The 43069-nt window shown below is 61.6% G+C and carries 36 protein-coding genes; 19 read left to right on the top strand and 17 right to left on the bottom strand.

Translation table 11 applies throughout. The features are described from left to right. Both V7M64_RS15690 and V7M64_RS15685 read left to right on the top strand, forming a co-directional pair. The coding region (locus tag V7M64_RS15690; RefSeq protein WP_333680334.1) for a HAMP domain-containing protein at positions 1-4271 on the top strand (4271 nt) is incomplete at its 5' end. Continuing rightward, positions 4268-6295, top strand: coding sequence for a response regulator (locus V7M64_RS15685; protein WP_333680333.1), 2028 nt, complete (start codon positions 4268-4270; stop codon positions 6293-6295). The genes V7M64_RS15690 and V7M64_RS15685, both read left to right, overlap by 4 nt. 69 nt (positions 6296-6364) lie before the next feature. Here the strand turns inward: V7M64_RS15685 and V7M64_RS15680 are convergent, their stop codons facing one another. Continuing rightward, complete coding sequence (locus V7M64_RS15680; protein WP_333680332.1) at positions 6365-7444, bottom strand: MBL fold metallo-hydrolase; 1080 nt, start codon at positions 7442-7444, stop codon at positions 6365-6367. A gap of 187 nt (positions 7445-7631) precedes the next feature. Here V7M64_RS15680 and V7M64_RS15675 point away from each other — a divergent pair, with 187 nt between their 5' ends. Next, positions 7632-7979, top strand: coding sequence for a hypothetical protein (locus V7M64_RS15675; RefSeq protein WP_333680330.1), 348 nt, complete (start codon positions 7632-7634; stop codon positions 7977-7979). Between the two features lie 7 nt (positions 7980-7986). Here the strand turns inward: V7M64_RS15675 and V7M64_RS15670 are convergent, their stop codons facing one another. The 4 genes from V7M64_RS15670 to V7M64_RS15655 form a co-directional block, all read right to left on the bottom strand. Next, positions 7987-8571 carry a phosphatase PAP2 family protein gene (locus V7M64_RS15670; protein WP_333680328.1) on the bottom strand — a complete coding sequence of 195 codons (585 nt, stop codon included), beginning with the start codon at positions 8569-8571 and terminating at the stop codon, positions 7987-7989. Between the two features lie 429 nt (positions 8572-9000). Continuing rightward, positions 9001-10131, bottom strand: coding sequence for a hypothetical protein (locus tag V7M64_RS15665; protein WP_333680327.1), 1131 nt, complete (start codon positions 10129-10131; stop codon positions 9001-9003). Positions 10132-10222: 91 nt separating this feature from the next. Then, positions 10223-11434 (bottom strand): FtsX-like permease family protein, encoded by a 1212-nt coding sequence (locus V7M64_RS15660; RefSeq protein WP_333680326.1) that lies wholly within the window; start codon positions 11432-11434, stop codon positions 10223-10225. Positions 11435-11444: 10 nt separating this feature from the next. Continuing rightward, complete coding sequence (locus V7M64_RS15655) at positions 11445-12767, bottom strand: ABC transporter permease (RefSeq protein ID WP_333680324.1); 1323 nt, start codon at positions 12765-12767, stop codon at positions 11445-11447. A 480-nt stretch (positions 12768-13247) separates the two neighbouring features. Between V7M64_RS15655 and V7M64_RS15650 the strand changes: the two genes are divergently transcribed. From V7M64_RS15650 to V7M64_RS15635, 4 genes are all read left to right on the top strand, one after another. Next, positions 13248-15080 carry a M61 family peptidase gene (locus V7M64_RS15650; protein WP_333680322.1) on the top strand — a complete coding sequence of 611 codons (1833 nt, stop codon included), beginning with the start codon at positions 13248-13250 and terminating at the stop codon, positions 15078-15080. A gap of 152 nt (positions 15081-15232) precedes the next feature. Further along, the gene (locus tag V7M64_RS15645) at positions 15233-15607 is read left to right on the top strand and encodes a BlaI/MecI/CopY family transcriptional regulator (protein WP_333680321.1); all 375 of its coding nucleotides are present in this window, start codon (positions 15233-15235) and stop codon (positions 15605-15607) included. Beyond that, a complete protein-coding gene (locus V7M64_RS15640; RefSeq protein WP_333680320.1) occupies positions 15607-17154 on the top strand; it encodes a M56 family metallopeptidase in 1548 nt (515 codons plus the stop codon). Before V7M64_RS15645 ends, V7M64_RS15640 begins: the two co-directional genes overlap by 1 nt. Positions 17155-17243: 89 nt before the next feature. After that, positions 17244-17921 carry a methyltransferase gene (locus tag V7M64_RS15635; protein WP_333680319.1) on the top strand — a complete coding sequence of 226 codons (678 nt, stop codon included), beginning with the start codon at positions 17244-17246 and terminating at the stop codon, positions 17919-17921. A 45-nt stretch (positions 17922-17966) separates the two neighbouring features. Here the strand turns inward: V7M64_RS15635 and V7M64_RS15630 are convergent, their stop codons facing one another. The 7 genes from V7M64_RS15630 to V7M64_RS15600 form a co-directional block, all read right to left on the bottom strand. Then, positions 17967-18383, bottom strand: coding sequence for a hypothetical protein (locus tag V7M64_RS15630; protein ID WP_333680317.1), 417 nt, complete (start codon positions 18381-18383; stop codon positions 17967-17969). Between the two features lie 40 nt (positions 18384-18423). Continuing rightward, a complete protein-coding gene (locus V7M64_RS15625) occupies positions 18424-18987 on the bottom strand; it encodes a GNAT family N-acetyltransferase (protein ID WP_333680316.1) in 564 nt (187 codons plus the stop codon). Positions 18988-19044: 57 nt separating this feature from the next. Continuing rightward, complete coding sequence (locus V7M64_RS15620; RefSeq protein WP_333680315.1) at positions 19045-21075, bottom strand: beta-L-arabinofuranosidase domain-containing protein; 2031 nt, start codon at positions 21073-21075, stop codon at positions 19045-19047. A 122-nt stretch (positions 21076-21197) separates the two neighbouring features. Continuing rightward, positions 21198-21761: a hypothetical protein gene (locus V7M64_RS15615; protein WP_333680314.1), complete on the bottom strand. Its 564-nt coding sequence runs from the start codon at positions 21759-21761 to the stop codon at positions 21198-21200. Positions 21762-21902: 141 nt separating this feature from the next. After that, positions 21903-22382 carry an HAD-IB family phosphatase gene (locus V7M64_RS15610; RefSeq protein WP_333680312.1) on the bottom strand — a complete coding sequence of 160 codons (480 nt, stop codon included), beginning with the start codon at positions 22380-22382 and terminating at the stop codon, positions 21903-21905. Positions 22383-22965: 583 nt separating this feature from the next. Continuing rightward, positions 22966-23370 carry a GFA family protein gene (locus V7M64_RS15605; RefSeq protein ID WP_333680311.1) on the bottom strand — a complete coding sequence of 135 codons (405 nt, stop codon included), beginning with the start codon at positions 23368-23370 and terminating at the stop codon, positions 22966-22968. Between the two features lie 95 nt (positions 23371-23465). Next, positions 23466-24353, bottom strand: a complete 888-nt coding sequence (locus tag V7M64_RS15600) for an aldo/keto reductase family oxidoreductase (protein ID WP_333680309.1) — start codon at positions 24351-24353, stop codon at positions 23466-23468. Between the two features lie 96 nt (positions 24354-24449). On the opposite strand from V7M64_RS15600, the gene V7M64_RS15595 reads away from it, so the two are divergent. The 7 genes from V7M64_RS15595 to V7M64_RS15565 all read left to right on the top strand — a co-directional run bounded on the left by V7M64_RS15595 (position 24450) and on the right by V7M64_RS15565 (position 31323). Further along, positions 24450-25361 (top strand): LysR family transcriptional regulator, encoded by a 912-nt coding sequence (locus V7M64_RS15595; protein WP_333680307.1) that lies wholly within the window; start codon positions 24450-24452, stop codon positions 25359-25361. A gap of 123 nt (positions 25362-25484) precedes the next feature. After that, positions 25485-26567, top strand: coding sequence for a nitronate monooxygenase (locus tag V7M64_RS15590; protein ID WP_333680306.1), 1083 nt, complete (start codon positions 25485-25487; stop codon positions 26565-26567). Positions 26568-26697: 130 nt separating this feature from the next. After that, the gene (locus V7M64_RS15585; RefSeq protein ID WP_333680304.1) at positions 26698-27669 is read left to right on the top strand and encodes a LysR family transcriptional regulator; all 972 of its coding nucleotides are present in this window, start codon (positions 26698-26700) and stop codon (positions 27667-27669) included. A gap of 105 nt (positions 27670-27774) precedes the next feature. Next, entirely contained in the window at positions 27775-28485 is a 711-nt protein-coding gene (locus V7M64_RS15580) for an SDR family oxidoreductase (protein ID WP_333680303.1), read from the top strand. Positions 28486-28536: 51 nt separating this feature from the next. After that, a complete protein-coding gene (locus tag V7M64_RS15575) occupies positions 28537-28773 on the top strand; it encodes a 4-oxalocrotonate tautomerase family protein (RefSeq protein ID WP_333680301.1) in 237 nt (78 codons plus the stop codon). A gap of 141 nt (positions 28774-28914) precedes the next feature. After that, on the top strand, positions 28915-29913 hold the full coding sequence (locus tag V7M64_RS15570) for a YncE family protein (RefSeq protein ID WP_333680299.1): 999 nt from the start codon (positions 28915-28917) through the stop codon (positions 29911-29913). Between the two features lie 306 nt (positions 29914-30219). Continuing rightward, complete coding sequence (locus V7M64_RS15565; RefSeq protein WP_333680298.1) at positions 30220-31323, top strand: hypothetical protein; 1104 nt, start codon at positions 30220-30222, stop codon at positions 31321-31323. A gap of 130 nt (positions 31324-31453) precedes the next feature. On the opposite strand, the gene V7M64_RS15560 is transcribed toward V7M64_RS15565, so the two are convergent. From V7M64_RS15560 to V7M64_RS15545, 4 genes are all read right to left on the bottom strand, one after another. Further along, entirely contained in the window at positions 31454-32437 is a 984-nt protein-coding gene (locus tag V7M64_RS15560; RefSeq protein ID WP_333680297.1) for a hypothetical protein, read from the bottom strand. Positions 32438-32723: 286 nt separating this feature from the next. Continuing rightward, on the bottom strand, positions 32724-33179 hold the full coding sequence (locus V7M64_RS15555; RefSeq protein WP_333680295.1) for a hypothetical protein: 456 nt from the start codon (positions 33177-33179) through the stop codon (positions 32724-32726). A 59-nt stretch (positions 33180-33238) separates the two neighbouring features. After that, a complete protein-coding gene (locus V7M64_RS15550; RefSeq protein ID WP_333680293.1) occupies positions 33239-34420 on the bottom strand; it encodes a zinc-dependent alcohol dehydrogenase in 1182 nt (393 codons plus the stop codon). 120 nt (positions 34421-34540) lie between these two features. Further along, on the bottom strand, positions 34541-35803 hold the full coding sequence (locus tag V7M64_RS15545) for an NAD(P)/FAD-dependent oxidoreductase (RefSeq protein WP_333680292.1): 1263 nt from the start codon (positions 35801-35803) through the stop codon (positions 34541-34543). A gap of 290 nt (positions 35804-36093) precedes the next feature. Here V7M64_RS15545 and V7M64_RS15540 point away from each other — a divergent pair, with 290 nt between their 5' ends. The 3 genes from V7M64_RS15540 to V7M64_RS15530 all read left to right on the top strand — a co-directional run bounded on the left by V7M64_RS15540 (position 36094) and on the right by V7M64_RS15530 (position 40571). Then, positions 36094-37038, top strand: coding sequence for a peptidylprolyl isomerase (locus V7M64_RS15540; protein WP_333680291.1), 945 nt, complete (start codon positions 36094-36096; stop codon positions 37036-37038). A gap of 144 nt (positions 37039-37182) precedes the next feature. Further along, positions 37183-39294, top strand: coding sequence for an AsmA family protein (locus V7M64_RS15535; RefSeq protein WP_333680290.1), 2112 nt, complete (start codon positions 37183-37185; stop codon positions 39292-39294). A 350-nt stretch (positions 39295-39644) separates the two neighbouring features. Next, the gene (locus tag V7M64_RS15530; RefSeq protein ID WP_333680289.1) at positions 39645-40571 is read left to right on the top strand and encodes a DMT family transporter; all 927 of its coding nucleotides are present in this window, start codon (positions 39645-39647) and stop codon (positions 40569-40571) included. Here the strand turns inward: V7M64_RS15530 and V7M64_RS15525 are convergent. Further along, positions 40568-41464, bottom strand: a complete 897-nt coding sequence (locus V7M64_RS15525) for a LysR family transcriptional regulator (protein WP_333680287.1) — start codon at positions 41462-41464, stop codon at positions 40568-40570. The two genes, V7M64_RS15530 and V7M64_RS15525, sit on opposite strands and share 4 nt — an antisense overlap. Before the next feature lie 113 nt (positions 41465-41577). Here V7M64_RS15525 and V7M64_RS15520 point away from each other — a divergent pair, with 113 nt between their 5' ends. Together V7M64_RS15520 and rlmJ are read left to right on the top strand one after the other, a co-directional pair. Next, on the top strand, positions 41578-42219 hold the full coding sequence (locus V7M64_RS15520; RefSeq protein ID WP_333680286.1) for an NAD(P)H-binding protein: 642 nt from the start codon (positions 41578-41580) through the stop codon (positions 42217-42219). Positions 42220-42552: 333 nt separating this feature from the next. Continuing rightward, positions 42553-43069: 23S rRNA (adenine(2030)-N(6))-methyltransferase RlmJ (gene rlmJ / locus V7M64_RS15515; RefSeq protein WP_333680285.1), on the top strand; the 517-nt coding region annotated here is incomplete at its 3' end.

Below are 43069 nucleotides of genomic sequence, written 5' to 3'. Positions count from 1 at the left end.
ACCTGATGGCCGACAACCTCACCGGCCAGGTGCGCAACATCGCCGAAGTGACCACCGCGGTGGCATCGGGCGATCTGTCCAAGAAGATCACCGTGGACGTCAAGGGCGAAATCCTGGAGCTGAAGAACACCATCAACGTGATGGTGGACCAGCTCAACGGCTTCGCCTCGGAAGTGACACGCGTGGCGCGCGAAGTGGGTACCGAAGGCAAGCTCGGCGGCCAGGCGCAGGTGCCCGGCGTGGCCGGTACCTGGAAGGACCTGACCGACAACGTCAACCTGATGGCCGACAACCTCACCGGCCAGGTGCGCAACATCGCCGAAGTCACCACGGCGGTAGCGCGCGGCGATCTGTCCAAGAAGATCACCGTGGACGTCAAAGGCGAAATCCTGGAACTGAAGGACACCATCAACGTGATGGTGGACCAGCTCAACTCCTTCGCTTCCGAAGTGACGCGTGTAGCGCGCGAAGTGGGTTCGGAAGGCAAGCTCGGCGGCCAGGCACGCGTGGAAGGCGTTGGCGGTACCTGGAAAGACCTGACCGACAACGTCAACCTGATGGCCGGCAACCTCACCGGTCAGGTGCGCAACATCGCCGAAGTGACGACGGCAGTGGCGCGCGGCGATCTGTCCAAGAAGATCACCGTGGACGTCAAAGGCGAAATCCTGGAACTGAAGGACACCATCAACGTGATGGTGGACCAGCTCAACTCCTTCGCGTCCGAAGTGAGCCGCGTGGCGCGCGAAGTGGGTTCGGAAGGCAAGCTCGGCGGCCAGGCGCAAGTGATCGGCGTGGGCGGCACGTGGAAAGACCTGACCGACAACGTCAATGCCATGGCCGCCAACCTCACCGGCCAGGTGCGCAACATCGCCGAAGTCACCACGGCGGTGGCGCTGGGCGATCTTTCCAAGAAGATCACCGTGGACGTCAAGGGCGAAATCCTGGAATTGAAGAACACCATCAACACCATGGTGGACCAGCTCAACTCCTTCGCGTCCGAAGTGACGCGCGTGGCGCGCGAAGTGGGTACCGAAGGCAAGCTCGGCGGCCAGGCGCAAGTGCGCGGTATTGCCGGCACCTGGAAAGATCTGACCGACAACGTCAACTTGATGGCCGACAACCTCACCGGCCAGGTGCGCAACATCGCCGAAGTCACCACGGCGGTGGCGCGCGGCGATCTGTCCAAGAAAATCACCGTGGACGTCAAGGGCGAAATCCTGGAACTGAAGGACACCATCAACACCATGGTGGTCCAGCTCAACGCGTTCGCCTCGGAAGTGACGCGCGTGGCGCGCGAGGTCGGCACCGAAGGCAAGCTCGGCGGCCAGGCGCAGGTACCGGGCGTGGGTGGCACCTGGAAGGACCTGACCGACAACGTGAACCTGATGGCGACCAACCTCACCAACCAGGTGCGCGGCATCGCCGAGGTGGTCACGGCGGTGGCGCAAGGCAACCTCAAGCGCAAGCTGTCGGTAGATGCCAAGGGCGAAATCGCCGCGCTGGCCGACACCATCAACGGCATGATCGAAACGCTGGCCACCTTCGCCGACCAGGTCACCAACATGGCGCGCGAAGTGGGTATCGAAGGCAAGCTCGGCGGCCAGGCGCGCGTGCCCGGCGCCGCGGGCTTGTGGCGCGACCTGACCGACAACGTGAACCAGCTCGCCGCCAACCTCACCAACCAGGTGCGCTCGATCGCGGACGTGGCCACCGCCGTGACCAAGGGCGACCTGTCGCGCTCGATCGCGGTGGAAGCTTCCGGCGAAATGGCCTCGTTGAAAGACAACATCAACGAGATGATCCGCAACCTCAAGGACCAGACCTTGAAGAACGCGGAACAGGATTGGCTGAAGACCAACCTCGCGCGCTTCTCGCGCATGCTGCAGGGCGAGCGCGACCTGGCCACCGTGTCCAACCTGATCATGTCGGAGCTGGCGCCGCTGGTGAATGCGCAATACGGCGTGTTCTACGTGACGCGCCGCGAGGAAAACGAAACCGTGCTGGACCTGGTCGCCAGCTACGGCGCGGAAAGCCGCGACATGCTCAAGCCCGCCTTCAAATTGCGCGAAGGACTGATTGGCCAATGTGCGGCCGACAAGCGCGCGATCCTGCTCTCCGACGTGCCTGCCGAATTCATTCGCATCAGTTCCGGGCTTGGCCAGGCGGCGCCGGTCAATACCGCGGTGCTGCCAGCGCTGTTCGAGGATGAGGTGAAGGCCGTGATCGAGTTGGCGTCCTTCAGCCGTTTCAACGAAACGCACCAGAGCTTCCTCGACCAGCTGATGGAATCGGTCGGCATCGTGCTGAACACGATCGCCGCCACCATGCGCACGGAAGGCCTGCTCAAGCAGTCGCAGTTGCTCACGCAGGAATTGCAGGCACGCCAGACCGAACTGACCACCAAGCAAAAAGAACTGCACACCACCAACGAGGAATTGCAGGAAAAAGCACAGCTGCTGGAGAACGAAAAGAAGCAGGTGGAAGCGAAGAACTTCGAGATCGACCTGGCCCGCCGCGCAGTGGAAGAAAAAGCCGAACAGCTGGCGCTCACTTCCAAATACAAGTCGGAGTTCCTGGCCAACATGAGCCACGAACTGCGTACGCCGCTGAACTCCCTGCTGATCCTGTCGCGGCTGCTCTCCGACAATCCGCAGGGCAACCTCAACGACAAGCAGATCGAATTCGCGCGCACCATCCACTCCGCGGGCTCCGATCTGCTCAACCTGATCAACGACATTCTCGATCTGTCCAAGATCGAATCGGGCACCGTGTCGATCGAGCTCGGCGACATGTCGATGAACAGCCTCAAGCAACACATGGAGCGCACGTTCCGTCAGCTGGCTGCCGACAAGAACCTGGATTTCCAGGTCGAGTTCAGCGCCAACCTGCCGGCTTCCATCCGCACCGATGAAAAACGCCTGCAGCAGATCGTGCTCAACCTGCTTTCCAATGCCTTCAAGTTCACCTCCCAGGGCCGCGTCACGCTGGCGGTGAACCGCGCCACCGGCGGCTGGAGCACGCATCACCGCGTGCTGCGCGATGCAGATTGCGCCATCGAAATCGCCGTGACCGACACCGGCATCGGCATCCCCAAGGACAAGCAGAAGCTGATCTTCGAAGCCTTCCAGCAGGCCGACGGCACCACCAGCCGCAAATACGGCGGCACCGGACTTGGGCTGTCCATCAGCCGCGAAATCGCCCGTCTGCTCGGCGGCGAACTGCAGGTTCGTTCCACCCCCGGCGAGGGTTCCATCTTCACACTGTTCGTGCCGATGGAGCTGCCTTCGCTGGCGGCTGCCGCACCGGCCATCCACACCGCGCGCTATGACAACAGCGGCGCCACCCTGCCCAATGTCCTGCCCGCGCAACTGGAAGTGACTGACGATCGCGATGCGCTGGATGATTCTCCGTTCGTGCTGATCGTCGAAGACGACCCCACTTTCGCCTCGATCCTGCTGGACATTGCGCGCGATGTCGGCCTGAAGGGCGTGGTGTCGACCGCCGGCGCCGGTACGCTGGCACTGGTGCGCAAGCTTCGCCCGCACGCCATCACGCTGGATCTTGGGCTGTCGGATATCGACGGCTTCGTGCTGCTGGATCTGCTCAAGCACGATCCGCACACCATGCATGTGCCGATCCACATTATTTCCGGCATCGAAAACCTGGCGGCCGATCAGTCACTCAACGATTACGGCGTCACCGAAAAACCGGCGACAGTCGAACGCCTGACAGACGTATTCACCGACCTGGCGCGGCGTATCCGCCAGAGGCCGGTACCGGCCGTTGTCCCGGCTGCGGACAGCGCCGCCATCACTGCCCTGCGGGCGGCGCCCGAATTGGCCGGCGCCAAAATCCTGATCGTCGATGACGACATCCGCAACATTTATTCCCTGACCAGCGTGCTGGAAAACTACGCGGTGGAAGTGCTGCATGCCGAACGCGGGCGCGATGGCATTCTCATCCTCGAACAGACGCCGGGCATCGACGTGGCGCTGATCGACATCATGATGCCCGAGATGGACGGCTACGAAACCATGAAGCAGATTCGCGCACAGCCCAAACTGGCCAACGTGCCGCTGATCTCGGTAACGGCCAAGGCCATGAAAGGCGACCGGCAGAAATGCCTGGACGCCGGCGCATCCGACTACATCGCCAAGCCGGTCGACATCGAATTGCTGCTCGCCCTGCTGCGCGTGTGGATCACGCGCTCGCGCGAGCGTGCAACGCCGAACGTGCAAACGCTGGAACTGGCGCTGGAGAACCAGCCATGACACCTTCCACACTCGCGGCCGTCCACGTGGCGCCCGATGGTCCTTCGCAAACCGCCGCCCGCGCCCGCGTATTGCTGGTGGACGACGATGAGGGCAACTTGCACGCGATCACCAACGTGCTGGAAGACATCGCGGAAGTAGTGCCGGCCAATTCGGGCGAAGAAGCGTTGCGGCAGCTGCTCAAGGGCGAGTTCGCGGTGATTCTGCTGGACGTCTACATGCCAGGCATGGATGGCTACGAAACCGCGCAGCTGATTCGGGCGCGCGAGCAGACCAAGCGCATCCCGATCATTTTCCTTTCCGCCGTGAACAAGGAGATGGAGCACCTCATCCGCGGCTATGCCATGGGCGCGGTCGACTACGTGTTCAAGCCGGTCGAGCCGATGGTGCTGCATTCGAAGGTGGCCGTGTTCGTCGACCTGTACATGATGCGGCGCGAAGTGCAATTGAAAGCCCTGCAGGAGCAGGCCTTGCGCGACGCCGCACTGCAAGCCGAGCAAGCCTTGCGGCGCGCCGAGCAGCGGCAGACCGCCATCCTGGAATCGCTGCCGATCGTGCTTTACCTGGAACAATGCGACGGCTCCCCGCACGCGCCCAGGTTCGTCAGCGGCAACTTCAAGGCGCTGACCGGTTTCACCCTGGATGAACTCACCACCCAGCCGATGCCATGGATGGACCGCGTACATCCCGACGACCGCGCGCACGTGGCCAGCGAGCTGGCCGCTCGGCAGGATGGACGCGACTACGCCGTGGAATACCGCTGGCTCATGGCCGATGGACAGTACCGCTATCTGCTGGACCAGGGCGTTATGCTGCGCGACGCGCAAGCCGATGCGCTGGAATACGCAGGCACCCTGCTGGACGTGACCGATCGCAAGGAACTGGAATCGCAGTTGCTGCACGCACGCAAGATGGATGCCCTGGGACAGATCACCGGCGGCATCGCGCACGATTTCAACAATCTGCTTGCGGCAGTGCTGGGTGGCCTGGAGACGCTGCAACTGCGCGTGCCGATGGCGCCCGAATACAATCGCCTGTTCAACATCACCCGCCGCGCCGCCGAACAAGGCGCGGCGTTGGTCGCACGCCTGCTGGCGTTTGCGCGCAAGCAGAAGCTCGAACCGGCCAGCATCGACATCGCGAAGTTCTCCACCGCCGTCACGCAACTGCTGGAGCACACGCTGGGCGGCATGGTGGCGCTCGATTGGCAGATGGAAGAGCACACCTGGCATCCCTATGCGGACGCAGGCCAGCTGGAACTTGCGTTGGTGAACCTGGCGATCAACGCGCGCGACGCGATGCCGCACGGCGGCACGATTCGCGTCAGGGGCCGCAACGCGCACGGCGGCCATGCCGGCCTTCCCGCCGGCGATTACGTGGTGCTGGCCGTGTCGGACGACGGCATCGGCATCTCGCCGGATGATCTTGAGCGCGTCACCGAACCGTTTTTCACCACCAAGGCGCAGGGCAAGGGCACCGGCCTCGGACTCAGCATGGTGTATGGTTTTGCCCGTCAATCCGACGGCACGGTGCGCATCGAAAGCCGGCTCGGCCAGGGCACCACGGTGGAAATCTGGTTGCCGCGCGCCGCACAGTTGCCGCAGATGATCGCCAACGCACCATCGTTGTCTTCAACGTTGCAAAGCAGCCCGCCGGAAGGCTTGCACCATATCCTGCTGATCGACGATCACGACGGCGTACGCCTGACCACCGTGACCTTGCTCGAAGAACTCGGCTACCGCGTCACCGCGCTGGCCGACGGTGCGCAAGCCGTCGACTTGCCGGACGAAACGCTGGAAGACGTCGACATGCTGATCAGCGATTACGCCATGCCGTTGATGTCCGGCTCAGAAGTCATTCGCCAATTGCGCGCGAAGAAACAGTCGCTGCCGGCGATCATCATTACCGGCCACGCGGATGCGATTGCGAATATTCCGGAGAGCGTGCGGGTGCTCAACAAGCCGTTTACACTGACGCAATTGCAGGAAGCGATCGTGGCGGTGGAGGCGGTGCAAGCGGCGTGAGTCTGATGATTGCGAATGACCATCCCCTCCCCTGCTTGCATGTGCCAGGCACATTCCCATCAACGGATTTTATTTCGAAAACTTCGACGCTACCTGCAACGCCGAGCCCTTCCACCGTTTCTGCTCCACCTTGCGCCACCACGGCTGCACGTCTTCCATAAACGCCGGCTCGACCGGCTCGCCCAGCAGCGGCATCATCAGTCCTGCCGGCGCCTTGGCGAGCAGCACTTCCGCCGGCTCGTCCCAGGCATGCATGGCCAGGTTGAACGTAGCCCAGTGAATCGGCAAAAAGCTTCCGCTGCCCAGTTGCCGCCACGCTTTCAAGGCATTGTCGGGGCCAAGATGGACGCTGCCCCACGATGGATGAAACGCACCGACTTCGATCATCACCAGGTCGAACGGCCCGAGACGCTGGCCGATCTCGGCAAAGTGCGGTGCAAGGCCGGTATCGCCGCTGAAGAACACCGCATGCCGTTCGCCGCGGATGGCGAACGACGACCACAACGTGCTGTTGCGGTCGCGCAGTGTGCGGCCTGAAAAGTGATGCGATGGCGCTGCGGTAATGGTGAGGCCGTTGACCATGGCGCTTTCCCACCAATCCAGTTCAGTGATGCGTTCGGCAGAAATGCCCCATGCTTCCAGGCGTGCGCCAACGCCAAGCGAGGTGACGAACGGTACGTTCAACGCAGCCAGCGTGCGCACGCTGAAGTAATCCAGATGATCGTAGTGATCGTGCGAGATCACGATCGCGTCGAGTTCGGGCAGTGCATCGATCGCCACCGGCACCGGCTGAAAACGCTTCGGCCCGAGCAACGGAAACGGCGAGGCCCGCTCGCCCCACACCGGATCGGTCAGCACGCGCTTGCCGTCGATTTCCAGCAAGACGGTGGAATGCCCGAGCCAGGTCGCGCGCAGGCCGGACTGCGCGCGCCGCGTCCACGCCGCGCGCGGATCGAGCGACGGCAGCGGTTGCGAGGGCACGCGCACGTCATTGCCGTGAAACATGAGGTCCATCAGCGCCGGCCGGCTTCCCACTTCGCGCACGGCACTGGGCGCATAGGTATTGATGAAGCCACCTTCCGCGTATTGCCTGGACGCATGCATGCGATCGAGCCGCAATCCGGCAAGTTTTTGGCGAAACGGAGACATGCCTACCTCTTTGGGGATACCAGTGATACGGCAGGCCGCGTACGGCCTGTCTGGGAACTATGTGTGCGTGGCGGGCACTATCAAGCCCTACTCAAGCGGCATTCGAGTACAGTTTTTGAATAGCAGGCCACGTAATCGCTATATGATGGCCGCGCACGCGCTCCATGCCGGATGACGGGGTATCGCCATGGGTTTGACATACATCTTCCACGACGGGCTGGTTCCGTTTCTCGCCGTGCTCGTAGCTACCACCTTCGTGGCACTCGCCTGCCATTACTTCACCAGCGGCTGGCCATCGCTGCTCGAATCCCTGTTCTGGGACTTCGTCGTCACGGTGGCGGCCTGTCTTGCCTTCATCGCGATTCCGTTGTGGCACCTGTCCGGCGCCGCGCTGCTGCCGTGGTCGGGCGAATGGGAACCCGTCGAGATTTATCGTGCGCTGGTGGAACTGTCCTGCCTGGCGGCGTTGATCGGCTACATCCTCGGTGCGGTGTTGATTCCGGTTGCCTGCAAACGCGCCGGTTGCTGGCAGTGATGCTCGATCACGCGTTGTGCCAGAAAAATTCGCCCAGCCTGCGCAACTCGTCGAACTGGCTTGCCAGTTCAAAGCTCAGTAAAAAAACCGCGGCATAGAACACGCCCTGGTACTTCACCGACCAATCCAGTGCCGGCACGGCAAGCCGCGCACGAATCATGGGATGGTTGAGCAGCAGGCAGATGATGATGCCAAGTGCAGCACCGGCCAGGATGTCGGTCGGGTAATGCATGCCTAAGTAGACGCGCGGAACGCAGATGAAGAAAAAGGCATAGATGTAGGCGAGGATCCCGAGCCGTCGCGAGGCGAGGAAGATGCCGGTGGCCACCGCGCACCACATCATGGCGTGATCGCTGGGGAACGAACTCCAGGTGCGCAGCACGGGCACTTTGCACGCCACCGGATCGCTCGGAAAGTTCATCATCAACGCCGGGTCGGCCATGGGCCGGAGCCGGAACGGCAGGTAGTGGGCGAGCAGCCTTCCCGTGGCCAGGGCAAGCATCGTCGCCACGGTCGTGGCCACGACAATTTCACGATCGCGCCGCGCCGTCGGCCCGTTCCGAAACCACAGCCACCACAGCAGGCAGATCATGCCCAGGCCACGCGTGAAATAAAATTTCTCGATGCCGAAAGCCACGTAATCGAGCATGGACGATCGAGGCACGACGTGGTTGATAAAGCGAAGAATGGCGAGATCGAACGGGTTCACTGGCGACAGGATTGCTACAGTGCGGTGACAGCTCAGTGATCTACTGTGTCAACCGTGCGTCAGACGTGAAAAATATGCCAAGGCGATGGTCGCACGCGCGTGACGGCTACCAAACGTTCATGGTCGCGTGCGATGAAGCGACCATTTCCATCCCTTGTCGCCATCAACGGGCGGATTCCTCCTTCGATTTGGCCTTGATCAACAGGCGGACTCGTTCCGCGTCTTCCGGCGTGGCGGGGTTGTAGACCACCATGCCCAAATCGGGCTGGCCATCAGGCGCTGGGGTTGGCGTTCCGCTCGCCCCAACCTGCGCTAATCAGGCGTCGTAACGAATTGCACTTGCTTGCCATCGAACAACGTCGCGACCAGCGTTCGGCCATCCGGCAGAAAGCTCAGCTCGCGCGGAAAGCCCGGCGCAGCCACTGACAACAGCTTCGTCGGCGCACTTCCATCCAAAGGCGTAAGCCCGGCCAACTGACCGCTGCCGTTTTTGCCGAAGCGATCGGATACGGCCACCCAGGCCTGTTTGCCATCAGGACGCACGGCGATACCAACGGGACTGTTACCGATGGGAAAATCACCGATAGCGGCGCGTCCGGCTTCATCAAACTGCACCTTCAACAGCGCATTGTCGCCGCGTGCCGTGACCCACAGCTGCTTTCCGGAAGGCGCCATGGCGATACGCACGGGATTGCATCCAGCGGGCCACGCCGTCACCACGGCGCGCGCGGGGTCGGTCGCCGCCTTGGCCACGTCGATCTTGAAGAGCAAGCCTTGCGGATGGGTCTGCCCCTCTCTCTGCTCCGGCTTGCATACTGCTTTCATGCTGGCCGGGCCGCGCTGGCTCGTCGCATATAGCCATTGGCCGTCCGGCGAAAACGCCATCCCCACCGGAGCCGCCGCCACGGGAACATGCCCGACCAGCACATCTTTGCTGAAGCCATCGGCGCGCGCCTTGGCAAGATCGAACACGCTGATGCGCGAGGCGTATTCATCGGCAACGAACACCAGCTTGTCGTTCGGACTGATGGCCGCGTAGACCGCACCGTCTTCCGAACCGGCCGGCAGGACGCCGAGCAATGGTTGGCCGCCGCCTGCCTCAAGCCTTTTGACATCCAGCACGGCGGTGCCGTTGCCCCCCGCCACCACAAGCACTTGCCCATCATGCGAGAGCGCTTCGCCGTACGCCTCGGTGCTCAAGGCGACCGTATGCTCAACGCCATAAACCCCGTCGTTGTCGTGCAATACGACGACCGCGCCCTTTCCTTTGCCACTGCTCGCAGAGACAAAGAGCCAACAACCCTCCGCATCCGGCAAGGCCGAAAACGGATGACCGGGCACATCGACACCAAGCGTTCGATTCGGCGGCGTGCAGCTTGCGGCATGCGATGGTGAAGCTGCCCATAGCACAAGCAGGCCGATGCAGAAGCAAGCGAACTTCATACGTTCCCCTGGCGAGACGTTTCCGTAATGGTCGTTCGGCCGAGCCGAATGCAGATCATGCCAGGCTGCAGTCAATCGCGCACAGCGCACCTTATTCGGTACGCGTTGCCGCAATCGGCGGCACGGACGCTGCGCGCAACGCCGGCGCAAGCACGGCGAGTTGGCCGAGCAACCAGAGCGCCAGCACGCCAACCGGCAGGTAGTACACCGGCAAGCGCGGTAACTCATACGAGAGCATCAGCCAGATGTTCAAGCCGTAAGCCAGCACCATTCCCAGCGTCACGCCCATGCTGACGATCAGGAAATTCTCGGTCTGGAAATAACGCAGGATGTCGCGCCGCGTGGCGCCCAGTGCACGCCGCACGCCGATTTGCTTTCGCCGTTGCGCGACCCAGAAACTGGCAAGACCGACGATGCCGAGCGCGGTCACCAGCAACAAGGCGGCGATCACTCCCAGCAGGATGCCGGTCATCGCAACATCCTGTTGAAAATAACTGCTGCGCAATTCGCCGATCGTGCGGCTTTGCTGCTGATCGAGCACGGCTTCCGGAGCGGCTTTTATGGCGGCGGCTCGTGCATCGCGCAGTACGCGCTGCAATTGCGCGGGTTCGGCGCGGATCAGATAGTTGCCGGCCAGATGCTTGCCCGGGATGCCGGGTACAAACACCGACCACTCCCGCGTGGCCGGACCGCCCTCGCCACCGCCAGGCCGCGCCAGATGTGCCACTACGCCGGCAACGCGATAGTGAGATCTGTCCATCCAGAATTCGCGGCCAAGCGGGTCTACACCTGGCCATAGATGCGCAGCCAACGCCCGCGTTATCCACACTGGCGCATCTGCCGGGGCAAAGTCGTTCAAGGCGCGGTAGTCGCCGGCCTTGGGCACATCGCCCGCTAGCAGTTCGAGTCCCAAGGCCTTGAAGCTGCCAGGCCCGCCGACATAGAAATCCACCACCCCGCCCGGCTGTCGATTGGCTGCATCCAGATGAATGCCTGCGGTGCCCGCATGTTCACCGAACGGCACTGCGTTGATTACGCTGACCGCTTGCATGCCCGGCACCTGGCCGAGCGCAGACAGCACGCGTGCATTGAGATCGACGTCGTTGCAGTCATCGCAATCGAGCTTGATCTGCGCAAGCGAGGTTTCATCCACCCCGGCTTGGATGTGCATCTGCTCGACACGGTTGGCAATGAGAAAGCACGCATTGCATAGCACGGCGCACGCCAACGCGATTTCCAGCGCGATAAGCATGGTGGCCAGGCGGTGGCGGCGAAGGGCGGAAAGTATCGGTGCAATATGCATGATCGGCCCCTTATAGCGTCTTCAACTGCAACGCCGGGGCCACGCGGCTTGCCCGGAAGGCCGGCAGCAATCCGGCAAGAAGCGTCGCCGCAATCGCCGCAGCAAACGTCAGCATGAAGATGGAGAAATCCAGGTGCACCAGATCCGCATAAACCGCAGGTTGCCGGCGTACGATCCACAACCCAAACAGGGTCAATAGCCATCCGCCAAAACCACCGAGCAAACCGACGACGGAGGCTTCCACCAGGCACTGCATGAAAACGGCTGCACGTGTCGCACCAAGCGCCCGCCGTACGCCAATCTCGCCGCCGCGATGCAGGAACTTGGCCAACAAGAGCCCCACCGTGTTGAACAGGCAGATGACCAGGAAAGCGACGGCCAGCCATGTCTGCAACCGCACGTCACCCGGCACCACGTGATTGAAGTCCAGCCACGCCATCAGGTTTCTCATGCGGGTATTGCCGGCATGATTGAAACGTCCAAGCGCCATTTGCTGGGCGGCGTAATCCGCTACGAAGCGCCGATACGCAGCCACTTTGGATGCGTCATTCAACTGCACCCACAGGCTCACCCATAGACATGGCCAATCCTGCTGGCTGCCGGCCAGGTCAGGACTATGCCAACAAGTGAATTGCTCGAAATGGTTGCGATTGATGTCCTGCCCGGTGGAGAACGGGATCATGAGATCCTCGGGCTTCACGTAGAAGTCCGCCGTGTCGCCATCGGAAAAGCGCCCACCGGCCACGTCATAAAACAGCGGCGAGGGACGCCACGGCTTGAGCACACCCACGATGCGCACATCGCTGTCGCGTATCCGCAACGTGCGGCCCACGCTGTTGGCGCCGCCGAAAAGTTTGCGGTTCAAATCATCGGAGATCACCACCACTCTCGTCCGGCGTTCGTCGTCCGCGGCATCCCACACCTGCCCGTATTGGAACGGAACGTCGAACATCGCAAAGAAATCCGCGGTAGTCGCCAGCAGCCGCACCTCCAGTGCCGGCATGTCCGCATCAGGGGCTTTGACCCGAATGTCGCCTTTGGCAATGAGTGCCTGGCGGTCCGCGCGCTTGGCCGACCAGAGATCGACGGCGGAATGAAAATCCATCACGTCGCGCGGTTCATGATCATCGCTATCGTTGGGGTCGGGGTCCACCTGCGGATAGAAGATGTGCGCGCTGCGCCCTGGCAGCGGATCGCCGGAAAGAATGTGCATCACCGTAAGCGTGGTCATGCTTGCGCCGATACCTATCGCGATCGCCAGCACCATCAAAGCCGTAAGGACTCGGTTGCGTTTCAGGCTTTGAAACGCCAATAACAGGAAATAGCCGAACATCCCTCTCGTTCCTCCGTTTTATCGGCGCATGCGCCGAGCACCGACGCCATAGGCTGGCGACAGGAATTAGCAAACCGTATGCCATAAAAGCAGGATCCAAAAAGCCTTACGCATCAAAGCTATCCTTGCGATGCATGGCATGCACGAGTGTCCGCGGACATTCGTGCGGACAGGCGGACATGAGGAGCACGGCTCTCCGTGAAAATGAAGCGCTTTCAAGATTTCGCTAAAACGGTGGGCGTGATGCCCGTTGCAGCTTGATCCTGAAGAGCGTGGCGCGCCGAACCGGCTATATTGTCCAGCCTTCGTACCTGCTCCAAATACAGAGACGCGAAAAAAATGAGCACGATTTCAAAATCGCTTCATCAAATCCGTGCCATTTTCAAGTTTAAAAAAAACCTATTCCCATGCCTTGGATCAATGGCCTTGCTGGCGACCGCCGTGACAGGAACCGCTGCAGCGCAGGTGGGATCGGGCCCCATGGCAATGCCGCCGCCTCCGGCATTGCCCGCGCCGCAGGACAAGCCCTTCAAGGACGCCATCGCATTGGTGGTCAACGCCACTGATACCGACCATCAGATTTTCTCGGTTCACGAGACTATTCCCGTTCAAACACCCGGTGACGTGGTATTGCTCTATCCGGAATGGGAAACGGCAAGCCACGCGCCGACCGCCGGCGCTGCCGAGTTGGCCGGCCTGCTGGTGGAGGTAGACGGAGTACGTTCGGAGTGGGTGCGAGACCCGGTGGACATGCATGCCTTCCACGTCGACATACCGGAAGGGGCCAGGGCGATCACACTGGATTTCCAGTTTCTCGCGCCTGCCAGGAGCCACCTGCTACGGCCGAATATGATCAACGTGCCCTGGCAGCGTGTGTTGCTCTACCCCGCCGGCTGGTACGTGCGGGATATCCCGGTGACCGCCACGCTCATGCTGCCGCCCGGACTTACCGCTTTCACTGCACTTGCCTTCCACGATGCCGGCAACGATACGCTCAGGTTCGACACGGTAACGCTCGAGCAATTGGTCGACGCGCCTGTTTATGCCGGCAGATATACGCGTCAGGTCGTGCTCGACGAAAACGCCGCCAAGCCGGTGCGGTTGGATGTATTGGCCGATGCACCGGAATATCTCGCCATGACCCAGGACGAAGTCGCACGCATGAAAGCGCTCGTTGCGCAGGGTTTGAAGACATTCGGCACGCCGCCGTACCGCCATTACGACGCCATCGTTACGTTGAGCGATGTGCTATCGCCCGATGGCGGCGGCGGCATCGAACACCTGGAGGAAGGCGAAAATAACCTTCCCGCCGCGTACTTCGGCAACACGGCGCAACAGCTCAACAATCTTGACCTGATCGCGCACGAGTTTGTGCACGCATGGAACGGTCGATGGCGCCAACCTGCGGATTTATGGTCGCCCACCTTCAATCAGCCCGTCATGGGCTCGCTGTTATGGGTGTATGAAGGCCAGACCGAATTTTGGGGCCGGGTGCTGGCCGCCCGTGCAGGCTTGCGCGATCGCCAGCAAACCTTGGACAAGTTGGCGTTAGACGCCAGCATCGTCGCCAACCGTGACGGCCGAAGCTGGAAAAACCTGCAGGACAGCACCAACGACGCGATCTATATGGCCGGGCATCACGTCGCATGGCGCGATTGGCAACGCCGCGAAGATTACTACCCTGAGGGAGTATTGCTCTGGTTGGACGTTGATGCGCGGCTGCGTGAGTTGAGCCATGGCAAACGCGGCTTGGACGATTTCGCGCAGCTCTTTTTCAATGCCAAAAAAAATCAAACGCGTACCTATACCTTCCAGGATGTCTGCGAGGCATTGAACACGGTCGCTCCCGATGATTGGGCAGGCTTTCTCAATCGCCACCTTCGCAGCCACCAAGCCAGTGACGCGATCGCAGGGTTGGCGCGCGCCGGATGGAAACTCACGTACAGCGACGTTCCCACGGCAACCTTTCTTCAGGATGAAAAGGAAGCCGGCGTCAGCAATCTCGACGGTTCGATCGGCTTGCAAGTCGACGCGGATGGCGAAGTGCAATCCGTTCAGTGGAATGGGCCGGCGTTCCGCGCAGGCTTGTCACCCGGCTCGCGTGTGATTGGCGTGAATGGGCAACCCTTCTCCGCGACGTTGCTCAAAGCCGCCGTCCAATCGTCCGCGGTAAAACCCCTGCATCTTCGGGTTGGCATCCAAGGGGACAAACGCGACATCGTGATCGGCTATCGAGGCAGCTTGCGCTATCCGCATCTTGAACGTATCGCAGGGACGCCTGACCGGCTCTCCGCCCTGCTCGATCCCCGATAAAAGCAGTGCGCGCTGCTCTGGGTTGCGAACATCGCCTCGCCCTGCCGTGCTTATTCACAAAACCCTGGACTGGAAAACTACTAGATGCCTAGTTGACAGTGCGCAAGATCGGCCTAGAATCTACTAAGCTCTTAGTAGACCAGTGCTCTCCCATGAAAATTTCGCTTACCGACCGCGAGGCCGACGTCATGCAGGTGCTGTGGGATCATGGCCCCTCCGTGGTCTCCGAAGTGCGCGAGCGCTTGAGCGATCCGCTCGCCTATACCACCGTACTGACCGTACTGCGCACGCTGGAAGCAAAAGGCTATGTCGGGCACGACGAAGAGGGACGCGGGCATCGTTATTTCGCCAGCGTGAAGCAGCAGGCCGCACGCAAAAGCGCGCTGCAGCACCTCACCGACAAGCTGTTCAAGGGCTCTGCCGAACTGCTCTTTTCGCACCTTGTTTCCGACCAGAAATTGACGCCGGAGCAGATCAAGCGCATGCGGCAATTGCTGGCGAATCAATCCGGCAAGGACAAACCCTGATGTTGGCCATGGTCAGCTATGTGGTGATGGTCGGCGTCTTGCTGAGCATCGCAGCGCTGGTGGCCGAATACGCCGCAAAACAGCGTGCCGCATCGAGGCGATGGATCTGGATAACAACCATCGCCGCCTCGCTGCTGCTCCCGCTGATCATTCCCAACGTCACGGTGCACATGCCGGATCTGATCAAACCGGCGGCCGAGGATAAGGCGATTGCACTGCGTGACATGACATCGGTACACGTACCTTTGGCGGTGCTCGACCTTGGCTTGCCGGATACCGCCGTAAAAGCGTATTGGCTTGACGCCTTTTTTCACCGCATGTGGCTGGCCATCTCCCTGGCCGTGCTGGCGGCACTCACGCTCAGCGGCGGCCTGCTCTATTGGCGCAAGCGTCACTGGCTGCAAGGCCGCCTTGGCAACACCCCCGTGTTGATTGCACCTGATATCGGGCCTGCCGTGGTGGGCTTGCTGCGCCCGCGCATCGTCATACCGGCCTGGCTGCTGCACGAGTCAGCCGAACGTCAACAGTTCGTGCTTGCCCATGAGCAATCCCACCTGGATGCACGCGATCCGCAGATGCTCACCATCGCGCTGTGCCTGCTGGTCGTCATGCCCTGGAACCTGCCGCTTTGGTGGCAATTCCATCGGCTGCGCCGCGCCATCGAGGTGGATTGCGATGCGCGCGTGCTGCGTGGCGGCCGGGACATGGCGGAATACTGCGAAACCCTGATTCAAGTGGGCCAGAACCAGTCCCGCTACATCGGCGCCGTGGCTGCCATGTCGGAGTCCGGATCGTTTCTCGAACAGAGGATCAAGATCATGTTGCTGAAACCACGGAAATGGGCGCGCCTGTCGGCGCTTGCGATGATGAGTGTGTCGGTGGGCATGGCGGCATTCGCTGCGCAGGTGACGCCGCCGGATGCAAGCGATGTATCGGCCAAGCATGCGATAAGCGTGAACCCAGCCGTGCTTGCCAAGTATGTGGGCATTTACCAGTTCGGCCCGTACTCGGTGCTGACGGTGAAGCTGGACGGAACGCAGCTTGAAGCACAACTCACAGGACAACCGTTTTTTCCGGTTTATCCGAGCGGCGATACGACTTTCTTCTACAAAGTGGTCGATGCACATATGAACTTCGTGACGACTGCGCAAGGACAGGTCACCAGCGTGGAGTTCTATCAGAACGGGCAACACATTGGCGCTCCACGCATCGATGCTGATACGGCGCAACGCCTGCAGAGCGCACTGGAAAAACGGGTAAGTGCTCAACAGCCCTATGCCGATAGTGAGCAGGTTTTGCAGATCCTGCTCTCTGGAAATACTGATTCGCCACGCCTGAGTCCTGCATTGGTTCAAGCCATACGCGAGCGGCATTCAGCGTTGGAAGCCATGGTGGGCAAGCTTGGCCCGATAACGTCGCACGAGTTTATTGGAGTCAATCCCCAAGGATGGGACAAATACCTTGTTCGCCATATAAATGGCACGGAAAACGTGAGCTTTGTGCTGGATTCGCACGGCGTCATCGTCGGTGCCCTCCGTCATCCGTAGATCGGTATTGGACGTGTGGGCAGGCATGGATATTCGGCAACCGACAGGCGCAGTAGTATCCGTGACTTGTCCCGCTTACCGGTGTCCCCTTGTCCTCATTCAATGATCCGAGCGCCGTCGCTCGCTACGCAGAAGGCCCGGCCCGGCAGGTGCCGGGCTTGCATGCCCTGCAGCAAATGGCCCTGCTGCTTCTTGCCGAACATGTTCCCTCAGATGGTCACGTACTGGTGCTTGGCGCAGGCGGCGGCTTGGAGTTGAAAGCCTTTGCCGAACGGCAGCCAGGATGGCGCTTCCTGGGCATCGATCCATCTGCCGAGATGCTCAAGCTTGCAGAACAAACGCTAGGTCCGCTCGCATCCCGCGTAGAGCTTTTGGAAGGCTATATCGACGACGCACCGAACACTCGCTTCGATGGCGCAACCTGCCTGCTGACTTTGCACTTCCTCTCCACCGAGCAACGCCTGGACGCGCTCAAGAAACTGAGGCAACGGCTGAAACCAGGCGCTCCGCTGGTCGTTGCGCATCACAGTTTTCCACAGAGCGAACCCGAAAAAACCCGGTGGCTATCGCGTTACGCCGCCTTTGCAGTGCTATCCGGCATTCCGGAAGCAAATGCGAAAACGGCCATCGGGGCCATCGGCTCCAGGCTCCCATTGCTCTCACCGGAGCAGGAAGCCGCCCTGCTGCACGAGGCGGGCTTTCCATCGGTTGAACTGTTCTACGCGGCCTTCACGTTCAGGGGATGGGTGGCTTACGCGCCGTCCTGACGACATCCAGTAGCAGCACAACGCGGCCACAAAACATCCTCAAGCTCAACGCGCCGTCGTAGCCCTTCCCATTTCAGCTCTCAATTGCGCGACATCCTTTACGTTCACCATGAGATTCCCATCCATGGCGGTGGCAAAAGGCCCCATATAGCTTCGATACGTGCCATGCGCCGATTTGTCGGTCAGCGCGACCAACTCATGCCCATCCTTTCGAACGGGCTGCAAGGTAATCTCGCGCATCGAACCGTCCGACATGGTGACTTTACGGGTGAATTGACCCGAGAATGCCTGGGCAGGAACGAGATGGCTGCGGATCTCGTCGATAAAGACGGTGTAAGCGTGATCGGAAGGTACGACGGAGGGACTGCCGGGCGATGCGAAGACGAATCCGGCAGCGGAAGCCGCGGCGCCTGCCACAAAACCTGCCGTAACAAGAAGGAATGAACGATTGGAGATTGCCATCGTAGCCTCCTGATTGGGTGCGCCTAGGTTGTGACACGGATCAGGTGGCCTGGTTCCTATCCGATTGCCAGTCACTACGAAGCAGGCCGTACAAGGCAGTGTCCATCACCTCTTCACCGACTATCCACCGCTCACGCAGATACCCCTCTCGCTTGAATCCCAGGCGTTCGAGCAATTGAATCGATGAAAGATTGCTCGGATCAACGTCCGCTTCGATGCGACGCAAGCCGATGCTTTTGAAACCATATTCGATCAGGGCGGTGGCGGCTTCGACCATATAACCGTTACCCCAGAACTTTCGCCTGAGGCAGAAGCCGATTTCGGCACGCTGGGAGTGGACGATGCCGTTGAATAGCGCGCAATCGCCAAGCACCTCGCCGCTTTCGGCCAGTTCGATCACGCAGGTCACGCTGCTGCCATCGTTCAAGGACTGCAATTTGTCTGCAACGCGAGCTTGCGCTTGCTCTCTATCCTGCATCGGCAGGAACGAGAAATAGCGCATCGCTTCGGGGTCAGACCACACTTCAAAAAAAGCCGACGCATCTTCTTGCCGAAGAGGACGAAGACGAAGGCGCTTAGTGTCAATGCTTACGGGTTTGAACATGGATTGAAGCCTTTGCAAGTTGCCAGGCCCGAAGCTCATCGGCGCAAGCTATTGAACTCAACCAAGCGAGGGAAATGCAACAATGCGCAATTTGGCGCCGGCGTAAGGTACCAGCGTGATGGTTTGGGCGGCTTCATCAGCAGACGGTTCTGCTTTTGCGGGCACCGGCTCCGCATTCCCCTCCTCCGCCTTCCACGCCGGCACGTAACGGGCTTGCAGCGACAATTGCACAGCCGGTGTGGTGCCGGCGAAAGGTTTCTCGCCGATGGGATGCTCGCTCACGGCAACAGGTACATCAGGCTCGATGCCCAGGTTCCAGCGCGAGCCGGGATAAACCTGCCAATCGTTGGTCGGGCCGCGCTTGCGCCAGATAACCCAGTTCTCCTTGATCGGCAGCGCATAGACCAAGGCGCCACGGCTGAAGCTGACGGCGCCGTTGTAACCGCGCTCGGCTTTCACCTCGGCGCGGAAGGCTACTTCAATGACATCGCCTGACGTCCAGGTGCGCTCGATGGTCGTAAAACCCGAACTCGCCTTGATCGTTTTGCCATTGACCATGATGCGCGTATCTTGCGACCACGCCGGCATGCGCAGGCGCAACGGAAATGCCAATGCGCGTTGCGGCTTGACGGTGATGCTGACGGTTTGCCGGAAGGGATAGTCGCTGACCTGTTCAACCACCACCGGCACGTCGCGCACCACCGTATGGACCGTGCAAGGCGCGTAACTCATCGCGGCCAAGCCGCCATCCGCCGTAGCCATCCATAAGCTGTTGGTGAACTTGGGCCAGCCTTGGTGGAAATTCGCCGTGCAACAGCGGAAATTGGGCTCAAGTCCAAACAGGTTCGACTCCGGGCCATCGCTGGTCCACGGCTGGCGATGCAGGCTGCATTCCACTTGATTGGGCTGCTGGTTATATTGATGCGCCCACATGTCATCGGTCAGTGCCGCGGGCAGCGCGTTGAAGGCGATACGTTCCAACCGATCGCCCAGCACGGCATCGCCGGTAATGGCCAACGCCAGCTCCAGCGAATACATGGTCTCGACCACGGTGCATAGTTCGGTGCCTTGCGACGGGCTGCGGCCGGCAAGATGTTCATCGGCGGAAAACATGCCGTTGGGCAAGCCATGATAGGTATCGAGCATCTGCAGTTGATGATGGACCCCGTCGCGATCGACCGCACTGCCAGATACGATCGACCACACCGGTGACGCCTTCAACGCCTGCGCATTATTGACGCCGTGTACTTGCAGGCCGAGGTCTTCCATGAAGACGTCCGAGCTGCCCGCCTGCTTGCGCAGCGCATCCGCATCCACCTTCTGCGTGAATCGAAAATGCGCGAAGGCGCCTTGCCAGTCATACCCTTGCTGCTTGAGCAGCTGCGCCAGCTCGAGCAGCTTGGGATCGTACGTGCGCTGGTAGAGCCACAGTACCGAGACCAGCTCGTCCTGCCAGCGCATACGTCCCCAATCGCGCAACGGACGCGCCGGCATGGCCTGCAACTGATAGTGGAAATAGCGCGTCATCACGGGCATCACGCGCGGGTCGCCGGTCAGCTCTTGATACTGGGTCAGCACCTTGAGCATGACCATGCGCGGCCACCAGTCATCGTTGCTCCTGGGGCCAAACATGCCGTTGTCCCACGGATGATCCAGCGTCCAGTCGATAAAACGCATCGCCTTGGCTTTGAGCTTGGGCGAATCCAACTGCCACGCCAGGGGCACCAGACCATCGAGAAAATACGGGCCGTCTTCCCACGATTCGCCATTGCCACCTGACCAACCGCTATCCGGCCCCACGATGGGCCAGAATTCGTCCAAGTGGCCACCCAAACCGCCTGCCTGGATTTGCAGTTGCCGCAACAACCAGCCACCGGGCTTGATCGAGCCGGCCGGCAGCAATGCAAACGGTTGTGGCATCAAGGGCGCTTGCGGAAACAGCGGCGCTTGCCCGGCACCGCCTCCCACGGATGCAGCGGTCGAACCGGCAGTTGCCGCAAGCGAACGGAACGTCAGCGCACTCATGGCACCTGCCAAAGCCGCCCCTTGCAGGAAGGTGCGCCGGCTCATCGGGGAAAGCTGGAACATGCGCTGGCCCTCGGATCGTGAGGCGACCGAGTGTTGTCCAATCATCCGACAAATTCAAATATCGAAGGTAAAAATCCACACCCCCGGTCGCCACTCGCCTTAATGCGCCCTCAAATCGCAGGCTAGCTGGCGTTCGCAGCAATGAGTTGGGATAGATCGCGAGGAAGACCGTGCTCGATGAGGTGCCCCCCGGTGAAGCGAGCGTCACTGGTGACCTCTAGCACGGCAAAATCCGGAGCAGAAAACGATGCCATCAATTCCGGCGATTTGAACTCTGCTTCTACCAGGAAAAGCCCGGCCAGTTCGTCCTGAAACGCATCAATGGCCATGCAAACACCAGGCATCTCCGGCAACCGGTGCCTGAGCTTGCGAATCCATTTGCCGGGAAGTGCGCAGGAAAGCATCTGAAACTCTTCTTCCAACAAGTAGATGGATGTAATCAAGCGCGTCTGCGAATCAACATCGGCTTTTCGAGTCAGACGAAAAATCGCAGGCCCACCCGACAAGGGCCTTGCCTCTCTGAGCCGAAGGCGGGCACCCGTAACGTAGAGATCCGCGATCCGGATGGATTGGAGATCAAGTCCCTCGGGAACCGCTCGACATAACCAGCGACGCTCCCGTTCAACCCCCATGTATGCGGGGTTGTGAAAACCCAGCGAGGTCGCCAATTGACGATCAATGCTCATAGTCCTCTCTTAGATGCTTGCCACCCGCTTCGACAATGGCCGCCACTGGTAGTAAGGCTCATGCGCCAAGGCCAACAATGCATGGTCCTCGGGCGTGTCGCCATAGGCAAACACGCGTGAGAACTTGGAAAGCGGATAGCGCTACTGCACCAGGCGCGCTTTTTCATCACGCACGCATTGGGGGCCAAGGTAGCGGCCGGTGAAGCGCCCGTCACGCTGTTCCAGTGCGGAGCACAACAGCTCGATGCCGTGCTGCTGGCACCAATGGCGAAGATACAAATCCAGGCCACCGGAAACGACGACGACGGTATCGCCTCGCTGCTTGTGCCATGCGATGCGTTCCATCGCTTCCGGACGCAGCGTGGTGGGCAGGACATGCTGTGCGAAATGCTTGCCGCGCGCTTCCAACTCCTGCTTGGGAATGCGCCAGAAGCCAAGACTACAGATCAGCGCTCGCACCACGCTGCCGGAAACGATGCGCGCCTTGTAGCCGAGCAGGAAAGGCATGAGGAGAAGGCTTCCCAGCCATTTGCGATGCGGGCGGACGGCGAGGCGCATGAAATGCGGCATGGTTTCCCGGTAGGTAATCGTTCCGTCGAAATCGAACAGGGCAAGATCCATTGCTGGCTCCGGGGTTTGAACTGCGAATCTTGCATGGCACGGAATATCTCGCAAGGAGACTTTTGTTCGTCATTCCAGCGAAAGCTCACTGCTGCCCGGCATGTGTTTTGCGAATCCATGGCGACATGATGGATCACAAGCACTTAGCGTCGTCTGTCGATGCCGCAACTCGAAAAGTGCCAGAAGCTCTATGGCCGTCATTCCCGCGAAAGCGGGAATCCATTTTAAGGATGCATCAGAGCAAAATGGATTCCCGCTTTCGCGGGAATGACGGCCGTGTGGACTGCCTGCGACGCAGCGCAAAATACGTGCCGGATAGCAGTGAGCTTTCGCGGGAATGACGGCCCTAAGGGATACGGCGATTTTTGAGTCTTGCCCTCGATAGAAGAGCACTAAATTGCGTCATATCCACATCTTGCTGCGGCTTTGCAAAACCCGAGCCGGACACTAGTGAGCTTTCGCTGGAATGCGAGAGTGCGATCCAGGTGACGTTGACTCCAAGCTAAAGCACAAACAACCCCACCCGAACCCTCCCTGCTACCGCAGGGAGGGAGCGGATCACCGCATGTTCCGAACGTCACACTCAATCCGGATCCTTCTCGTACCGCGCCACCCCATCCGGCAACTGCACCCACGCATGTCGCCGGCACTCGTATACCGAATCCTGCGGCGGCGGAAAGTGGGGATCGGCAAACGCGCCCACCGCCACCATCACGTATTGATCGTTGCCTTCCTCGGTATGAAACACGTTGCTGCCGCAAACCGGGCAGAAGCGGAAACGGAACTTCGCGCCTTGATCGCCCGTGCGCACAAATTCAGTGGCACGGCCGCTGACCATGAAAGGCGCGGCAAAAGCGGCAAGCGCGGCAAAGACGCTGCCGGTGCGTTGCTGGCAGGCCAGGCAATGGCAAATGCCTGCGCCCAGTGTTTCTCCCTGCACTTCGATGCTCAGCTGCCCGCAATAGCAGGAGGCGGTTCTGCTCGACATGACGATCCCCGGTGGCGGTGGCAAACCGTGTGGATGGTACGCCTTCGAACGTCGGCGGAGCAGGCTGGGACCGCAAGCCCAGCCTGCTTTGCGGTTTACGCGTGCTGTTCGACTTGCTGGCGAATGGCGTCGAGGTCCGCCAGCACATGTTCCGGCAGCTGCAATGCCGCGGCTTGCAGGTTTTCACGTAGGTGCTGTACCGAGGAGGTGCCAGGAATCAGCAGGATGTTCGGCGAGCGTTGCAGCAACCAGGCAAGTGCAACCTGCATCGGCGTGGCCTTGAGCTCCGCCGCAAGCCTGGAAAGCTCCGATGACTGGATCGGCGTAAAGCCGCCCAGCGGGAAGAACGGCACATACGCAATGCCCTGCCCGGCCAGCTCATCGACCAGCGCGTCGTCTGACCGCTGCACCAGGTTGTAGTGGTTCTGTACGCACACGATCCTGGCAATGCCTTGTGCTTCGCGAACCTGTGCCGCTGTGACATTGCTCAAGCCGATATGCCGAACCAGTCCCTGCTGCTGAAGCTCGGCCAGGGCTTCGACCTGTCCGGCAATCGAGCCTTCGCTGGGCGCATGCACATTGCCCATGATGCGCATGTTGACCACATCCAGCACGTCCAACCCGAGGTTGCGCAGGTTGTCGTGCACGCCGCGCTTGATGTCTTCCAGCCCTTGTGCAGGCAGCCAGGAGGCGTCGTCACCGCGCACCGCACCCACCTTGGTAACGATCAGCAACTCGTGCGGATAGGGGTGCAGCGCTTCGCGAATGATCTGGTTGGTAACGTGCGGCCCATAGAAATCGCTGGTGTCGATGTGGTTGACGCCGGCATCCAGCGCTTCGCGCAGCACGGCGATGGCGGCATGGCGATCCTTGGGCGGGCCGAACACGGCGGGGCCGGCGAGCTGCATGGCGCCATAACCCATCCGGTTCACGGTGCGGCCGGCCAATGGGAAGGTACCTGCGTGGGAAGCGAGCTTGGACATGGGTGATCTCCTTAGATAGGTAGCACCTACTATGCAGGCCATGGGTTTGTTAGATAATCCGTGGCAATGTGCACGGGCTGTGCAAAGAATTGAACAATGGCCGTAGAGTTCAACGATCTCGCCGCCTTTCTTTCCGTGACGCGTGCCGGCGGTTTTCGCGATGCGGCGCGGGCCAGCGGCGTGTCCGCCTCCGGTTTGAGCGCGGCCGTGCGCCGGCTGGAAACCAAGCTGGGCGTGCGGCTGCTCAATCGCACCACGCGCAGCGTCGCGCCTACCGAGGCGGGGTTGCGCCTGATCGAGCGGCTGGCCCCCGCCTTGGCCGAAATGGAAGCCGCGCTGGATGTGTTGAACCGCTTCCGCGATCGTCCCGCCGGCACGCTCAAGCTCAACGTGCCGGCCGGCGTGGCACGCGTGGTATTGCCGCCAATCGTGACCGCGTTTCTGAAAGCCTATCCGGACATCCGCATCGAGACGGTGGTGGAAGACAGTTTCGTCGACGTGCTTTCTGCCGGATGCGATGCCGGCATCCGCTACGACGAGCGGCTCGAACAGGACATGGTGGCGATTCCGATTGGCCCGCGCTTGCAGCGTTTCGCCACGGCTGCAGCGCCGAGTTACCTGGACCGGCATGGCCGCCCGCTGCATCCGCGCGACTTGCTTGCCCACGCCTGCCTGCGCGGGCAATTCGCCAGCGGCGCCCTGCCGGTATGGGAATTCGAGCGCGAGGGCGAGGTGATTCGCGTGGATCCCAGCGGGCCGCTCCTGGTCAGGCCGGGACCTGCGTTCGACCTGGCGGTGAATGCCGCCATGGGCGGGCTCGGCATCGTGCACCTGTACGAGGAATGGATACGCCCGCATCTGGAAAGCGGCGCGCTGGAACCCATTCTTAAGCCGTGGTGGCAGAACTTCGCCGGGCCGTTTCTTTATTACCCCGGGCATCGTCATTTGCCCGCGCCACTGCGCGCATTTGTCGATTTCGTGAAGGAAAGCAATGCAGCGATGGGTTGACCTGCAAGGCAGTTCTTCCACTTGGCGAAAGACTGCCTGCCATGCGGCGTGGCTGCGGTCCTCATGTCAACGCGCGTAAAGTTGCCCAGGCCTTGCGCCTTTCCCGCATAGGAGTTCACCACCATGGCGACCTTCCCTTCTTCGCCATTGCTTGATCGCATCGGCATGCGGCTGCCCATCATCCAGGCACCGATGGCTGGCGTGTCATCGCCGTCGATGGCGGCAGCGGTCACCCATCATGGCGGGCTTGGCTCACTGGGCGTGGGTGCCATGACGGCAGCGCAGGCGCGAGCAGCGATCCATCAGTTTCGCGTGCTAGGCGAAGGGCCGCTCAACGTGAACGTGTTCGTGCATCGGCCGGCGCAGGCCAATGCGCAAAAAGAGGCGGCATGGTTGCAGCGTCTGCATTCGGAATTCGAGCGCACGGAAGCGCAACCGCCAGGAAGCCTGCGCGAGATCTATACGTCGTTTCTTGCCGATGACGACATGCTTGCGATGCTGGTGGAAGAAAAGCCCAAGGTGGTGAGTTTTCATTTCGGCGTACCACGGCCCGGGCAGATCACCGCACTGCGTGACGCCGGCATCGTGTTGCTTGGATCGGCCACGAACGTTGCGGAGGCCAAGGCGCTTGAAGCGGCGGGCGTGGATGCCATCGTTGCGCAAGGCTATGAAGCAGGCGGACATCGCGGCATGTTCGATCCGGATGGCGAAGACAGCCGCCTGGGCACATTCGCGCTCACGCGTTTGCTGGTTCGTGCGCTGAACGCACCGGTGATTGCCGCTGGCGGCATCATGGATGGCGCCGGCATAGCTGCCGTATTGAAGCTGGGCGCCGTTGCGGCGCAATTGGGTACCGCGTTCATCGCCACGGATGAATCATTAGCGGATAAGGCATTCCGCGCGCTGCTATTCAGCGACGCCGCGCATCACACGGTGATGACGCGCGCGATCTCGGGACGACCCGCGCGCAGCTTGGCGAATGACTTCACGCGCTGGGGCGCCCGCGTGCCTGACCATGCGGTGCCGGACTATCCCGTTGCGTACGATGCAGGCAAGGCGTTGAATGCCGCTGGAAAGGCGGCGGGATTGACGGGCTACGGTGCGCATTGGGCAGGACAAGCTGCGCCCCTGGCGCGCGCGTTGTCCACGAAAGCGTTGATGGAAACGCTGGAAAGCGAGTTGGAGCAGGCGCGTAGGCTGGGATGAAATCCAAGCACCGATTGGCATGGCGATCTGGGATTTCATCCCAGCTTACGGAGTGCTTCCGCTAGGCGTGACAGACGACCTGTAGCAAACTCCCCGCAGCCGTTCCGCTCACCTCTGCGAGGCACGCCGTATGGATCGCATCGACGCCATGAAAATCTTCGTGACGGCGCTGGATGAAGGCAGCCTTGCCGGGGCAAGCCGTCGAACCGGGCGATCGGCGGCGGCGGTAAGTCGGGCGATTGCGTTTCTGGAAGCGCATGTCGGCGTGCCGCTGCTGCATCGAACCACGCGCTCCATCAAGCTGAGCGAAGCCGGCGAGCGCTATGCGATCGCATGCCGGAAGTTATTGGCCGACCTGGAGGAAGCCGATCGTCAAGCCGCGGGAGAAAAATCCGTGCCGCGCGGCACGCTGACCATCACCGCCACCGTGTATTCCGGCGTGGAATTGCTGCGCCCGATCGTCGATGCCTTCATGGAACAATACCCCACCGTCAACGTGCGCATGTATCTGCTGGAGCGGCCGGTCAACCTGATCGATGAAGGCATGGACCTGGCCTTGCGCATTGCGCATCTGCCGGATTCGACCTTGGTGGCGCATCGTGTCGGCGAGGTGCGACGGGTAGTCGTGGCATCGCCGCGTTATCTGGCTACCCATCCGCGCATCGATGAGCCGGCGCATCTATCCAAGCATCCGGTGATTGCCCTGCAACACAGTGGCGTGGATTCGTGGACGTTTCCACCGGTGGAGGGTTCATCAGTGCCGCGCGCCGTACCCATCACGCCACGCCTGGTGGTGAACAACGTGCGCGCGGCCATCGCGTCTGCGGCAGATGGGCATGGGGTGACACGCCTGCTTTCGTATCACGTGGCGGCACAAATCAAGCAAGACTTGCTGCGCATCGTGCTGGCCGATGCCGAACCTGCACCGATTCCCGTCCATCTTGTTTCGCCGTATGGACGTCTTTCCGTACCGAAGGTGCGCGCCTTCGCGGACTTCGCCCTGCCGCGCCTGCGCACGCAATTCGCCAGCCTGGCCAAGGATGCGGAAAGCAAACCTGCCGCGCCGATTCCACCGCGCCGCGGAAGGGTGTCTGCCGGATAGCGGGGATTCGCTATCGCTCGTGACGAGCCTAGATTGAAGGCGTCGGCGCTCCCCACTCATGCGGTAGCGCGCTGGCTTCCCTTCCTTTCTGAAGAGATCGACATCATGAGCAACTCACGCAAAGTCGCCATCATTACGGGCGCATCGCAAGGCATCGGCGCAGGCCTGGTCAAGGCATTTCGCGATCGCGATTATCGTGTCGTGGCCAACTCGCGCTCCATCAAGCCGTCCAGCGATCCGGACGTACTGGCCATTGCCGGCGACATTGCCGATCGCGCCGTGGCCGAGCGCATCATCAAGGAAGCGCTCGACCGCTTTGGTCGCATCGACACGCTGGTGAACAACGCGGGTATCTTCGTTGCCAAGCCGTTTACCACTTATACGGTGGAAGATTACGCCAACATTTTGGCGACCAATGTGCATGGTTTTTTCCATATCACCCAATTGGCCGTGGCCGAGATGGAGAAGCAGCGCAGCGGCCACATCGTCAACATCACTACCACCCTGGCTGAGTACGCTATCGATGGCGTGCCGTCGGTACTGGCGTCGCTGACCAAGGGTGGCCTGAATGCGGCAACCAAGTCGCTGGCCATCGAGTACGCCAAGCGCGGTGTGCGCGTGAATGCAGTGGCGCCGGGCGTGATCAAGACCCCGATGCATGCACCGGAAATGCATGAGACGCTTGCTTCGCTGCACCCGGTTGGCCGCATGGGCGAAATCAGCGATGTCACCGATGCCGTGCTGTTCCTGGAATCCGCCGGTTTCGTCACAGGTGAAATCCTGCACGTCGACGGCGGCCAGAGTGCCGGTCATTGATCGCTTTGGGAGCGGACACAACGCCCGCCCCATCTCCGGAGGAACACCGTCATGCCCATCGTCCATATCAAAGTGACCCGTGAAGGTACCGCACCAGGCCAAAGCGCAATAACCGCCGGGCAGAAAGCGGCATTGATCAAGGGAGCCAGCCAGTTGTTGCTGGACGTGCTCGACAAGCCGGTCGACTCAACCTTCGTCGTGATCGACGAAGTGGAGCTGGAGAACTGGGGCTGGGGTGGGTTGCCCGTACCCGAATATCGAAAGCGGCTGCAAGCCAAGCAGACGTAACGGTCAGTAGGCGACTGCCACCGACCGGTCCCGCTCTCTGGCGGTGGTCACCTCAGCCCGGCATTTGAAGCTTTTCGTAAGGTTGGGCGAGGCATCATGCGCCGAACCGTTTCGCCAGAACACCACCATGGGAGTCGTCATATGAAGAAGAAACTCGCGCAGGCACTTGTCCTGGCCGGGCTGCTCTGCACGCCGCTGTGGGCCGCGGCGCAAGGCGCGGATGCCTATAAGGTCACGCATCGATATGCGCTTGGTGGTACCGGCGGCTGGGACTATCTGAGCCTGGATGCGGCCGGGCATCGCCTGTTCATCGCGCGCGACGACCGGATCATGGTGGCCGATCCGGCCACCGGCAAGTTGCTGCAGGAGATCCCCGGGATGAAGCACGTGCATGGCATCGCGCTGGTGCCGAGCCTGCATCGCGCCTATGCCAGCAACGGCCACGGCGACAACGTCAGCGTGATCGATCTGAACACCCTCAAGGTGATCGGGCACATCGCGGTCAGCGGCAAGGATCCGGACGCCATCATCTACGATCCCGCCACGTCGCACGTGCTGACCATGAACGGCGATACCAACAACATCAGCGTGATCGATCCGGTCGCCGGCAAGGAACTCTCCACCATTGCGCTGGATAGCAATCCGGAGTTCGCGGCGAGCGATGGCCAGGGCAATGTCTACAACAATCTGGAAGACAAGGCGGAACTGGCGCATATCGACATCAAGACCGGCAAGGTGCTGCACACCTGGTCGCTGGCTCCATGCGAAGGCCCCACCGGCCTGGCGCTGGATACGGCGAACAAGCGCGTGTTTTCCGCGTGCGCGAATGGCTGGCTGATCGTGACCGACGCCACCGATGGCCATCAGGTAGCGAAGCTGCCGATCGGCAAGCGGCCCGATGCAGCGGCGTACGACGCGCAGACACACGAAGTGTTCGCCTCCAGCCGCGATGGCGTGCTGAATGTGTATCACCAGGATTCGGCGGATCAGTACTCCAAGGTGGCGGATGTGCCGACCATGAAGAGCGCGCGCACCATGGCGCTGGATGAGGCGTCGGACCAGGTTTATCTGGTGGGCGCGAAGGTGGCGGAGAAAGGCAAGTCGGTGAGTGGATTTACGTTGCTGGTGGTGGGGAAGTAATAAGCGCAGGGCCAGCTTTGCCGTAAAGCTCGATACATCGCCGTCCCGGCGAAAGCCGGGACCCGGCGACTTACAACGCCACTCAAAGACGCTGGACCCCGGCTTTCACCGGGGTGACGGACCTCGGGCATTGCCGGTGACGACGGCGATACGTGATCAGTGTTGCCTTAATGCGAAACAGACGCTCACCCGCCTTGGTGGCCCGCGTTGCCATCAGCGGCCGGCCCCTGTTCACCCATGGGACATCGGGAACCCGCCAGACTTCATGGGTTCAAACCGTCTTCCGTCTTGAAACAGGGAATGCTCGTGCTTTACCGCAATACCTTTCGACGCCGCCTTAGCTCTTTGGCGTGCCTGCTGCTATCCGCCGCATCCCTCGGCCCGTTCCAACCTGTGCAAGGCACGACGCGCGAGCAAGCCACGAGCCAGCTCAATATCCAGGTCAACGACGACCGCATGACGCTGAGCATGGCGCGCGTGCCGCAGATCTACCTGTACGGTCCGATCGATCCCGACGCGCCGCAGCGCTTCGAAGCCCTGATCAGGTCTGGCCGCATCAAGCCCGGTTCGGACGTCTATTTGAATTCGCCCGGCGGCAGTGTCGGCGCCGGCATCGCACTGGGCCGGCTGATCCGGCAAGGCTCGATGGTGACGCACTTGGGCGTGCCGCGCCTGCCCAAGCAGACCACCACCTTCAACCGCTCCGCCATGTGCGATGGCGCTTGCGCCTATGCCTATCTCGGCGGCCTGTATCGCTGGGCGGTAAGTGGCAGCGATCGCATCGGGTTTCCTACTTATCGCGGGCAGCAGACACCGGCGGATGTCGCTGCGTATCTGAAGGACATGGGCATCGACCTTGCCACGCTTACGGCCGCCACTAGCGGAACGGCCTCCACCGGGTCCGCGCAGGACCCGACGCTTTGGCCGAACGGCGAGGAGATGATCGCCAAGGGCCTGGCCAACAACGGCCGCCAGAATCTGATCGCCACCTACAAGTACCTGCAAGGAGCACCGTACCTGGAGCTCAAGCAACAGGATCGCAACGGCGAGCACAAGATCACCTTCCTGTGCAAACCCGGCGGCGCCGAACTCACCACCTACGACACGATCGGCGCGGTACGCGCGCGCGGCATCGTCACGCGCGAACAGCGCTCGTATTTCGAGCTCAACCAGCAGGAAACACTGCCGCAAGAACGCGGCGGCGTCACCGTGGCGGACGACGCCGTGGTAATGCAACGCATCTATCCGTTGAACCAGTTGCAACAACTGGCGTCGGCCAAGGCAATGGGCTCGTGGGTGCGCGATCGCACCGGCATTCGCTTCGGTTTTGCGTTCGAAGTGACCGGCGTAAAAAAAGTGCTCAATGACTTTTATGAAGCATGCACGTCGGTAACGCAGCAGCATTCGTGACGCTGCATGCCGCTTCCCGGTCATTCTCGCGTTCGCGCGCTGCGGTCCGGGAAAATATCGCCCACATTTACGGCAATGCTTGATCGTTCCTCATCCCATCCCGGCGGAGGCCGGACGTGTTTCGGCAAGATCAATCCATCATCGCCAATACACATTCATTCGCACCGCAACTGCGGCAGCACACGGCAAAGATCGACAAACCCTGCGAGGCCACTGCCGGCCCGAGCAAGCCCTCCAGATAACCGCTGAAGAACATGCAATTGGAGCGCCCTTCGTCGGTGCACAACGGACTGTGGCGGGTATGCAGTTGGTTGGCGGAATAATCCACATCCGTCAGCGCGCGCAAGGCCGGCACGCCAATGCGCTGCATCGCCTCGTCCAGGGCCATCTTCGATGTCGCGGCATGGTTGCGCTCGAACAACCACGTGCCGATGCGTTGACCGGCAAGCGACAGCGACGATTCGCGCGCGCCCTCTTCCACCGATTGCTCCAGTTTTTTCAGCAGGGGAAAAATCTGCGGGTAATCGCCCATCAGCTTCGGCAGCAGTTTCTCCACCGCGGCCTGGTCGGCGTCCAGCTGCCGCACTTCCTTGAACGGTTCTACGGGTGCTACAGGGGCGGATGGCGCAGGCGCGGGCGTACGCATAAAGACGAATTCCGGCTCGGCCCCCGGCTCGGTCTGCAGCAAGGGTTGCGGCTTGACGAAGGGCTGCACGAATTCCGCTGCCGCCGGCGTCTGGCGCACTTGCGGCACGGCATCGGGCGCCTTGGGCACAGGCTTCGACTCCACCGGCTTGGGCGTTTCGGCGGGCGGGGGTGGCGGCACGTAGTGGGCGGCCACCGAACGCGACGCGGCGAAGTGCGGTTTGGCCTGGCCTTCCACCACCGGCGAAACTTCGAAACTGACCAGACGTTCGAGTTTTTCCAACGCCGCTTCCAGGCTGCGCTGTTTGCGCGCAAGCCCGCGCACGACCATCGTCAACAGCACGCCATGGCGGTCATCCGCCAGGCGCTGTCGCACCAAGGCAAAACCGCACGCGGCGGCGCATCGTCCAACGTCGATAAGTAGACCCTCGCGCGACAGCGCGAGTGCCTGAATTTCCAGCTCGATCATTAGGCCCCCCTGTGTTCGATGCTGGTGATGAATTGAAGGCGAAAGGATGAATGATTTCGTCAGATATTATCGTGACGCGCCTCTACCGAAGTACAACCTGGCCGGGCGCGTTCGATGCCTCCCCTGCCAGAAGCTGTCTTTCCAGGCCAATACGGGCCATTTTTACGCCGATCAGGCGTATTGCGCGGGTGCGCCGCGGCAGTGTTATCCGGCGCTGGACACGGATCGTTCTAAACGATCAACCCACGCGCCAAGGCTTGGCCGAACCCCAACATGGCATGCACGCTCATGTGTTCGGGTCCGCGTTCCGCTCGCCCCAAGCCATCCGTCTCCGCATCCGCGCGCGACGGAACGCCCAGCACGCCGCCACCGCGCATACGCCGATCACGACGGCACTACGCGCGCGTGGCGATTGGCGCAACTCTTCCACCAGGCCTTCCGCCGCATCCACACGATCGGCCATCAGCAACATCATCCAATGCAGCACATCGCTTTCGCTGTGCTGGAACGCCTTGCGTCGAATACGCCCGCTCAAGCCACGTGGCGGTGCGCTGGTGCCGAATACGGGCGTGATGCCCTCACGCTCGGTGGAATGAAGAATCTCCACCGTGCGTGGCTGCTGTTCCGGTGGTTCGCGCTCCGCCTGTGGCGGCAGGCGTTCCATCGGCAAGCCGGGACGGTTTGCGCGGTCAAGATCGGCGCCCCAATCGGGGATGCCGGAGTGATCGTGATAGGTATTCACGGGTGTGCTCCTTCGCTTGAGATGCCCTGGTCCATTCCACGCAGCCGGTCAGGGCATTCTCAATGCACGACCGGTTTCGATTCGCCGATCGACGCCGTGCCCGGCGGTATCAACACGGTTTTGATGCAACCGTCCTGCTTGGCCGAGAACAGGTGATATGCCTCGTCCACCTCTTCCAGTGGAACGCGATGAGTGATGATCTCGCGCGGCTTCAGCCGGCCGGCGCGCACGTGTTCGATCAGGTGCGGCAGATGCCGCTTGGCATTGGCCTGGTTCATGCGCAAGGTAAGCCCCTTGTTGAGTGCAGTACCGATCGGCACCGCATTGAAGGTGGGGCCGTACACGCCGACGATGGACACATTGCCGCCCTTGCGCACGCAGTTGATCGCCCAGTGCAGCGCTGTCGCCGCGCCGGCCTGCAGTTTGAGCGAGACGCCGGTGAGCCGCTGCATCAGATTGCCATCCGCTTCCGCGCCGACCGCATCGATGCAGACATCGGCCCCACGTCCGTCCGTCATGCGCTTGATGTGGATGGCCATGTCGTCCACGCTGCGAAAATCCACCGTTTCGCACTGGGCATAACGCCGCACGAAATCCAGCCGGTAATCGACTTTGTCGACCACGATGACGCGCCCCGCGCCCATCAGCCAGGCACAACGCGCAGCGAGTATGCCGATCGGGCCGGCGCCGAAGATCACGACGGTGTCGTTTTCCTGGATGTCGCCCATCTCGGCGGCCTGGTAGCCGGTGGGCACTACATCGGTGAGCAGTACCGCATCCTCGATATGGATGTCCGACGGAATCACCGAAGGCCCCACATCCGCGAACGGCACGCGCACGTACTGGGCCTGGCCGCCGTTGTAGCCGCCCGCCGTATGCGAATAGCCGAAAATACCGCCCACCGTGCTCGCTTCCGGGTTGACGTTGTCGCAGTTGCTGTGCAGGCCGCGCTGGCAATAGAAGCAGGCACCGCAGGCGATGCTGAAAGGCACCAGCACGTGGTCGCCGGCCTTCAGTTTCTGCACCGCCGGTCCCACCTCTTCCACGATGCCGGTAAATTCATGGCCGAAGATCGAACCGACGCGCGTATCGGGTACCAGGCCGTGATACAGATGCAGATCCGAACCACAAATGCAGCTGCGCGTGACGCGCACGATGGCATCGTCAGGATGTTCGATCACCGGTTCGGGCACGTGCGCCGCACGCACTTTGTAGGGTCGCCGATAAGTGGTGGCCAGCATCGCGTCGCTCCCGTCGCACCTGGGCGAGCCACGTTAGGCCTGGCGATGTGAGTGGGTCGGGAAATATTCGCCAGCGTGATGCGAATGGCGTGGCATCCGCACAGACGTTTGCACGTGCGCTCACGTTTTGCGGCTGAGAATGATCCGCGCGGCGCGCTCGCCTTTCATGTACAGCCACAGCCAATTCAGCGCCACCATCAGGCGATTGCGCACGCCGATCAGGAAATAGATATGCGCCAGCGCCCAAACCACCCACGCCGGGCGGCCGCGCAGTTTCACCCTGCCAAAATCGACCACGGCGGTGTGCTTGCCGATGGTGGATAGGTTGCCGTAGTTGCGGTAATGGAACGGGCCTGGCGCCGGGCGCTTATGCAAACGCGCCTGGATCACTTCTGCTGCGTATTGGCCTTGTTGCTTGGCGGCAGGTGCGAGACCGGGCACCGGCTTGCCGTTTTCCTGCTCCACCAAGGCCGTATCGCCAATCACGAAAATATCCGGATACGCCGGAACCGTGAGATCGCGTTCCACCTTCACCCGTCCGGCCTTATCCGCGGATACGTTCAACCATTGCGCGGCGGGCGAGGCGCGCACGCCCGCCGCCCAGAACACGGCGCCGGCATCGATGCGCTTTTCCTTGCAGACAACCCCATCGGCATGGCATTCGGTCACCGGGCAATTCAACAGCACTTCGACGCCCAGATGTTCCATGGTCTGCAACACGTAGTCGGATAGCGTCTCGGGGAAACTGGACAGTACGCGTGAAGCGGCCTCCACCACGATGACGCGAGCCTGATGCGTATCGAGATGGCGGAAATCGCCGGGCATTTCCTCGCGCGCCAGCTCGGCTATGGTGCAGGCCAACTCAACCCCCGTAGCGCCTGCGCCGATCACCACGAAGGTCTGCAGCTTCTGGCGCGCGGCCGGATCGGGCTCGCGTTCGGCCTGCTCGAACACCGAGAGCAGGTGCTGGCGAATCGACAACGCATCGCCCAGTGTCTTGAGGCCCGGCGCAAACTGGGCCCACTCGTCATGGCCGAAATAAGCGTGCGTGGAGCCGGTGGCGATCACCAGCGTGTCATACGGCAGTCGGCTGCCGTCGGTGAGCCGCACGGTCTTGCCGGCAGCATCGACACCGTCCACTTCGGCCATCAGCGTGGTGATGTTCTTGAAGCGATGCAGCACGTGGCGGATCGGCCAGGCGATCTGCGAAATATCCAGCGCCGCACCTGCCACTTGGTAAAGCAACGGTTGGAAGACGTGATGGTTGCTGCGATCGATCACCGTGACGTCGACGGGCTGGTTACCCAGGCGCCTGGCCGCTTCGAGACCGCCGAAGCCGGCGCCGATGATGACGACACGATGCGGATGTGCGGTGGCCTTCAAGTGGCTTCTCCTTGGCTGTCGAACGTGGAACGCCGGGGGAGGATATAGGGCGCTGGATGTGTTGCACGTGCATGGAATAAATGGGGTTGGATGCGCGATATCGCAATGCGCATGTGCATGCAGAGCATGTGCATACAGAATTTGTGTCGATGCGCTCCCTCTCCTGCAAGCAAGGGAGGGAGCAGATGGCGGTGAGCATCCGGATGCACGGTTATATTTGCGCCCTACTACGCATCCCCAGGCCGCTCTGCTACCGTCACGCAGCCGACAACCTCTGGGGAAAACAGCTTATGCGCCTGCGCCGTCTTCAAGCCGGTCTGCTTATCGCCATCGGCCTGCTTGCCTTGCCTGCCGTGGCAGATACGCCCAAAACCACACCCACCGCAAAAGATCTGCTCGCCAAGTCCAAACCGGACGAGTGGCGCACGCCCGATCCGAACAACCTGCTGTACATGCAATTGCCGCAGGGTCGCGTGGTGATCGAACTGGCACCCGACTTTACCCCGCTGCACGCCGCCAACATCCGCACGCTGGTGCGCGAGCATTATTTCGACGGGCTGGCGATCATGCGCGTGCAGGACAACTTCGTGACGCAATGGGGCGATCCCAATGACGACGACAACGGCGACAAGAGCAAGATCAAGTCGCTGGGCAGCGCCAAGCGTACGGTGCCGCCGGAGTACACGCGCGCGATCGATGCCAAGCTGCCATGGACATCGTTGCCCGATGGCGACGTGTACGCACCGCAAGTGGGCTTCAGCGAAGGCTTCCCCGCCGCGCGCGACCCTGCCAGCGGTCGCGAGTGGCTGGTGCATTGCTATGGCATGGTCGGCGTGGCGCGCGACGTAGCACCGGACAGCGGCAGCGGCAGTTCCTTGTATGTAGCCATCGGCCAGGCACCGCGGCAGATCGATCGCAACCTGGCGATCGCCGGCCGCGTGCTGGAAGGCATGCAGTACCTTTCGGCCTTGCCGCGCGGCACCGGGCCGCTGGGGTTTTATACCCAAGCGGCGCAACGCACACCCATCCTGTCCGTCAAGCTGGCGGCCGACCTGCCTGCCACGCAGCGCGAGAAGCTCCAAGTATTGCGCACCGATAGCAACACATTCGCCGCCATCATCGAGGCCAAGCGCAACCGCCGCGACGCGTTCTACACCTTGCCGGCCGGGAAGGTGGATATCTGCAATATCGACATACCGGTACGCACCGAGCCGGCGAAAAAGACAGGTCATTGATGAGGTTGCGCGGTTTGAACGGCGCGGGCGCATGAATCCACCGTAAGCACGCCCACGAAAACTACACGCAATCTTCGCCTCGGTCGTAGTTATTTGGGCTGGCCCAACCGCACCTGGCGCGGCGTTTGGCAAAGGCAGGGAGTGATGCGGCTCAGTCTGAAAATACTGGCGTGGATCGTGGGCGTGCTGATAGTGCTGGTGATCGTGCTGGTGCTGTTCGTGGCCCTGTTCAACTGGAACCGGCTCAAGCCGACGATCGACGAGAAGGTCAGCGCGGCCATCGGCAAACCGTTCACCATCGACGGTGACATCAGTGCTGCGTGGAGCCGCGAACCGAGCGAGCCCGGTCTGCGCAGCCTGATGCCGTGGCCGACCTTTACTGCGCGCAAGATCCGGATCGGCAATCCGACCTGGACCAAGCAGCCGCAGCTGCTGCAAGTGGATGCACTGACGTTTCGCATCTCGCCGCTGCCGTTGCTGCTGCATCACATCCATGTGCCGTCGGTGCAATTGTCGGGCTTGCAGGTGGATCTGGAACGCGACAGCAAGGGCCAGGCCAACTGGGACATCCATCTGCAGGACAACAGCCAGCCATCCAGCTGGAAGCTCAGCCTGGGTACGATCGGCCTCGACAAGGGCCAGATCGCACTCGACGACGCGCAGACGCATTCGAAGCTGCAGATCGGCATCACACCATTGCAGCATGCGATGCCTTATGAGCAGGTCGTGGCGCAGGCCACCAGCACCTCGCGTGCCGACGTGGGGCACGACGTGGGCCGCATGGTGGACAGCAACCAGACCCATCCTGACGTATCCAGCCATGCCAAGCACACGGCGTATCAGTTTGCCTGGACCGTCAGCGGCACCTACAAGGGCACGCCGGTGGACGGCAGCGGCAAGAGCGGCGCCGTGCTTGCCCTGGAAAGCACTACGCAACCGTTTCCGATCCAGGCGCGCGTGCATATCGACACCAGCACGATCGCCGTGGTCGGCACGCTGACCGACCCCATGCACTTGTCCGCGTTGAACATGCGCGTGTGGTTTGCCGGCACGAGCATGGCCAAGTTGTACCCCATTCTTGGCATCACCCTGCCGGATACGCCGCCGTTCGCCACGGAAGGCCATTTGTCGGCGGAGGTGCATATGCAAGGCAGCCGTTACAGCTATCGCAACTTCCGCGGACGCGTCGGCGGAAGCGATATCGGCGGCAATCTCCAGGTAGTGACTGGCGGGCAGCGCATGAAGCTGACCGGTGACCTGCATTCGCAATTGCTGCGTTTTGCCGACCTTGGCGCGCTGGTCGGCGCAGGCAGCCAGACGCAGAAGGAGCAACGCGGCGACACCACGCCGCAGCCAGGCAACAAGGCATTGCCGGTGGAGCAGTTCCACACCAATCGCCTGCAAACCATGGACGCCGATGTGACGTTCGAGGCGGCGCGCATCGAGCGCCCGAATTCGCTGCCGATCAATGCCGTCAGCACGCATATTCGGCTGGACAACGGCGTCTTGAAACTCGATCCGCTGCATGCGGGCGTGGCCGGCGGCACGATCGATGGCAACGTTCAGATGGATAGCACCACGCAGCCCATGCGTACCGCGCTCGATCTGCGCGCACGCCGCCTGCAGTTGAAGCAGATGTTCCCGACCGTGCAATCCATGCAGAACAGCTTCGGCGAGCTCAACGGCGACATCACCATGAATGGCGCCGGCAGCTCGGTATCCGGCTTGCTCAGCAATGCCGATGGCGAAGTGAAGCTGCTGATGGACAACGGCGTGATCAGCAAGACGCTGCTTGAGCTGGCCGGCTTGAACGTGGCCAATGTGGTGGTGCGAAAACTGTTCGGCGACCAGGACGTAAAAATCAATTGCCTTGCCGTGGATATGACCGGCAAAGAGGGTGTGTTTACCAGTCACCTGTTTGTGCTGGATACCTCCGACGCCACCGTCAATGTCGACGGCACGATCAATTTCCACGATGAACGCATGGATTTGAATATCGTGCCGCATACGAAAGGCCTGCGCGTGTTTTCATTGCGCTCGCCGCTGTACGTGAAAGGCACCTTCAAGGATCCCGACGTCGGCGTAAAACCAGGGCCGCTGATTTTGCGCGGCGCCGGCGCGGCGGCTTTGGCTGCCTTGGCGGCACCGGCCGCGGCGTTGCTGGCGGTGGTGGTGCCGAGCCATGGCCAGCAAAACAATTGCCAGCAGGTGTTGACGCAGTTGCGCAATGCACCGCCGCCGGGGAAGGTGAAGTGAGGTTACGCTGCGTACCCTTCCGGCTCGCCGAATCTGCTCCCTTCCCTGCGCCGGCAGGGGAGGATTGGGGCGGGGTTGCGTGGGCTTTGGCGCGCGGTTGCACTTCGTCCCATAAACCTTGAAGGCAAGAAGTCATGTTTTGCGTTGGCTCGCTACGCTCGCACTCCACCCTAACCCTCCCCTGCTGATGCAGGGGGGGACTGTACGGACGCCAATCAAGTGCATGCAGTAAGTGTCGGCACGGCCATCAGGCAGAATTCGTCGCCACGGCCGTCCATGTCAGCAAAAGACGCTCGGGGAAAACGCGAGCCGTCATAGAATACGCACCTCCCCAGCTACCCGCCACCCTCATGCAGCCCGTCATCAAGGCCCGCCTGCAAATTCACTTCTGCGTCCTGCTATGGGGCTTCACTGCCATCCTCGGCAAGCTGATCACGCTGCCGGCCACGGCGCTGGTGGGTTGGCGCATGCTGCTGGTGGGCGGCAGCCTGTTGTTGATGCCGCGTGTCTGGCGCGGTTTGCGCGCCATGCCGCTGAAGCTGCGCCTGGCGTACGCGGGCATTGGCGTGTTGGTGTCGTTGCATTGGTTGACCTTCTACGCGGCCATCAAGCTGGCCAATGCTTCCGTGGGCGCCACCTGCATCGCCTTGGGACCTGCGTTTCTGGCGTTTGTCGAGCCGTGGATTGCGCGGCGGCGCTTTGACCCGCGCGAACTGCTGATGGCGATTGCGGTAGTGCCCGGCGTGGCGATGGTGGCGGGTGGCGTGCCAGCACATATGCGCATCGGCATTGCCGTGGGCGTGGTCTCGGCATTCTTCGTGGCGCTGTTCGGTTCGTTCAACAAGCGCATGGTGCATCACGGCGATCCGCTGACCGTGACCTGCATCGAGCTGGGCACGGGCGCGCTGTTTCTGATGTTGCTCGCGCCGTGGTTGCCGCATACGAGCTCAGCCTTTCCGGTACCGAACCTGCACGACGCCGTGCTGCTGTTGATTCTGGCGTTCGGCTGCACACTGCTGCCATTCTCGCTGGTGTTGGTCGCGTTGCGTCACGTCAGTGCGTTTGCCATGCAGATGATCACCAATCTGGAACCGGTCTACGCCATCGTGCTGGCGATGGTGTTGCTGGGTGAGCAGCGGCAACTGGATGGCTGGTTCTATGCGGGCGTGGTGGTGATTCTCGCGGCGGTGTTTATGCATCCGCTGCTGCACCGGAACGAGCAGACGCCGATGCCAGCCGAACTGCTGGGAACGGCAGAGAGCCACCATCTCGACTAGCGTTTCGCCAAGCGGTTCCGCATGAAATCAATGAACGCCCGCACCTTTGCCGGCGGCTGCGGATCGGGATACACCGCATGGATGCCGCCTTCCTGCAAGCGGTACTGCGCAAGCAGCGCCTGCAGCCGTCCGGCCTGGATGTCGTCCTGCACCAGATAATCCGGCAACACGGATACGCCGGCGCCGGCGAGCACCAGCGCACGAATCGCCGCGGCGTTGTTCGCCTGCATCACCTGGCGCATGCGCACCAGGCGGCGACTGGTGCCGCGCGTGAACGTCCAACGCAACGGTGTAGCCAGTGCGGACATCGCAATCCAGCCGTGGTGCATGGCTAGATCCTCCGGCCGGCGCGGCGTGCCGTGTTCTGCGAGATAGGCCGGGCTGGCCATGACCTGCTGGCGAAAACTGCCCAGGCGCGTGGCGCGCAGGCTGGAGTCGCGGAGCCAGCCGATACGGATGGCGAGGTCGAAGCGTTCGGCGATCAGGTCGTTGATCTGGTCGTCGATCACCAGATCCACGTGCAACGCCGGATACAGGCGCCGGAATTCGACCAGTGCCGGGGCGACCACTGCCGTGCCGTAATCGGTGGAGGTGGTGAGGCGCAGCGTACCGCCGGGCTTGCTGCGTTGATCGCCGATGCGCTCGATCGCCGCTTGCGCCTGCTCCAGCAACTGCACGCAATCGACATGAAACGCCGCGCCCGCTTCGGTCAGGGCCATGCGGCGCGTGCTGCGCACGAGCAAGGTGGCGCCCAGTTCACGCTCCAGCCGCAACAGGTGCTGGCTCACCATTGCCTTGGTCAGCCCAAGGTGTTCGGCGGCAGCGGTGAACGAGCCGGCGCGCACCAACGCCACGAACACGGCTAATCGATTGAGATTGACGTCGTGTGCCATGGCCTCATGATTGTCAACCTTTGCTTGACAGTCAATTCCCTATTAGGCCGTTTATCGAACCGACACCCAGCGCGCATGCTTGCAGCACGTTGCTTCCCCTCACGGAGATTTCCATGAAATTGGTTCTGTTCGGCGCGACTGGGCATATCGGCCATGCCATCCTCGACGAAGCGCTTGCGCGCGGCCATGACGTCACTGCCGTCGTGCGCGAGACTGCCCGCTTGAAGTCGACTCATCCACGGCTGCACGTGGTGGAGGGCGCGGTGGAAGAGACATCGCTTTGGCTTGCCTATGCCAAGCATGCCGATGCCGTGATTGCGGCCATTTCCCCACGCCGCAACGGCACCACCGACACGCTGCCGAACGCCGCCCAGACTTTGCTGGATACGCTCGACGGCACCAACCTCAAGCGGCTGCTGTGGGTGGGCGGCGCCGGCTCGCTGGAAACGGCGCCGGGCGTGACGGTGCTGGACGATCCACAGTTTCCCGACGCGTGGAAACCGGAAGCCCAAGCCCATACCCGCGCCCTGGACGTGTTCCGCGCCAGCAAGGCCCATGTCGACTGGACTTTCATCAGTCCCGCCGCCGTGATCGAGGACGGCGAACGCACCGGCAGGTACCGCGTCGGCGGCGATCAGTTGCTGGTGGATGCCAAGGGCGTCAGCCGCATTGCGGTGCCGGACTATGCGGCGGCGCTGCTGGATCAGCTCGATAACAAGGACACGTTTAGGAAGCGCATTACGGTGGCATATTGAAGGTATCGCACCTTGGCCCCTATCCCTTAGGAGAGGGGTTGGGACCACGCTCCGAACTTCAGGATGCCTCCACCGCCAGAAACCCTCATCCGTCATTCCGGCGAAAGCCGGAATTCAGTAAAAAATGGCGTGCGCAGCACACGACATAAAGGTTTTGAGTGCTTCGCACGACGTACTTCACTGAATTCCGGCCTTCGCCGGCATGACGAGTATGGGGTCTGAGGCTATGGAACCGCTTCGTCCCAACCCTCACCCTGCCCCTCTCCCGAAGAGAGACGGGAATGTCATCGCAGGCAGGGACTTATACTGGCGCACCCCAGCCTGCCGACCGCCATGAATTACCGCCACGCCTACCACGCAGGCAATTTCGCCGACGTCCTCAAGCACAGCGTGCTGTTTGCGCTGATCGAAGCCTTGAAGGCGAAAGAGACGCCATTCGCACTGATCGACACGCACGCCGGCAGCGGCTGCTACGCGCTCGATAGCGAGGAAGCCGGCAAGACGGGCGAATACCGCGACGGTATCGCGCGCCTGCTGTTTCCCGATCTTCACGGCACCGGCCAAGGCCCCCTGCCCGCCTTGCTGCGCCGTTGGCTCGACAGCATTCTGGCGCTGCCCGGCAACGAGCATGGCTTGAAGTTGTATCCCGGCTCGCCCCTGCAAGCCGCGCAGGCGATGCGCACTATCGACAGCGCGCAGCTGTGCGAACTGCATCCGGAAGAAGCATCCCGCCTGCGCGATCTGTTTCACCACGATCGTCGCGTGCACGTGCATCATCGCAATGGTTACGAGGCACTGAAGGCGCTGCTGCCGCCGAAGGAAAAGCGCGGCCTGGTGCTGATCGATCCGC

The organism is Dyella sp. (genome assembly GCF_036746095.1).
Taxonomy (GTDB): Bacteria; Pseudomonadota; Gammaproteobacteria; order Xanthomonadales; family Rhodanobacteraceae; genus Dyella_B.
This window is presented reverse-complemented; position numbering and strand designations above follow the sequence as displayed.

What these genes read in the sequence shown, in the direction of transcription:
- V7M64_RS15685 (WP_333680333.1), top strand. Translation starts at nt 4,268, where the DNA reads ATGACACCTTCCACACTCGCGGCCGTCCACGTGGCGCCCGATGGTCCT.
- V7M64_RS15680 (WP_333680332.1), bottom strand. Translation starts at nt 7,444, where the DNA reads ATGTCTCCGTTTCGCCAAAAACTTGCCGGATTGCGGCTCGATCGCATG.
- V7M64_RS15675 (WP_333680330.1), top strand. Translation starts at nt 7,632, where the DNA reads ATGGGTTTGACATACATCTTCCACGACGGGCTGGTTCCGTTTCTCGCC.
- V7M64_RS15670 (WP_333680328.1), bottom strand. Translation starts at nt 8,571, where the DNA reads ATGATCTGCCTGCTGTGGTGGCTGTGGTTTCGGAACGGGCCGACGGCG.
- V7M64_RS15665 (WP_333680327.1), bottom strand. Translation starts at nt 10,131, where the DNA reads ATGAAGTTCGCTTGCTTCTGCATCGGCCTGCTTGTGCTATGGGCAGCT.
- V7M64_RS15660 (WP_333680326.1), bottom strand. Translation starts at nt 11,434, where the DNA reads ATGCATATTGCACCGATACTTTCCGCCCTTCGCCGCCACCGCCTGGCC.
- V7M64_RS15655 (WP_333680324.1), bottom strand. Translation starts at nt 12,767, where the DNA reads ATGTTCGGCTATTTCCTGTTATTGGCGTTTCAAAGCCTGAAACGCAAC.
- V7M64_RS15650 (WP_333680322.1), top strand. Translation starts at nt 13,248, where the DNA reads ATGGCAATGCCGCCGCCTCCGGCATTGCCCGCGCCGCAGGACAAGCCC.
- V7M64_RS15645 (WP_333680321.1), top strand. Translation starts at nt 15,233, where the DNA reads ATGAAAATTTCGCTTACCGACCGCGAGGCCGACGTCATGCAGGTGCTG.
- V7M64_RS15640 (WP_333680320.1), top strand. Translation starts at nt 15,607, where the DNA reads ATGTTGGCCATGGTCAGCTATGTGGTGATGGTCGGCGTCTTGCTGAGC.
- V7M64_RS15630 (WP_333680317.1), bottom strand. Translation starts at nt 18,383, where the DNA reads ATGGCAATCTCCAATCGTTCATTCCTTCTTGTTACGGCAGGTTTTGTG.
- V7M64_RS15625 (WP_333680316.1), bottom strand. Translation starts at nt 18,987, where the DNA reads ATGTTCAAACCCGTAAGCATTGACACTAAGCGCCTTCGTCTTCGTCCT.
- V7M64_RS15620 (WP_333680315.1), bottom strand. Translation starts at nt 21,075, where the DNA reads ATGTTCCAGCTTTCCCCGATGAGCCGGCGCACCTTCCTGCAAGGGGCG.
- V7M64_RS15615 (WP_333680314.1), bottom strand. Translation starts at nt 21,761, where the DNA reads ATGAGCATTGATCGTCAATTGGCGACCTCGCTGGGTTTTCACAACCCC.
- V7M64_RS15610 (WP_333680312.1), bottom strand. Translation starts at nt 22,382, where the DNA reads ATGGATCTTGCCCTGTTCGATTTCGACGGAACGATTACCTACCGGGAA.
- V7M64_RS15605 (WP_333680311.1), bottom strand. Translation starts at nt 23,370, where the DNA reads ATGTCGAGCAGAACCGCCTCCTGCTATTGCGGGCAGCTGAGCATCGAA.
- V7M64_RS15600 (WP_333680309.1), bottom strand. Translation starts at nt 24,353, where the DNA reads ATGTCCAAGCTCGCTTCCCACGCAGGTACCTTCCCATTGGCCGGCCGC.
- V7M64_RS15595 (WP_333680307.1), top strand. Translation starts at nt 24,450, where the DNA reads ATGGCCGTAGAGTTCAACGATCTCGCCGCCTTTCTTTCCGTGACGCGT.
- V7M64_RS15590 (WP_333680306.1), top strand. Translation starts at nt 25,485, where the DNA reads ATGGCGACCTTCCCTTCTTCGCCATTGCTTGATCGCATCGGCATGCGG.
- V7M64_RS15585 (WP_333680304.1), top strand. Translation starts at nt 26,698, where the DNA reads ATGGATCGCATCGACGCCATGAAAATCTTCGTGACGGCGCTGGATGAA.
- V7M64_RS15580 (WP_333680303.1), top strand. Translation starts at nt 27,775, where the DNA reads ATGAGCAACTCACGCAAAGTCGCCATCATTACGGGCGCATCGCAAGGC.
- V7M64_RS15575 (WP_333680301.1), top strand. Translation starts at nt 28,537, where the DNA reads ATGCCCATCGTCCATATCAAAGTGACCCGTGAAGGTACCGCACCAGGC.
- V7M64_RS15570 (WP_333680299.1), top strand. Translation starts at nt 28,915, where the DNA reads ATGAAGAAGAAACTCGCGCAGGCACTTGTCCTGGCCGGGCTGCTCTGC.
- V7M64_RS15560 (WP_333680297.1), bottom strand. Translation starts at nt 32,437, where the DNA reads ATGATCGAGCTGGAAATTCAGGCACTCGCGCTGTCGCGCGAGGGTCTA.
- V7M64_RS15550 (WP_333680293.1), bottom strand. Translation starts at nt 34,420, where the DNA reads ATGCTGGCCACCACTTATCGGCGACCCTACAAAGTGCGTGCGGCGCAC.
- V7M64_RS15540 (WP_333680291.1), top strand. Translation starts at nt 36,094, where the DNA reads ATGCGCCTGCGCCGTCTTCAAGCCGGTCTGCTTATCGCCATCGGCCTG.
- V7M64_RS15535 (WP_333680290.1), top strand. Translation starts at nt 37,183, where the DNA reads ATGCGGCTCAGTCTGAAAATACTGGCGTGGATCGTGGGCGTGCTGATA.
- V7M64_RS15530 (WP_333680289.1), top strand. Translation starts at nt 39,645, where the DNA reads ATGCAGCCCGTCATCAAGGCCCGCCTGCAAATTCACTTCTGCGTCCTG.
- V7M64_RS15525 (WP_333680287.1), bottom strand. Translation starts at nt 41,464, where the DNA reads ATGGCACACGACGTCAATCTCAATCGATTAGCCGTGTTCGTGGCGTTG.
- V7M64_RS15520 (WP_333680286.1), top strand. Translation starts at nt 41,578, where the DNA reads ATGAAATTGGTTCTGTTCGGCGCGACTGGGCATATCGGCCATGCCATC.